Annotated in this window: 43 protein-coding genes, 1 tRNA gene and 1 other RNA gene (2 of these 45 cut by a window edge); 5 read left to right on the forward strand and 40 right to left on the reverse strand. The window is 41.8% G+C overall.

The genetic code is table 11. The features are described 5' to 3' along the window. The 8 genes from U5O15_05515 to thiC form a co-directional block, all read right to left on the reverse strand. Positions 1-950: the 5' portion of a Plug domain-containing protein gene (locus U5O15_05515; GenBank protein MDZ7860112.1), read on the reverse strand. Its footprint begins 865 nt before the window's first position; only the first 950 of its 1,815 coding nucleotides appear in the window; it begins with the start codon at positions 948-950; the stop codon falls past the left edge of the window. Next, positions 925-1,482, reverse strand: a complete 558-nt coding sequence (locus tag U5O15_05520; GenBank protein MDZ7860113.1) for a hypothetical protein — start codon at positions 1,480-1,482, stop codon at positions 925-927. The genes U5O15_05515 and U5O15_05520 overlap by 26 nt, the downstream gene beginning before the upstream one ends. Positions 1,483-1,561: 79 nt before the next feature. Next, positions 1,562-2,413 carry a PHP domain-containing protein gene (locus tag U5O15_05525; GenBank protein MDZ7860114.1) on the reverse strand — a complete coding sequence of 284 codons (852 nt, stop codon included), beginning with the start codon at positions 2,411-2,413 and terminating at the stop codon, positions 1,562-1,564. A 12-nt stretch (positions 2,414-2,425) separates the two neighbouring features. Next, positions 2,426-3,916, reverse strand: a complete 1,491-nt coding sequence (locus U5O15_05530; protein ID MDZ7860115.1) for a tetratricopeptide repeat protein — start codon at positions 3,914-3,916, stop codon at positions 2,426-2,428. Then, positions 3,913-5,211 (reverse strand): imidazolonepropionase, encoded by a 1,299-nt coding sequence (gene hutI, locus U5O15_05535; protein ID MDZ7860116.1) that lies wholly within the window; start codon positions 5,209-5,211, stop codon positions 3,913-3,915. The genes U5O15_05530 and hutI overlap by 4 nt, the downstream gene beginning before the upstream one ends. Positions 5,212-5,326: 115 nt before the next feature. Continuing rightward, complete coding sequence (gene hutU, locus U5O15_05540; GenBank protein MDZ7860117.1) at positions 5,327-6,982, reverse strand: urocanate hydratase; 1,656 nt, start codon at positions 6,980-6,982, stop codon at positions 5,327-5,329. A gap of 214 nt (positions 6,983-7,196) precedes the next feature. Further along, positions 7,197-9,590, reverse strand: a complete 2,394-nt coding sequence (locus tag U5O15_05545) for a helicase C-terminal domain-containing protein (GenBank protein ID MDZ7860118.1) — start codon at positions 9,588-9,590, stop codon at positions 7,197-7,199. 145 nt (positions 9,591-9,735) lie between these two features. Continuing rightward, positions 9,736-11,037 carry a phosphomethylpyrimidine synthase ThiC gene (gene thiC / locus U5O15_05550; protein ID MDZ7860119.1) on the reverse strand — a complete coding sequence of 434 codons (1,302 nt, stop codon included), beginning with the start codon at positions 11,035-11,037 and terminating at the stop codon, positions 9,736-9,738. A gap of 182 nt (positions 11,038-11,219) precedes the next feature. On the opposite strand from thiC, the gene U5O15_05555 reads away from it, so the two are divergent. From U5O15_05555 to U5O15_05570, 4 genes are all read left to right on the forward strand, one after another. Beyond that, positions 11,220-11,957 (forward strand): glucosaminidase domain-containing protein, encoded by a 738-nt coding sequence (locus U5O15_05555; protein MDZ7860120.1) that lies wholly within the window; start codon positions 11,220-11,222, stop codon positions 11,955-11,957. Between the two features lie 192 nt (positions 11,958-12,149). Beyond that, the gene (locus U5O15_05560) at positions 12,150-12,296 is read left to right on the forward strand and encodes a hypothetical protein (GenBank protein MDZ7860121.1); all 147 of its coding nucleotides are present in this window, start codon (positions 12,150-12,152) and stop codon (positions 12,294-12,296) included. 18 nt (positions 12,297-12,314) lie between these two features. Continuing rightward, a complete protein-coding gene (locus U5O15_05565; protein MDZ7860122.1) occupies positions 12,315-13,724 on the forward strand; it encodes an MATE family efflux transporter in 1,410 nt (469 codons plus the stop codon). Between the two features lie 178 nt (positions 13,725-13,902). Then, entirely contained in the window at positions 13,903-15,858 is a 1,956-nt protein-coding gene (locus U5O15_05570) for an acetoacetate--CoA ligase (GenBank protein MDZ7860123.1), read from the forward strand. 405 nt (positions 15,859-16,263) lie between these two features. Here the strand turns inward: U5O15_05570 and U5O15_05575 are convergent, their stop codons facing one another. From U5O15_05575 to bamA, 9 genes are all read right to left on the reverse strand, one after another. Next, positions 16,264-17,421: an acyl-CoA dehydrogenase family protein gene (locus tag U5O15_05575; protein ID MDZ7860124.1), complete on the reverse strand. Its 1,158-nt coding sequence runs from the start codon at positions 17,419-17,421 to the stop codon at positions 16,264-16,266. A 38-nt stretch (positions 17,422-17,459) separates the two neighbouring features. Beyond that, positions 17,460-18,050: a hypothetical protein gene (locus U5O15_05580; protein ID MDZ7860125.1), complete on the reverse strand. Its 591-nt coding sequence runs from the start codon at positions 18,048-18,050 to the stop codon at positions 17,460-17,462. Between the two features lie 20 nt (positions 18,051-18,070). Next, positions 18,071-19,498, reverse strand: a complete 1,428-nt coding sequence (locus tag U5O15_05585; GenBank protein ID MDZ7860126.1) for a thiolase domain-containing protein — start codon at positions 19,496-19,498, stop codon at positions 18,071-18,073. Positions 19,499-20,152: 654 nt separating this feature from the next. After that, positions 20,153-22,765, reverse strand: coding sequence for a PAS domain S-box protein (locus U5O15_05590; GenBank protein MDZ7860127.1), 2,613 nt, complete (start codon positions 22,763-22,765; stop codon positions 20,153-20,155). Positions 22,766-22,879: 114 nt separating this feature from the next. Further along, positions 22,880-23,974 (reverse strand): AI-2E family transporter, encoded by a 1,095-nt coding sequence (locus tag U5O15_05595; protein ID MDZ7860128.1) that lies wholly within the window; start codon positions 23,972-23,974, stop codon positions 22,880-22,882. A 167-nt stretch (positions 23,975-24,141) separates the two neighbouring features. Next, complete coding sequence (locus U5O15_05600; GenBank protein MDZ7860129.1) at positions 24,142-26,295, reverse strand: UvrD-helicase domain-containing protein; 2,154 nt, start codon at positions 26,293-26,295, stop codon at positions 24,142-24,144. 50 nt (positions 26,296-26,345) lie between these two features. Beyond that, the gene (locus U5O15_05605; GenBank protein MDZ7860130.1) at positions 26,346-29,633 is read right to left on the reverse strand and encodes a hypothetical protein; all 3,288 of its coding nucleotides are present in this window, start codon (positions 29,631-29,633) and stop codon (positions 26,346-26,348) included. A gap of 6 nt (positions 29,634-29,639) precedes the next feature. Then, a complete protein-coding gene (locus tag U5O15_05610; protein ID MDZ7860131.1) occupies positions 29,640-33,530 on the reverse strand; it encodes a translocation/assembly module TamB domain-containing protein in 3,891 nt (1,296 codons plus the stop codon). A gap of 15 nt (positions 33,531-33,545) precedes the next feature. Then, positions 33,546-35,477, reverse strand: coding sequence for an outer membrane protein assembly factor BamA (gene bamA / locus U5O15_05615; GenBank protein MDZ7860132.1), 1,932 nt, complete (start codon positions 35,475-35,477; stop codon positions 33,546-33,548). A 46-nt stretch (positions 35,478-35,523) separates the two neighbouring features. Between bamA and U5O15_05620 the strand changes: the two genes are divergently transcribed. After that, the gene (locus U5O15_05620; protein MDZ7860133.1) at positions 35,524-35,931 is read left to right on the forward strand and encodes a hypothetical protein; all 408 of its coding nucleotides are present in this window, start codon (positions 35,524-35,526) and stop codon (positions 35,929-35,931) included. 63 nt (positions 35,932-35,994) lie between these two features. Here U5O15_05620 and U5O15_05625 read toward each other — a convergent pair whose 3' ends face one another. The 23 genes from U5O15_05625 to U5O15_05735 all read right to left on the reverse strand — a co-directional run. Further along, positions 35,995-37,374 carry a site-2 protease family protein gene (locus tag U5O15_05625; GenBank protein ID MDZ7860134.1) on the reverse strand — a complete coding sequence of 460 codons (1,380 nt, stop codon included), beginning with the start codon at positions 37,372-37,374 and terminating at the stop codon, positions 35,995-35,997. A 10-nt stretch (positions 37,375-37,384) separates the two neighbouring features. Further along, a complete protein-coding gene (dxr, locus tag U5O15_05630) occupies positions 37,385-38,551 on the reverse strand; it encodes a 1-deoxy-D-xylulose-5-phosphate reductoisomerase (GenBank protein MDZ7860135.1) in 1,167 nt (388 codons plus the stop codon). Between the two features lie 14 nt (positions 38,552-38,565). Then, on the reverse strand, positions 38,566-39,453 hold the full coding sequence (locus U5O15_05635; GenBank protein MDZ7860136.1) for a phosphatidate cytidylyltransferase: 888 nt from the start codon (positions 39,451-39,453) through the stop codon (positions 38,566-38,568). A 6-nt stretch (positions 39,454-39,459) separates the two neighbouring features. Further along, complete coding sequence (locus U5O15_05640) at positions 39,460-40,221, reverse strand: isoprenyl transferase (protein ID MDZ7860137.1); 762 nt, start codon at positions 40,219-40,221, stop codon at positions 39,460-39,462. A gap of 27 nt (positions 40,222-40,248) precedes the next feature. Beyond that, the gene (gene frr, locus U5O15_05645; protein MDZ7860138.1) at positions 40,249-40,812 is read right to left on the reverse strand and encodes a ribosome recycling factor; all 564 of its coding nucleotides are present in this window, start codon (positions 40,810-40,812) and stop codon (positions 40,249-40,251) included. Positions 40,813-40,823: 11 nt separating this feature from the next. Continuing rightward, a complete protein-coding gene (gene pyrH / locus U5O15_05650; GenBank protein MDZ7860139.1) occupies positions 40,824-41,534 on the reverse strand; it encodes a UMP kinase in 711 nt (236 codons plus the stop codon). Positions 41,535-41,639: 105 nt separating this feature from the next. Then, entirely contained in the window at positions 41,640-42,233 is a 594-nt protein-coding gene (tsf, locus tag U5O15_05655; protein MDZ7860140.1) for a translation elongation factor Ts, read from the reverse strand. Between the two features lie 25 nt (positions 42,234-42,258). Then, a complete protein-coding gene (gene rpsB, locus U5O15_05660; protein ID MDZ7860141.1) occupies positions 42,259-43,089 on the reverse strand; it encodes a 30S ribosomal protein S2 in 831 nt (276 codons plus the stop codon). 110 nt (positions 43,090-43,199) lie between these two features. After that, the gene (gene rpsI, locus U5O15_05665; GenBank protein ID MDZ7860142.1) at positions 43,200-43,592 is read right to left on the reverse strand and encodes a 30S ribosomal protein S9; all 393 of its coding nucleotides are present in this window, start codon (positions 43,590-43,592) and stop codon (positions 43,200-43,202) included. A 56-nt stretch (positions 43,593-43,648) separates the two neighbouring features. Then, positions 43,649-44,080 (reverse strand): 50S ribosomal protein L13, encoded by a 432-nt coding sequence (gene rplM, locus U5O15_05670; protein MDZ7860143.1) that lies wholly within the window; start codon positions 44,078-44,080, stop codon positions 43,649-43,651. 149 nt (positions 44,081-44,229) lie between these two features. Then, complete coding sequence (mtnA, locus tag U5O15_05675) at positions 44,230-45,342, reverse strand: S-methyl-5-thioribose-1-phosphate isomerase (protein MDZ7860144.1); 1,113 nt, start codon at positions 45,340-45,342, stop codon at positions 44,230-44,232. Between the two features lie 79 nt (positions 45,343-45,421). Next, entirely contained in the window at positions 45,422-45,769 is a 348-nt protein-coding gene (locus U5O15_05680) for a secondary thiamine-phosphate synthase enzyme YjbQ (GenBank protein ID MDZ7860145.1), read from the reverse strand. A gap of 35 nt (positions 45,770-45,804) precedes the next feature. Next, the gene (locus U5O15_05685; GenBank protein ID MDZ7860146.1) at positions 45,805-46,398 is read right to left on the reverse strand and encodes a Maf family protein; all 594 of its coding nucleotides are present in this window, start codon (positions 46,396-46,398) and stop codon (positions 45,805-45,807) included. Between the two features lie 8 nt (positions 46,399-46,406). Continuing rightward, complete coding sequence (gene dtd / locus U5O15_05690) at positions 46,407-46,859, reverse strand: D-aminoacyl-tRNA deacylase (protein ID MDZ7860147.1); 453 nt, start codon at positions 46,857-46,859, stop codon at positions 46,407-46,409. A 61-nt stretch (positions 46,860-46,920) separates the two neighbouring features. Further along, on the reverse strand, positions 46,921-48,666 hold the full coding sequence (gene recJ, locus U5O15_05695) for a single-stranded-DNA-specific exonuclease RecJ (GenBank protein ID MDZ7860148.1): 1,746 nt from the start codon (positions 48,664-48,666) through the stop codon (positions 46,921-46,923). A gap of 48 nt (positions 48,667-48,714) precedes the next feature. Continuing rightward, positions 48,715-49,073, reverse strand: an RNA gene (gene rnpB, locus U5O15_05700) — RNase P RNA component class A. An 87-nt stretch (positions 49,074-49,160) separates the two neighbouring features. Next, positions 49,161-49,775, reverse strand: a complete 615-nt coding sequence (locus U5O15_05705; protein MDZ7860149.1) for a ribonuclease HI family protein — start codon at positions 49,773-49,775, stop codon at positions 49,161-49,163. Then, on the reverse strand, positions 49,762-50,508 hold the full coding sequence (locus tag U5O15_05710) for a C4-type zinc ribbon domain-containing protein (protein MDZ7860150.1): 747 nt from the start codon (positions 50,506-50,508) through the stop codon (positions 49,762-49,764). Before U5O15_05710 ends, U5O15_05705 begins: the two co-directional genes overlap by 14 nt. Before the next feature lie 276 nt (positions 50,509-50,784). Further along, entirely contained in the window at positions 50,785-51,870 is a 1,086-nt protein-coding gene (locus tag U5O15_05715; protein MDZ7860151.1) for a YCF48-related protein, read from the reverse strand. Between the two features lie 215 nt (positions 51,871-52,085). Then, positions 52,086-52,160 (reverse strand) — tRNA-Ile (locus U5O15_05720). A 130-nt stretch (positions 52,161-52,290) separates the two neighbouring features. Continuing rightward, positions 52,291-54,039, reverse strand: a complete 1,749-nt coding sequence (gene rpoD / locus U5O15_05725; GenBank protein ID MDZ7860152.1) for an RNA polymerase sigma factor RpoD — start codon at positions 54,037-54,039, stop codon at positions 52,291-52,293. 8 nt (positions 54,040-54,047) lie between these two features. Next, positions 54,048-55,808, reverse strand: a complete 1,761-nt coding sequence (gene dnaG, locus U5O15_05730) for a DNA primase (GenBank protein MDZ7860153.1) — start codon at positions 55,806-55,808, stop codon at positions 54,048-54,050. Between the two features lie 85 nt (positions 55,809-55,893). Next, positions 55,894-57,671, reverse strand: the 3' portion of a protein-coding gene (locus tag U5O15_05735; protein MDZ7860154.1) for a Smr/MutS family protein. 595 nt of this gene lie beyond the right edge of the window; only the last 1,778 of its 2,373 coding nucleotides appear in the window; the start codon falls outside the window, past its right edge; the stop codon is at positions 55,894-55,896.

A 57,671-nucleotide genomic window follows, 5' to 3' on the forward strand; every position in this document is an offset into this window, starting at 1 on the left:
CGCCCGGAAAAGAAACTTTTTAATCTCGACCGGCCCAATTCTTTTTCTAACCCCAGGGAAACGCTTGACCTTAAACCTGAAAGTTTCGCCTCGAAACGTTTCTTTTCAAAACCGAAATTGCTGACTGACATCTTAAAATCATGATATCTGTAATGCAACTGAGAATCAAAACCTCTGGTTCTTATATTTTCTCGACTCGAACAAGCCGTTCCTTCATATACATCCTCAAATCTTGTAAAATGAACAAAACCTCTATTTCCCGGATCCCGTCCAAGTGATACCTCCATTGAAACCGATTTGGCGTGATCTTTTCCCACATACCTGTCCGGATAATCCTGAAGGGGTTTATAGGAATCCTGCAGGTATCCATTGTAAATGATTGTACCGTTTATATATGATTTCGGTGTAGAAAACCATATCCTTCTTGCTCTGCGATTGTTTGCTCCGTATGTAAAATTGGCCTGCGAGAATGGTGTTTCTCTTCCTCCTCTCTCTATAACGACATTGATCGCGCCGCTATTTGAAATATGCCCTGTTAGAGCGGGAGAACCGCTGTAAATTATCTCAACTCTCTTTACGCGTGAAAGGTCGACAAATTTAACGAGGGCTTCGGATTCATATATATCAGTCAGAGGAATACCATTTACCAGAAGATTAACACCTCTGTTTCCCCTTCCTCCGATTGAAAAACCTGTTGAAGAACCGGGCGGACCTTCACGCCAGTAAGATACACCGGGAATTATTTCAAGTATGTCATCAAATGTGTTGATATTATAATCCCGTAAGTCTTCGGCTGTGAGAACAAAAACTTCACCCGGAAGAGAAAGCGAATCCGATACAACGGAACCATCCGGAAGCTCACCGGCTGAAGATATACAGGGAAAACTCATAACTGAGAGAATCGCCGGTATAAAAACAAAATATTTATTGATTTGCCCTGCAAGCATCATTAAAGCCCGCGACCTTTACAATAGGCACTACTGCCTGAGAAAAAATAAGTGAGTTGATAAAAACATGTATTAATATAAACACAGCTCCAGCTGAGAAAAAACCGATTATTCCGTCTAATAAACCATCTAAGCCCAACGACACGTACGCGGAAGCAATTGTTGTCAGAATATCATAAAACAGAGTTATCAGGAAACCTGAAACAGCACTTACTACAACAGCAATCCCTCCTCCACCGAGAATTATATTTCTCAGAAGACCGCCGGCTATCCCTATAACGAGAAATCCTGTTATCTGAGCGGCGAGAAGGGGGGGAAGTGAAACTCCGAACGGATTAAAGAATGAATACAAGGTTATAGAAAGGATTCCTGTTACAGCGCCATAACGCGGTCCGGTAAATACTCCGCACAAAAACACAGATAAAGTCATCAGCTCAACATTAGGCACCGCGGCAAGCAGATATCCTAAAACAACAGTTAATGATGTGAACAGAGCGGCAAGAATGCTTCTGTATCTTTTCGAGGTGGATCTCATATTTAAGCTCACAAACCTGAAAGTTAAGCCGAAACAAAACATAACACAGGAAATACTTTAAGCAAGCTCGCAAGGGTGGTCAAGAAAAATGTCCTTTGGCAGCGGCCGTTTTAAGTAACTCAACAGACTCGTATGGAGCGCCTTTCCCTCCCACATCAACTTTCATTGCTATTTTAGAATGAAAGTCCGATCCTCCTGTGGGAATTAATTTCATTTCTTCCACTATGGTTAGAATATTATTCTCCAAAGCTAAATTATGATTCGGGTGCCATACCTCCAGCCCTGCAAGGCCTTTTTCAATAAATTCATTTAATAATTTTGTTTTTTTGATTTCGAATGCCGGATGAGCCCAAACCGGCACCCCGCCTGAATTCAATATAAGTTCAATAACTTCATCTGAAGAGAATACCTGCTTGGGAACGTAGGCGTTAGAACCGTAGCCTAGAAATCTTTCAAAAGCTTCCTGAAAAGATGAAACAATTCCCTTTTCAAGCAGTGCCACGGCAATATGGGGCCTGCCTATAGAATCGGCACCCGCTGCCGCGGGCAGGTCCGCAAAGGACAAAGTAATTCCACTTTTAGAAGAGAGTTTTCTCAGAATTTCTTCAGCCCTCAAGCGCCGTTTATCCCTGAGCCACTTCAACTTCTCCTCAATTAAAGTATCGTGTATATCAATGCAGTAACCCAGAATATGAACGATCGTGCCACCGTTACCTCTCGCGCTGAATTCTATTCCCGGTATAACCTCAATTCCCATTTCACTTCCAGCCTCCATCGCTTCTTTCTGACCATTAATAGTATCATGATCAGTTACCGATACCGCGTCCAGCCCGTATCCCGCGGCAAGCTCAACAAGCTGACGAGGGGATAATTCACCATCAGAGTAACTTGAATGGGTGTGAAGGTCACAACAAAACCTGCTTTTTTTCATTATTATTTCTTCTCAGGTATGACTGTTTAATTTTTTCATTTTCTCAAGTATATCCCGGAAAGAAACATCGATAACATATACTTTTTCAAAATTTTCACGTGCTTTCTCAACATCATCAATAGCTTCATAGGCAAGTCCGAGATTATAATAAATTCCGAGGTCTTCATCCCCGTAACTGTCTGCTATCTCCGCTCCCCTCTCAAGCTGTTTTACCGCGAGGTTATATTGCCCCTTCTGTATAAAACAATAGCCGATCATCTCAAGACTCCGCAGCTTGAGTTCCTGTGAACGTGTGGCTACTTGCAGTTCTTTTATAGCTTCGTTGAAAAGAGCCATTTCAATATAAGCCATCCCCAGATCATAGTGACTCTTGAAATCATCCTCCTCAATATCACTAGTTATCTCTTTATGACTTTCTGTTTCATCTTTACCTCTGAATTCTGTTATATCAGAAAAATCCTCTAAGGAATCGCCGCTTTCTATTTTCTCAAAAGAATTCTCCGGTTCAGCGCTTTCTCTCTTATCAAGTTTTTCCTTTTCTTCTCTTTTGGAATCAGAAAATTCATCCTTTGTTTCATCCTTGGATTCGGGGAATTCATTTTCAGCGCTTTGATAGTTATTGTCGGAACTTATGACGTATTCATCACTTTGCCCTTCACCTTTCATTTCATCATCGGTATCGAGCCCTTCGGGTTGAACTCCTTCTGCCGCTTCCTTTTCTCGATCTTTATACATCGTAGTTTCAAGGTCGTCTTTAACATTCAAATCCGACTTATGAGACTGAAGATCTGAACTTTCCGAATCCATATCGATTTCTGTTTTTGCATCATCTTCCTTTAGCGAAGGATCTATCTTTATAGAATCGAGTATCCTGTCGACCTTCTCACGCTCTCTATCCGATAGAGACGACTTTAATCTCTCCATTCGTTCTTTATAGAATTCAAGGGATTCGCTGGTTCCCCTTTCATTGTTATCCCTTATAAGTTGCGCGTTTATTTCGGAAGCTCTGAAGCTGTTTCCAAGGGTCTCAAAAACATCAACGGATTTTGAAATTACTCTCTGATAATTACCCATCAATTCCAATATTGTCTCTATCCGCTGATCAGTTCCTTCGGGAAGCGAATCACTCTCGGACAGGAGCAGATCCATGTACGAGTTAAAATATTCTGCCGCTTCGCTTGTAAAATTTTGTTTTGCTTTCAGTTCGCCGAGCTTGTATACCGTACTTAATCTTCCCGGAATAATCTTGAGTATCTTTTTGCATACAGCCACAGCATTGTTATAAAGAGCGACTTTTTCATAATGATTTATCGCGTTTTCAAATGACGAAATGGCCTGGATACGATCTCCTGTCTTTATATATATATCACCCAGTTCATTCAATAGATTAGGATTGCTGGAATGCCCGTCCAGAATCTTCTTATACACGTTAATAGCCTTTTGGAGCTTACCCTTTTTCAGTAAATCCTGTGCTTGCCGTCTTAGTTTGCTTGCTCTACTCAAAACCCGATCTCACTCCTGACATTATAGTCTTCTATCTCCCAGACGACATCGCCTTCTTTAATCACAATCACTGAATGATCTGTCCCGGCCCTGGAAGGTATCTCACGATAATCTTCTACATCATACACTACTAGGTCAGCTTTTTTCCCCTTTTCCAAAGATCCGACTTCATTCTGCATGCCTATTGAATAAGCCGCGTTTATAGTCGCCGCGTTAACAGCTTCGGACGGCAAAAGTCTCATCTGAGAACACGCTATCGAGACTGTCAAAGGCATGGATAACGAAGGCGCGCTTCCCGGATTAAAGTCCGTCGCAAGCGCTATCGCGGCTCCGGCTGAAACCAGTTTCCTGGCAGGCGCGAAAGAGCTCGAAGCAAGTCCAAAGCTTGTTCCCGGCAAAAGAACTCCCACAGTATCACTATTCGACAAAGCTTTAATTCCCGACTCTGTTACCTTCGTAAGATGATCCACGGAATCAGCGCCGAGTTCAACGGCCAATTCAGTTCCTCCAATGGCGAATATTTCATCGGTGTGGACTTTAAGCTTAAATCCATTCATTTTCCCCGCAACTAATATCTGCCTTGTTTCGGCGAGGTCAAAAACGTCCTTTTCACAAAACACATCTATATATTCAGCCTTGCCCTGCTCGGCAACTTCCGGAATTACTTCATCAATGACAAATTTCACATATTCACCTTTACCACTTAATTCAGGGGGTTTCTGATGAGCCCCCATGAACGTAGCTACTATATCCAAAGGCATATCATCGGCGAGACGGGAAATTACCCTCAGCATCTTCAATTCATTTTCCAGATCAAGTCCATATCCGGTCTTAATCTCAACCGTAGTTACGCCCGTTTTTAACATCTTTAAAAGACGACGCCTGCTTATTTCATATAACCGCTCTTCATCCATTTTGCGAAGTTCCCGCACTGTTCTTTTAATACCCCCGCCCCGTCTTTCAATTTCGAGATAGCTGTCTCCTCTAATTCTGGCTTCATATTCATCCGACCTGTACCCTGGAAATACCGAGTGTGTATGGGAATCCACCCATCCGGGCATTACAACCCTTCCCTCCACATCAATGATCTTTGAAACTTCTCTCTCCGCTACTTCTTTTTTAACCAAATCGCCGGAACCAATGGCTAATATTCTTCCACCAGCTACCGCGATAGCGCCACTCCGGATAATACCCGGATCAGAAAAATCTTCCCCCCTCAGCGGCCCCTTCCCCTCATTACGGCTTGTTATTATCTGACCAGCGCCAAGAAGGAGTAGATCAATTGTTTCAATCAAACGCTTCTCCTTGCATAACAAAATAAACAGATGTTAACTCAAGCAAAATGCATGACTTAAAAAAACGATATTCCCCGTATTAATAACCGACATCTGATTCTCTGAATCAGCGAAATTATTTGTTTAGCATGGGAATATTAATTCCATCCTCCTTCGCCCTCTCAATAGCTATCTCATATCCCGCGTCGGCATGTCTTGCAATCCCTATGCCAGGGTCACCGCGCAGACAACGCTTAAGTTTTTCAGCGCCTTTATCACTCCCGTCCGCCACTACAGCGAGACCGGCGTGTATCGACAGCCCCATTCCAACACCACCCCCGTGATGAACTGAAACCCAGGCAGCTCCATTGACGGCATTTAGTAACGCGTTTAAAATAGGCCAATCCGCCACAGCGTCAGTTCCATCCTTCATACCTTCAGTTTCGCGGTATGGAGAAGCGACAGAACCGCTGTCGAGATGATCTCTTCCAATCACTATAGGAGCGCTTATCTCACCTTTCGCGACAAGCTCGTTGATCGCCAACCCGAGTTTCTCGCGCTCCCCGTATGAGAGCCAGCAAATCCTGGCGGGAAGTCCCTGGAATGCGACTTTCCTGCGCGCCATTTCTATCCATCTGCACAAAGATTCATTTTCGGAAAACAGCTCAAGCACAAGATCGTCTGTTCTGTAAATATCCTCTTCTTTCCCTGACAACGCGAGCCATCTGAAAGGCCCTTTTCCAATACAAAACATAGGGCGTACAAACGCGGGCACAAATCCCGGAAAATCGAAGGCGTTTTCCAGCCCGCCCTTCTTCGCCTGACCCCGGATATTATTCCCGTAATCAAATACAACGGCGTCTTTCTTCTGAAAATCCAGCATAGCCTGGACGTGTAGTACAATTGACTCAATAGCTTCCTTTATATAACGATCGGGATCCTTTTCGCGGAGTTTAGAGGCCTCATCAAGATTATAACCCCTCGGGATATATCCGTTCAGCGCGTCGTGGGCGGATGTTTGATCAGTTACTATATCCGGTATTATGTTTCTCGAGACCAGCTCGGGGAATACATCCGCCGCGTTACCGACTAGTCCTATTGATAAAGGCTTCTTATCTTTCAAAGCTTTATCTACTTTTTCAAGGGCGCTGTCCAGATCTCTTTCCATTTCATCAAGATAGCGGGTCTCGAGGCGTCTCTTAATCCTGTTTTCATCAACCTCTACGATTAAGCAGACCCCTCTGTTCATTGTAACCGCGAGGGGCTGAGCACCGCTCATTTCTCCCAAACCTCCGGAAAGAACGAATTTTCCGGTCAAGTCCCCCCCGAAATTTTTTCTAGCGCATTCAGACAGTGTTTCATATGTCCCCTGCAATATGCCCTGGGTGCCAATATACATCCAGGAACCCGCAGTCATCTGACCGTACATCATTAAACCATCAGCTTCCAATTTGCGAAAATGCTCCCATGTTGCCCACCTTGGAACAAGGAGAGAATTCGCGATCAGCACCCTTGGAGCACCCTCATGCGTTTGAAAAACCCCCACAGGTTTACCGGACTGAACCAGAAGGGTTTCATCGTTTTCAAGATTTTTAAGCTCCCTTACAATCGCGTGATAGGAATCCCAGTTTCTAGCCGCTTTTCCTGTCCCTCCGTATACTATCAGCTTATCTGGATCTGCCGCGACCTCTCTATCGAGGTTGTTCATTAACATCCTGAGGGCCGCCTCCTGAAACCATCCCTTGCAACTTATTTTATTTCCCCTGGGAGCTCTTATATCTACTTTTCCCATATCGGCTTACACCTCCATTACGGCGACAGAGCGGTAAAGCAATATCATCCGCTTCAATCAAAACAACATCTTTGTCAGCTCTCATATAATTGCCAAATTATAACACCTCTACTTCAATTCCTCAATATCCCGCCCTCCCGCGCAGGTATTAACCCTAAACCTTTTGCGGCTATACGGCAAGATGAAAAACTTACACACAACTTTTGCCGGATAATCACTCCGCAAACCAATCCATAGACCTCCCTATCACGTCAGCTCCGGACGAAACAACTATCCCCTCAGTAGGCAGTGATGAAAGTATATGCCTGCCGTATGATCTGTTATGTATCCTTGAATCAAGGATAACTATCATACCTCTGTCATCTTTTCTTCTTATTAATCTGCCTATCCCCTGTTTCAAACGCAAAATGGCCTCTGGGAGGAAGAGTTCCTGAAAAGGGTTGCCTCCCATACTCCTCAGTCTTTCTGAACGAGCCTGAATAATAGGTTCGTCGGGAACCGGGAAAGGTATCTTTGGAATCACGAGGATCTCCAGCTGTTTACCCGGAAAATCAACCCCCTCCCAGAAACTTGCCACACCGAGCAGTACTGACGCTTCATTCTTCCTGAACTCTCGAGACAAAACCTCTCTACTTTCCCCTCTTCCCTGAACGAGAAGAGGTCCCGGAAGTTCCTCTCTGTCAAGCAATTCTGCTGAAACAAGACACATCTTATAAGAAGTAAATAATACGAGTAGTCTTCGCCTGTGTCTCACGGCAAGTTCTCTTACAATATCCATAATCGCAACAGAAAAATCCCTGTCATTAGGATTACCAAGGCCCGAACGCAATACAACAAGACAGTTATCTTCTCGAAAGAAAGAAGACGGCTTTACAAGTTCAAAAACAGGTTTAGAGGTGAATCTTACTCCGAGTCTTTTCTTCATGTAGTCAAATGAACCATTCTGACTCAGAGTCGCTGAAGTAAAAACAGCTGATTCGGTCGACTCTTCAAGAAAATCCGCGAACCTGCGGTCTATATCTATCGGGGAACCACAAATAGATTTAACCCTTGAATTCGCGTTCCATTCTATCCAGAAAACAGTATCCTCATCATTCCCCTTTGTCAAAAACACCGCTGCTGCCGCCAGCTCATCGAGCTGACTCTCCGCCGCTTCTAATTCCTGCTTGAAATGTCTTATGTTTTCTGATCCATTATGCTTATATAATACTTTAAGTGTATCTCTTAACTTATTGTTATATAGTAGAAAAAGAGATATGCTATCCTTTATGTCAATAAATGTTTCTTCTCCGTCGTAATACCTGGTTTTCTTACCGGAAATAATCTTTTCCCTATTTAAAGAGCGTTCAATACCCTTGAAGATATCCTTCCATGCACTCTGGGTTTTAGAGACCATATCCTGCAGTTCAAAAATTAGTTTCTCCCCGCCTTTTACTCCCGGAGCCGTTTCGAGTTTCCGAAGCATAAATTTCCATCTATCATCGTTCAAGGTAACCGGCTTTATCCATTTTAAGATCCCCTTTATTTCGCCGGGAGTAATCCTGACCGATAAATTCTCCATGACACATTTGTCGAGATGATGAGCTTCGTCAAAAACAACACCATGATAATCCCCTAAAACCCCCCCGCCTCTTTTATAATCCGCCATAACCAGGGCGTGATTGACAAAAACTATATTCGCCGCTCGAGCTCTTTCCCTCGCAATAACTAGAGGACAGGAAAGAGCGTTCCCGCATCCTCTCATTAAACACCTCGCGGGCGCGCCAAGTTCAAACGGATCTATTCCAAGCTTGTCAGACGGAAGAGACTCCAGAGTATGAGTCTCAGACAAAACTGAATAAAGCGCGAGCGCGAGGGCTTTTCGCGGCCTTTCTTCCATAAGTTTACTCACCGCGGATATCAATCTTCTTGAACATATATAATTCTCTCTTCCAACGAGCCTTTCAACAGCGAAATCCAGTTTTAATATACTTCTGATAAGCTCGATCTCCCTGCCAAAGAGCTGATTCTGTAGATTCTTTGTGTGAGTTGAAACAACAATCCGATTTCGAGTTTCAAGAGAAAACAGAACAGCCGGAATAAGATAAGCTAAGGATTTTCCGGTTCCTGTCCCCGCCTCTATGAACGAAACCTTCCTCTCCTTAAGAGTATTCATAACTTCTGATGCCATCTCAAGCTGATCGAGCCGCTTCTCACCAAGTTCCTCGAAAATCAATTCAAAGGCTTCTTTGACGGAATATCTGCCTGCTCTTACCGAAAAACCTTCAGTGTTTTTGACTGCTGAATTCTCCTCCTGAAGAGAAAAGCGCTTATCAGAAAAGCTTACGGCATCTTCCTTTTCCCCTATACCGAATTTATTAAATATGCCGCCGGGAACATCTTTTACCGCTTCCGCTGCGGCTGTTTCAATAACCCGTATACCCTCAAAGCTGATTCTCTTAGCGATAGTCAAAAGTAAGGGTAGGGGAATTATGCCGCGCGACAGCCTTTCAAGGATATACTTGGATAGTTCATCCGAGCTGAAATCCACGTTATCTCGGGATTTTAAATAGGGGGTAAAGGCTTCAAGTTCACGCGGCCTAAAAGATATTGAATCATTTCCAGGCATAAATTCTGTATACTATCCCTCCGGCAACCCAAAACCCGTTGCATTTATTATCAAAAGAATTTTTACGAGATTAAGATCCCGATAAAGCCGGATAATACCCGGCTCACTTACTCAAATAATATTCACAAAACCATTCTGAGATAAACTATGAATCACTCTTTTTCTTATCGTAGTCTTCCCTTGTACGCATGGTACCGCGAATAGCGCAAAATTCCCCGCACATCGTGCACAAATCGTCATCACCACCAGAGCTTTTATCATAAAGGGATTCCGCCTTATCTGGATCGATACTCCTCTGGAGCGATTTTTTCCACTCTAGCCTCGCCCTGGGAATTGATACCGAATTATCCCACTCCTTCGCTCCCGGAATACCTTTAGCTATATCCCCCGCGTGAGCGGCAATCCTGGTGGCAATCACACCCTCACGAACATCTTTAATCGAGGGCAGACGAAGATGCTCCGCGGGTGTCACATAGCATAGAAAATCCGCTCCGTGCCATGCCGCTACAGCTCCGCCGATAGCTGCTGTAATATGATCATACCCGGGGGCAACATCTGTCACAATCGGACCGAGAACATAAAACGGCGCGTCTCCGCAGACTTTTTTCTCAATAATCATATTAGTTTCAATTTCATTCAGAGGAATATGGCCGGGACCTTCCACAAAAACACTTACTCCGCGGGCTCGCGCTCTTTCCACAAGATCTCCGATAACAAGCAATTCACCGACTTGCGGCCTGTCAGTAGAATCCGCTAGAGCCCCGGGCCTGAGACCGTCTCCGAGACTAAGAGAAACATCGTATTCTTCCAATAAATCAAGAAGTCTGTCGAAATATTCGAAATAGGGGTTTTCCTTACCATTTCTAGCCATCCACTGCATCAGCAAGCTGCCTCCGCGGCTGACAACCCCGGCCAATCTTGTTCTAGCTACTTCACGGGATAATCTGGCTACAAGTCCGCAGTGTACTGTCATAAAGTCAACGCCGTCTTGAGCCTGCTTCTCGATTACTTCAAAAAAGTGATCAACCTCACAATCGGTTATCCCCTCTCCGCGTTTAGCGGCCTCAACGGCAACCTGATATACCGGAACAGTCCCGACGGGAACTGTGCTTTTCTCAAGTATCTTCTTTCTTGCAGCATCAATATCGCCACCCGTGGATAGATCCATCACAGCATCAGAGCCGGCCTCAATAACAACTCTTAATTTCTCCAGTTCAATATTCACATCATCGTGATCGGGACTCGTCCCTATATTCGCGTTGACTTTAGTTCTTAGCCCCTGCCCTATTCCAATAACTCCACAGTGTTCACGGGCTGTTCCCGTAAGAACCACTTTTCCTTCAGCCACAAGAAAACGAAGGTTTTCCGGCTCTAATCCTTCTTTTTCAGCGACATCGGTCAGCGCGGGAGTTATTTCACCCCTTTTTGCTCTTTGATATTCAGTCAATATATTCTCCTCCTTACAAAAACAACTTAAGTATAAACTTCACATAATTCTTAGTCAAGAATGTGGTTGCATTATCGTGATTTATTATAACGTTCTAAATGCTACTTGCGGTAAAGCTGTTTCTTTAATATTATCAATGTAAAGTTAATTAATTGAAGTAAAGTAAGTTAAATGGAGATTGAATGAAGAAGAGAAACTTAATCCTGTCAGGTGTAATTGCTTTAATTGCCATAGCAATAGTTTTTTTAATATACAAATCAGAATATAAAGAGAGGGACAATATTCAGAGGGAACGCGAACCCGGTAAGGAAACTGATTACACCGCATCCTTTATACCGGAAGATATGACAATAGAGGAGAAAAAGAATCGATTCAAACACTTAATGGTGCCGCCTGTAAAAAGTGTTTTCTCACAACTTGAAGAACGGTACAAAAGAGTTACAACTAAAATCAAAAGCGGAAAAGAACAAAAAGAAATCGGTAAACTAAAACAGGAATATAAAGCTGAAACAGATAAAGAATTGATGATGGCGTTAAAACCCCATCCTGTAAGTATTACTCTGGCCCAGGCGGCCATCGAAAGTTCATGGGCAACATCGAGGTTCTTCTTTGAAGCAAGAAATGTATTTGGTGTTTGGTCATTTGATCCAAATGAACCGCGAATAGCAGCGGGGATAAAACGCGGTAATAAAACCGTTTGGATAAAAAAATACGACACCCTCGAGGCATCTGTTAAAGATTACTACCGTATCTTAGGCAGAAGCCCGGCCTTTAAGGAATTCAGGGAATTGAGAATAAAGACAAACGATCCATTTAAACTTGTAAAAGAACTCGAAAACTACTCGGAGAAGAGAGATCAATACACAAAAAAATTGTCGTCTATAATTCATTATAACAATTTCACTGAATATGACAATTGATGAATATAACAGAAACATAACGCTGTATTAAGATTACATTGTAGTATTTATCAACAGATTAATTATATAATGGTACAAGCATTTTTAATGATAAAGACCGAAGAACTTAAAAACAATCCTCAATGCTGGCCTAAGTATTGTTAAATGGGATTTTATACAATACACACCCATTGCAGAGCTCTATATAAACCAATGGAAAAGGATACGGAAAGAATGTTTGAAAAGTCAATATCCATGAGAAATAAAACCCCGGCATATCCAATCGCGATATATCTCTTTGTCTTGTTTATTACATCGCCGATAATATTCCGCCAGTCGGAACTTCTTAGAATATCGTAATTGGAAAGACAAACAATTATGAGAACAGAAAAAGAGAATCATATTCCCACCGGGCCAAGAACAACTAAAGGGGTCGAAACTCTTCTCGGTGATCCAAAAAAGGCTATTCTTAAACTTTCTACACCGATGATTCTGGGTATGTTTTCTCAAGCCGTATACAATATCGCGGACGGGATCTGGGTTTCCGGACTCGGAGCTGATGAACTTGCCGCTGTAGGCCTCTTCTTTCCGTTTTTTATGGTTATTATCTCACTCGGCGCAGGGATAGGCATCGGGGGAGGTTCGGCCGCTTCACGCCGTATAGGAAAGGGTGATAAGGCAGGAGCTGATAACACGGCTATTCACACATTTCTTGTCGGAGGAAGTATATCTTTAATAATTAGTATATCGATTCTACCCTTTATCGATACTATTTTCAGTTATTTCAGCGGAAACGGGAATGTCGGCGCAATGGCCGCGGGATACGCGAAGATTCTTTTCAGCGGCACAGTAATCATGGTATTCAGCCATATAGCAGGCGCGCTTTTACGTAGCGAGGGTGACGCGAGAAGAGCCATGTACGGCCTCATGGTTGGTTCTATCTTAAATATCGTTCTAGATCCTATTTTTATCTACTGGCTTGATATGGGGGTGATAGGCGCCGCGTGGGCTACGATTATTTCACTGACTTTTTCATCTCTTCTTTTCTGCTACTGGCTTTTCTTCAAGAAAGACACATATCTTATCATCACCCTCAGGGATTTTAATTTTAACAGGAAAATACTGGCGGAAATACTTAAAGTGGGGGTTCCTTCCTCTCTGGCGCAGCTCTCTATGTCATTTGCTATGATAATTTTAAACAAAGTTGTAATCAGAGCCGGAGGAACAGACGGCATTGCTGTATTTACGAGCGGCTGGCGCATAGTGATGCTGGGAGTAATTCCCCTCATCGGTATTTCTACGGGTGTGGTATCCGTTACAGGGGCGGCCTATGGAGCAGGTAACCGTGAAAAGCTCAAGTCTGCTTTTTACTTTGCCGTAAAATTCGGTTTATTGATAGAAGTTTCTATAGGGGTACTGATTTTGATTTTCGCGAGACCCGTAGCGCACATCTTTACCTATTCTGAAGGTTCAGAACGAATCCTGGAAGATTTGGTAACCTTTCTGCGTATTATATGCCTGCTTTATCCTGCTGTACCGATGGGTATGCTCACTTCAGCTATGTTCCGAGGGATAGGACACGGAGGCAGATCTCTTATTGTCACAATTATCAGGACTATTATTCTTCAGGTGCCCGCCGCTTATTTTCTGGGTATTATTCTAAATATGGGCTTAACCGGCGTTTGGCTTGGAATGGTCGGAGGAAATATTCTCTCTTTAATCGTCACCTTCTCCTGGGGAATATTTACTGTCAATAAAGTTCCTCTTCCCCGTTCTAAACAGAACTGATATTTAATGAACCTCATTAATCTCCGCCAATTCATTGTGGATTTTGTTTGACTAAAACACACCAAAGTATATAGACTGAAATCACACTCGCTTTAAAAGTTAATCTGAGTTTTGAGCCAGGCTGTTTTTTATATTCTGGTTCAATGTTTAAATATATTAACGAAAGGAAATATTTTTCATGAACAAAGTCATGTGGAAACCTTCGCGGGGTAGAATTGAGAAGACAAATATATTTGATTTCATGACCTATGTAAATAAGCGCTACAACAGACAATTCACCGTCTACGACGAGCTGTGGGATTGGTCTATAAACAATATCCCGTACCTTTGGGAAAGTCTTTGGGATTATTTTGATATAATTCACACAAAACCTTACGATACTGTACTCGTTGACGGTGATAAAATGCCCGAAGCAAAGTGGTTTCAGGGAGCACGGCTTAATTTCGCCGAAAATCTCCTCCGCTACAGAGATGACAAAACCGCTATAATTTTTAAAGGGGAATCGACGGGTAAAGTCGAAATTACATACGCCCAGCTGTATGACAGCGTCGCCCGCCTCGCAAAATCTATGAGAGAAATGGGTGTTAATTCTGGTGACCGAGTCGTTGGCTATATGCCCAACATTCCCGAAACAGTAATCGCGATGCTTGCCGCTGCGAGTATAGGAGCCGCATGGTCATCCTGTTCTCCCGATTTTGGAACAGGTGGTGTATTGGACAGATTTGGGCAAATTGATCCAAAAGTAATATTTACAGCGAATGGTTATTCCTATAACGAAACAGATTACGATTCTCTCGAGCAGATATCGGGCATTCTCGACAAGCTTCCATCTGTTGAGAAAGTCATAATTATCCCTTTTACTGAAAGAGATCCCGATATATCCAATATTCCCAATTCGATATTATGGAGTGATTTTATTTCAAGTGAAGACAATCTTGATATAAAATTTAAACATCTCCCGTTCGACCATCCTCTATATATTATGTACTCATCCGGAACAACCGGTCTTCCGAAATGCATGGTACAGAGCGCGGGAGGCATTCTAATAAACCACATGAAAGAACTCTCACTTCATACAGACGTAAAGCGGGAAGATAATATATTCTATTTTACCACCTGCGGCTGGATGATGTGGAACTGGCTCATAAGCTCGCTCTCTTTGGGAGCTACGATTGTTTTATTCGACGGCTCTCCATTTTATCCCGGCCCCGGCGCTTTATTTAAACTCGCCGAAGAGACGGGAATTACCATCTTTGGAACCAGCGCTAAGTATCTATCGTCAGTAAACAAATCGGGGCTTAAACCCGGGCAAGAGTATGACCTCGATAGTTTAAAAGCAATACTTTCTACCGGTTCTCCGCTTCACGCGAGTGAATTCGAATTTGTTTATAATCATATTAAACAGGACCTCTGCCTTTCATCGATTGCCGGGGGAACAGATCTCAACGGCTGTTTCGCGGCAGGAAACCCCATGGGACCTGTATATAAAGGAGAACTCCAATGCAGGACTCTCGGCATGAATGTCAGAGCTTTTGACAGTGAGGGCAATTCGGTAGAAAACGAAAAGGGAGAACTGGTTTGTTTATCTCCTTTCCCCTCTATGCCCATATATTTCTGGGATGACAAAAGCGGCGAAAAATACCACAGGGCTTATTTTGACGTTTATCCCAATATATGGAGGCACGGTGATTATATAAAAATTACAAATAACCACGGTGTTATTTTCTACGGAAGATCCGACGCCACTCTCAATCCGGGAGGGGTACGGATTGGAACGGCCGAAATATATCGCCAGGTGAATATAATTGATGAAATTCAAGACAGCCTTGTGATAGGTCAGGAGTGGGAAGATGATATCCGTGTTATCCTCTTCGTCAAACTCAATAAGGGAAACAAACTCACCGATGAGATGAAAAAGAGGATCAGAACAACAATCAGAAAGAACTGTTCGCCGAGACACACACCGGCTAAGATTATTGAAATTGCCGATATTCCTTACACGATTAATATGAAAAAAGTCGAAATAGCCGTGAAAAATATTATCCACGGGAGGGCTGTCCACAATAAGGACGCCCTGAGAAACCCTGAATCACTAGAGCTCTACAAAAATATACCAGAACTTAAAACAAGCTGATAACAGAATACAAATGAGGTTAGCCAAGCAGGCTCATTCCCGGGACATTCCTCTGAAAATCAAGAGCAATATTTTAGTAACTACATAACTATCAAGTAATTATTCATAATGATAAGTTGAATTGATATTTGGTTTCTATCCGGCTATTGGTATTTCAAAACCCTCTCGGAAGACGAGCGGGCATGGTTTTCCCATTTCCTTTAAGGGAAATGGGAAAGAGCGAGTCTGAGAGCGGGAGACGCTATTTCCTCGCAGGGGAAATAGACGGCGTTTTTGATAATACCAATAGCCGGATATACAAAGGAATGTTAAAAATTAGGAAAACTCCAAAGGCTCATTCCCTCTTGAAGCGGATTTGAAAATAATCTGATAATTGTAAATTAACTGCCCTGAAAGCAGCGAAGATTAAATGTCGTAACATCCTATCTTCCGGGAAATAACAAGACGTTGAATCTCGGACGTTCCCTCTCCTATAGTTAGAAGTTTGTAGTCCCTGTAAAACCTCTCTATATCGTACTCTTTCATCAAACCATAACCGCCAAATATCTGAACCGCATTGTCTACCACTCTTCCCATCACTTCCGAACAATACAGTTTTGACATCGCGGCTTGTTTATTAAACGGTTTTCCGGCGTCCTTCAATTTACAGGTTTTGTAGAGTAAACTCCTTGCGGCTTCTATCTCCATTGCCATATCGGCCAGTTTAAAAGAATTTGCTTCGAATGTTGAAATGGGTCTGCCGAACTGCTCACGATTCTTGGCGTATTTTAGCGCCAGCTCAAAAGCCCCTTGCGCTCCTCCCAATCCCATAGCAGCAATTGCTATTCTTCCATTGTCAAGAGTTTCAAGCATCTGGTGGAAACCCTCTCCCTTCTTTCCAAGGAGATTTTCCTCTGGTACCCTGCAGTCATCGAAAAAAAGCTCCCCGGTGTTCGAAGCTCTCCACATCATCTTTCCCGTCATCTTTTTTGCTATAAACCCGTCAGTTCCATTTGGAACAAGTATACAGGACATCTCTTTCTTACCGTCGGGACGCTCGCCGGTAACAGCCTGAACGACACATACTCCGGACATATCGGTTGCAGAGTTAGTAATAAATATCTTGCTTCCATTTAGAACCCACATTCCATCATATAATTCTGCGGTAGTGTTGCTTGCTCCGGCATCCGAACCGGCATCAGGTTCTGTAAGACCGAAGGAGGCAAGCATCTCGCCGCCGCAAAGACGCGGAAGCCACTCTTGCTTCTGTTTTTCACTTCCGTAATAATATATAGGACCTACACCAAGAGAATTTCCCGCGGCTACTGTCGCCGATTGTGAAGCGTCAATTCTCGCGAGTTCTTCAACAACAATACAGTAAGATAGATACCCCATCTCCGAACCGCCGTATTTCTCTGGTATTATTATACCGAAAAGCCCCATTTCAGCCATCTGCTTTGTCAATTCAGCGGAAAACTCTTCGTTTTCGTCAAGCTCCTGAGCTCTCGGCGCGATTTCGTTCTCAGCGAAACTCCTTACACTATCTCTTAATACTCTCTGTTCTTCTGATAGGCCGTAATTGATTTCTTTCCTCCTGTTAATTCCTCTGAATTACATTCTTTCTAGAAACTGAAACCCTCGGGTAATTCTCCTTTTTTCGTTCCATCCGGAACCCAGGAAAGGTCAAGGATCGTACTGGTCGGATACTTCGTGCGGAATATCGGTATAACTTTCATTCCTATCTCCGGTTCTCCAAGCGATAGATAGCTCATAAGAATCGTGTCAACATCATCAAATTCTATATTCACGAACTTAATAGGCTTATCTAGAATATTGAAAGCCCCCGCTCTCTCACATACCATAAATGTATGTACTTTCGCTGTCTCTTTGGCCTGTTCAGTCATATCAAAGACCGTATTCTTACCGAGACAATCGGGACAGTGTATCCTGAACGGCTGATAAACAGTACCCTTGAACTGGCAATCAGGATTATCACAACGCGTTGCAAGCAATTTACCTTCGCCTAATGCTTCAAAAAAAGGCGCTTCACTTCCGTAGCTGTGAATATATGTCATATCGCGGGGATTGGTAACTCCCATTAATTTCCAACCCTCATCCGCGTTGCGGATAGGGATATTGGGAGTCAAATTATGAAAATCACCTTTTAATTTGTATTTGCCATCCTTTACAAACACCTGTCCAAACATGCTCATTTTACTCTCCTTTACGCGTCTTACTTCAATAAATGATCAGGGTCCATTAAGATCGTAGCTGTTACTTGCGAACCAACGCCGGCATGGCTGATAGCCATTCCCCGCTTTGCTCCCTTTACTTGAAGGTCTGTCCAATCGGACGGTTTTTCCCTGCCGAATTCCTTCCACCTCTTTTGGTCGCCATGAATCTCCGCCCATCTATCCCATATATGGGTGGCTACTTCAAAGGCCTGCATGATACCTGTGGCGCCCACGGCGTGCATACACCCTATCAAGCCTCCCGAAAGATTGGATGGAAGCTTGCCGGGTTTCCCGGTTTTTGGATTAGTGTGATAGCAATCCCCCGACTCAACGTAATCTCTTCCCTCTCCATAGGGACGAATTCCAATATCTTCGTATGTCTGTACATCGCTGATAGTAAAAGCGTCGTGCAATTCCAGAAGATCCAGATCTTCTCTCGGATCAGTAATTCCAGCCATACGGTAACCGTACCAGGTAGCCATTCTGGCGGCCAGAAATCCAGTAAATCCCGGATATCTATCCCCGCCGGGAAATCTTTCACCCAGGTTCTTATACTGATCAGCCGATTCATGCGGAAGCAGCGGTATATCCATATCTCGCCTGTCCGCGGGTCTTAAAGTATGAGAACCGGCTCCGACCCATATCCTCACGGCCTTATGTGATGAATTTTCAGTAAGTATTTCGGCGGTTTTTTCATCACAGATAACAACACACGCCGCCCCAACACTCATAAGGCAGCAGTCAAGAGCCCTTAGCGGATAAGCGATAACAGGTGAATTAAGAACATCTTCAACTGTAATCTTTTTAGGTGAATGCGCGAATGGATTCATTCTAGCGTACCCGTGATGTTTTACAGAGATCTCTGCCAGTGTTTCCCTGAAAGATTTCTCCGCCTTACCGAATATCTGCCAGTACCTCTGTGCCATTACCGCGTAATAACCCGTATAGATATGTCCAAGGGGTGATTCCCAGTCTTTATCGGCGGCGCAGGAGATTAGGAAATTCCCCTCATCAGTCGGAACCTCATCCATCCTTTCCCAACCCATTGCCAGAGAACAGTCGGAATAACCGGAAGCCACGGCTTTTACTGCTTCCCATATCGTTGAACCTCCGGTAGCGCCTCCGGTTTTGACACCAATATTTCCAAGCGGGTCAAGACCGAGCCTGTCATGAATAACCGCTTCACCAAGAAGCTGATCACCGAAATGATCGGCGAAATGACCATAATAAGCAGTGTGTATAAAACTCTTAAGTTCAGCCGCTGACATATTCAAGAGATCCGCGGCCATTGTCAGGGCATCAACACATAGCTCTTCTGTTCGCTTCTCTGGTATGGCTCGATCGAACTTTGACTGACCGCCCGTTACCATATAAACCGGCCTCATAAGCTCCGGCACCTTTAATTGCTGTTTACTGAATTTGATCATACTCTTAACTCCTCCCCTAACAAAAAAATTAAAAAGGTAGCTCGCTGAACTAATCTGGATTTTTTACGCATATCCCTTAAAAGCTGCTCAAGTTTGAACCGTGTTTTGTGATATTATCAGATACTTCAAAACGTGTCTATAGATAATACAGTGATTGGAGTTTCCCCAATTTTTATAACCTATAAGTTAGTCGATGATTTGTAACAGTATGCGGCTGATTGATATTTTCAAAATCGTTGTCGGTTTCCCCGGCGAGGAAACCGCTGGCTCTGCGCCTCGGGCTCGCTCTTTCTGCCCCTTCGGGCCAGAAATCCTTGCCCGCTCGCCCTCCGGAGGGTTTTGAAAATATCAAACAGCCGCACTCATCAGCAATGAAAGCCCTATTCCACTTACCAATCCTGATAACTGATTGTATCTCGAAAAGTTATTACAATACTTGCCGGATTTTCAGAGGGAACTACACATAATACAGTGACGCCCGGGATTAGTGATAATTTAAAAATTATTAGCAGTATATATCTCCAAGCCGATTAATGAGATCAAAAGATACATAAAACAGAATGCTAAATTCTAAAAGATTCGGATTGTTTGAATCAGAGACCTAGCGGTAGAATCCCGCGGAAAGAATAATAACATTAAACCATCAAAGAATAATCACTCATCAAAAGGTAATTTAATAATAAAACGGGTCCATTCACCCCTTCTCGATTCCACTTTCATCGTGCCCGCGTGTGTGTCTGCAACGATAAAATAGGCGACAGACATTCCGAGCCCCACGCCCTCGCCCTCATCCTTGGTAGTAAAGAAGGGTTCAAAAACACGTCTTCGCACATATTCATCCATTCCGGGACCGTTATCTTCTATCTCAATACATGCCCAGTCATCATCCCTGTAAGTTCGTAACGTAAATTCGCAACTATACCCTGTCGCCTCTTTTTTCTTCATGGCTTCAGCGCCATTCTTCAACACGTTGAAAAACACCTGTTTGATCTTGCCCGGCACACACATAATACTTGGTAAATCGGAATCTAACTCCATACTGATGTTTACTGAATCAAGTTCAAGAGATTTATCCTGTCTAACTAGATCGATTGAATTGTTCAATAGTTCATTAACGGAGTAAAGTACTTTCTCGGGCATTTCCTTCCGGGCAAAACTAAGCATATCACGAACAATATTAGCCGCTCTTTTCCCCGATATTACAATTCCGTCAATCATTTCTGTGATATCACGCCTGTCAATATATTCTCTCAGGACAGCAAGATCGAGCCCAAGTTCATCGGCCGTCTTAGTGTTATCGGGAATATTCTTTATTAACCGATTCAGCGCTACTGTCGCGTTCTGTATAATTACTGTAAGAGGGGTATTGATTTCATGAGCCATGCCCGCTGAGAGACCGCCCAGAGACATCATTTTATCCGACTGCACTAGAAGCTCCTGAAGTTTTTCCCGGTCAGTAACATCATCCTCTCTTATTACAGCTCCATTAATATGATCGGAAACAATAGGATACACGGTAATATTTTTGTAATAAATATTATCATTGATGAAACGAACTACTTTGATATCTTTCTGAATTTCTCCAGAAGATAACACTTTCTTTATATTATCAAATATATCCTTCATTTCCGGATATACATCCAGTAGATTTTTCCCGCACGAATCTACAGAACAAATTCCCGTAATTTCTTCCACATGCTTATTCCAATGAGTAACTACGCAATCAGTATCAACGCTTATCAGAACAGAGGGCATTGAATTAATAATACTTGTCAGATGATTACGGAGTCTTATTAACTGAAGTTGCGCTTTCTTGCTGTCTGTTATGTCTCTAATTGTGGCCAGCAGACAATCCTCTCCATCCAGCTCGACCCTGACCAGATTTACCTTTGTCGGTATCAGCCTGCCGCCTCTAGTTCTATGCGTCCATTCAAAGTAGTGCGCACCTTCACGCAGAGCGGTGTCGATAATTTTTCTTGCTTTAACAGAGGAATCCTGTCCGTCAGGCTGGTATTGAGGTGACATTTCCCAAGGGGTTTTCGTGGTTATCGGCTCATTTTCCTCTATATCAAACAACTCGTAAGCAGCTGGATTCCAAGCTTTAAATTGCCATTCCGGGGGTTTTAATACCAATATAGCGTCTTTAGATGAATTGAAGAGTTTTCTATATTTTTCTTCAGCCCTCTTCCTCTGAGATAAATCCAGTATCAGACCTATTGAAAGAGGACCTTTAGCCGTTGATATAACTGAACTAATTACCTCGATTATCCTTTTTTCACCGTCTTTCCTGATAATAGCAGCTTCATATTTGTTTGGAGCATCATATCCACTCTGCCTCCTTATGTATCTGCCGGCTACAATGTTCCGGCTTTCTTTACCCAGAAGTCCCCGGAAATCCTGTCCTATTAATTCCTCTCTGTCCCGCTGAAATATCCTGCACAATTCATCATTAACGTAAACAAACCTGAAATCCTGATCGGTAATTGCGATTCCTTCACGCGCGTTCTCAACTATTAATCTGAATTTATTCTCTCTTTCTATAAGCATCTTCGCTTTCGCGGCCAAACCGATAATATTACTTATCTGTGCCGTAATCTGTTCAAGCCTCTCAAGTTCAGTGATTGTTACGTTTGTGCGATCGTGTGAAGCAACATGCAGAGAACCAATCAATCTCCCTTCACTCTGAAGGGGAATGACAGCGAGGAGGCGTATTCCCTCTTTCATCTGTTCAGATGACAGAACCTCTGTCAATTCATCCCGATTAAAAAAACTTACTTCTCCCCGTTTAATTACACTTAGAATCTCCGAATCAACATGATATTGATTGGCAGATTCGACAAATTCACTTGACCATCCTTCGTAATACGCCAGGGATAGATCCTCAGTTTCTTCATCCAGAAGATATACGCCGCCGCTGTCCATATCAGATATCTTCAAGGCAGTATCAAGGCATACTTTTAACGTCTTTTCCATATTCTCGTCAAAATTGATCTTGGTCGATATATCACTCAGAGCTTTTTTAATATCTTCAATGTATTTTTTCTGACCTACTAAATCAAAATTCTTCTTGTAATAACAACTAAACAACATTATCAGAACAACAACCATAAGACGCATCAAGAGTTCGTGAGTTCCGGGATTAAACACTTGCTTGAATATTCCCGTCCTGTGGAGTAAGACGACATGCATCACAGACTCAAAAACCCAGAATATAAGGCTGACTATCAAGCCGGCGAAAATAAATTTATTACCGCTCTTTAGTTTCATTAAATTATATCCCCCATCTACATCAACCGATACAAGGTTTTAACGGCTAAAGCTCGGAACGGAAACCACTGGTTCGGGATACTCCGTTCGGCGCGGGTTACAAGAATAATTTTCTCATGCTTTAAGACTGGAAGCGAATTCCTCGCCCCATATTTCAACTACGGTAAGAAACAAAGCCGCAATTACAGGCCCTACTATAAATCCCGAGATCCCGAAAACCGATATTCCTCCAAGTGTCGAAAAGAAAACCAACAGATCATGCATGCCGGTCTCACGACCAACAAGTCTCGGCCTTAGAAGATTATCAACAGTTGAAACAACTAGTCCAGTTAAAATTACTATCACAACTCCTTGCCATATATCACCTGTAAAGATGCGAATGGCACCTGCCGGAATCAGTATAATCCACGCCCCGACAACTGGAATTATAGAAAAAATTGCCATAATTACCCCTAATAGAAGCCATGACTTGAACCCGAAGAATAAAAGAATCAGAGTTCCTGCTGCTCCCTGAATAAGCCCTATTAAAAATGTTCCTCTAACGGTAGCCCTGGAAATCTCGACAAATCTTTTGAAGATCAATCTTTCATATTCGTCCTTTAAAGGACTTAAATATTTAAGACGCGACAAGATCCTTTCTCCGTCCCTGAAGAAAAAAAACATAGTTAAGAAAATAACAAAGAAACTCGTTAAAAGATCAAAGAGCCCTTTGGAAGTCTTGTTTATTACCGAAGCTGACACAGCTCCGGTTTTGCCGGCAACCTTCTGAAGCGTTTCCTGCCAATCTATGCTATCTAACTTCATCCAGCCGTAGAACCTCAGTCCTTTGAACCATTTCACTATCTGGCTTTCTTCGCCCTCTAGCAATTCAGCTGCCCGGGGGCGGGCGTTCTCATAAAGATCCACTGCCTGATCAGCTACATGAAGAGCCAGAAAAACCATGGGTAGAAATAGACATAATAGAAGCATAAAACATGTTATGATAGAAGCCGTGCTGTTTCTCCCGTGGGTAAATACCTGAATTTTCTTATAAATGGGATATAGAAGGGTAACAAGGGTTGAAGCGAGTAAAATAGAAACAAGGAAACTTCTTACTACAGCCAGAAACAGACCGGACACCAGAAAAAGAATGACAATAAGCGCTCTTCGGTTTAAGTTAAATTCTCCTCCGCCTTTTTCATCAGTCCGGTTCTCAGATCGGTCAGTCACATATCCTCCGGCTTTTTATTCAGGTTATCAAATCTCATACTTTTTCAGCCATCCTTTTACTCTCTGACATTGATAACTTCGTGATAAAAAACTCATACTCACAAACCCCGATATAGCATATCGAGATTAATACCGGGTTTTATTCTATCAAATTATAAAAACCGCCGCTATATAAAAGTAAAGGGGGCATAACAAGCCAGAAATTTTTTGCTCCCGTGACCGGCGAAATACACAGTCACTTTCAAATCCCTGTTTCTGCCTTCAACTTCCTTTATTTTTCCAACTCCAAAGGTGGGATGTTTTACGGTAACCCCTTTTCTGTACCTTCCGTACCCGGCTGATAAAACTTTTTCATTATCGACACTATTATTTGAAGTGACAGTAAGAAGAAATCTGTCACTCGCGTGTTCTCTTTCAACATTGCCAATTTCATTCTTAAGTGAATCAGGAATTTCATCGAGGAATCTCGACGGCATATTATTCTGCCAGTTTCCGAATTTCATCCTCGCGGAAGATGTAAAAACAAATAGAAGCTCCTTCGCCCTTGTCATCCCCACATAAAAGAGCCTTCTTTCTTCTTCGAGCTCGCCTTCTGAATCAAAACTGGAATAATGCGGAAGCAGACCTTCCTCAAGTCCGGTAATCATAACAACCCTGTACTCGAGCCCCTTAGAATTATGAAGAGTCATAAGCGACACCGTATCCTCATTCTTCATCGTATCAACCGCGCTGATAAGCGCTATCTCTTCAAGAAAATTAGCGAGTGAAGATTCCTCGGCGTCAGATACAAATCTTATCGTTTCATTAAGCAACTCCTCTATATTCTCAAGTCTCGCCTGAGCTGTCTGGGGTTCTTTGCTTAAATATTTACGGTATCGGGTTTTTGAGATGACTTCCGAAAGAACCTCATGAGCGTTGCTCTTACGCGCGCCCAGTTCAAAAGCAGCCATCATTGTTGAAAATTTCTCCAGTTTTTCCTTCTGTAACCCGCTGAATCTTTTAAGTACGTTCTTATCTCTCAAGGATGGCAGTAAATTTCCTCCGCCGCTTTCTTCTTTGAGTTTTTCCAGTGTTACTTTACCTATCCCCCTTCGCGGAAGATTGACAACACGGAGGAAATTAACGTCATCAGCCGGATTATTTATCAATTTGAGATATCCAAGCAGGTCTTTTATTTCCCTTCTCTCGTAAAATCTCACGCCGCCAATAATCTGATACGGCAGTCCCCCTCGGTTCATCGACTGTTCCAAGGCTCTGGATTGAGCGTTTGTTCGGTACAAGACTGCTATTTCACTCCTTTTATATCCGTTTCTTATCAGATTTATTACAGTTTCTTTCACGGCATCGGCCTCTTCCTGTTCATCGTCGGCGAAAAACACCTGCAGAGGTCTTCCTTTACCATTATTCGACCAGAGTACTTTTCCCTTTCGCTCCGCGTTATTGGCTATAACCGAGTTAGCTGCTTTAAGAATAGTGTTGGTTGATCTATAATTCTTTTCAAGGCGGATGATTTCGGCGTTAGTATATATACTGTCGAATTGCAGTATATTTTCAACAGCCGCGCCTCTCCACCCGTAAATTGATTGATCCTCATCCCCTACTACAAAGAGATTCTCAGAATGGGAAGAAAGCATATCTATCATTACCATCTGTATCGGATTAGTATCCTGAAATTCGTCAACCAATACATATTTGAACTGTCTGGCGTACCGCTTCTTTATCTTTGGATTAGCTGTAAAAACCTCGACTGTCTTTGTAATCAAATCGTCAAAATCAAAGGCGTTGCACCCGCGAAGTGATAAATCATAAGCCTTATAAACTTCGGCCAGCTGTTCTTCTATATAATCAGAGGCGTCTTCATAGGCCTTATCAGGAGAAATAAGCTTATTCTTCCAGTTCGATATCTTATTCCTCGCTGAAGCATAGGGATAATCATTCAATCTCCAATTACCTTCTTTGATAATCTTTTTAACCATTCTCAATGAATCGTCTTCATCATAAATGGCGAAATTATTTTTGAACCCTATGTGCTGCGCCTCTCTCCTCAATATCCTCAATCCCGTAGCGTGAAACGTACCGATCCAGAACGACAGGCTTCTCACATCGAGCTTTTCTTCAACTCTCGTTCTCATTTCACCTGCGGCCTTGTTTGTAAATGTAAAAGCAAGTATCCGCTCCGGTGAAACATTCTTTTCTCTTATTAAATAAGCAATTCTTTCAGTAAGAACCTTGGTTTTCCCACTTCCCGCCCCGGCAAGAACAAGTACATACCCATCACCCGAGAGAACGGCTTCCCTTTGCTGCTTGTTAAGTATGCTCATACGAAAGATTCTCCTCTAAAATAAAAATGCGTGAAATCTATATTAAAAATTCAAAATTGGGGGCCTATATAAAAATGAAAGGATGGACTTCCAGTGGAAGAGAAATCAGTAGGCCAACCGAGCTGAAAGTTAAGAATCAACATACCTACCCTCATATATAATCCGGCTCCAAAATCACTGTAAAATTTTAAATCATTTATTTCAATGGCTTCTATTCCCGGCGGGAGTTTTTCCACATAACGGTTTTCTCCCCAGACTGAACCGGAATCAAAAAACAAAGTACCTCCGATATTAGTTAAAGCCCACCTGCCGGGCCAACCAAATATTATAGCATCCACCAGAGGATATCTGTATTCCAGATTGAAAAGCATCATTCTTGAACCCTGAAACTGCAGATAATCATACCCCCGCATTGTTACAGGTCCGCCCAGGAAGAAATATCTGGCATCCCTTCCGAGACTGGTACTTCCAACAGCTCTGAAAGCAAGATAATTCCTGTAGAATAGCGGGATGTACTTTCTGTAATCATAAAAAGCGGTTGAACGCACAAGATCGTCTGATAAGAAGGACAGAGAACGCGACAAACTAAGCATCCATCTCGAGCCGATTACGGGACCGAACGAACCATAATACGCCGTATCATGGACGAGTGAAATAGCCGGCTGAAATAATCTGCGAGAATTCTTTTTTCCTGTTGGATAGTAATAACTTCCGTAATTATCAAAGAATTCTCTTTGAGAAACATAGGCCTGCATTTCCAGATCGAGTCTTGTAAATGTTGAAAAGGGATAACTTACCATACCGAACAGACCGTAATTCCTTTCTGAAAACATGCGGTAATCAAGAAAGGCTTCTCCCAGTGAAGTTGTCCTTGAATTCAGGTAGCTTTTAAACTGGAATATTCCAAAAGCATAATCTAATCTTTTGCGCAGATAGTAATAGGATAACATGATATCGCTGTCTTCAATCGACCTGTGAATATTGAAAGAAAGATAGAGATGATGATTTCCGAGAAGATCACTGAAAGCAACCTGATTCATCAATCCAAACCCGAACCCTGTTGAATAAAGAAGCCCCATTCCGTTACCTATATAATCAGCTGAAAATTTCGTTTCATATGGTTGTGTTGTGCCGACCTTTTTTTTCATTCTCTCCCGGAGAACTTTTAGTGTATCCGGATCCGCGTTTTTCCCTACGTCTTCATCAATTGCAACTTCAGGAAATTTTTCTGCTGAATCGGAGGACGAAATCTCCATGCCGTTATGATCCGCTTTTTTTCCTCCCTTCAGACTATCCGATTCAGATCTAAAGGGTTCAAACACATCTTCATTCTTTTCGGCATCGATAACGTTAATTTCTCCGGCAACATCACCATCACCAACATCAGGAAAAACTTCATTAATTCTATCTTCCACGGAGACACGAGTAGAATCACCTTCGGGCCGTGTATATCCGCTGCCGCCGGACTGAAAAACATCAACACCGCCGGTAGAATATGATTTCTTCGATTTTTCCCCGAATGAATCAATCACAAAGATATCATAACCCGCCGAATTAAAAGCTGTAAACGCCAGCCTGTCGCTTTCTGCGCTGTATGTTGGACTATCTATACCCCCCAAAACATCTGTAAACCGGTAATACTTGCCCAGCTGAACACTGCCCCTGTAAAGATTCCATATTCCGCTCTCATTAGATGAAAAGACAACCTGCTTTCCTTCATCTATAATTACAGGGGAACTATCGTCACCCTTCGTCTTTATAATTCTTTCCTTGTTGCCTGTAGCTATATCAACGCTCCATATATCACTTCGGTGAACATCCTTTTTTACTTTTGTATTAAAATAGTCAAAGCTTACTTTTTCCTTATCTTTTCCGGATTTACTGAATTGGGGGTTCGGAACAACCCTCTCTGACTTGCAGTATACCAATCTTTTTCCGTCCGGAAACCAGGAAGGATCTTTTTCATCCCCAACATCGCTTGTTAACCTGACTAGACAATCTTCACTGATTTTATAGAGGTAGAGGTCTGTCTGACCTAATGTTACACCAACAACAGCAATTTCGTCCCCGCGGGGAGACCAGGCCGGGCTATAAAAGAAATCAAGAGGGATCTCTATTTTATGGGTGACCTTTCCCCCTGGAATACTCATAATAAACAACTTATCGAGACCATCCGATTTTGCCACAAAAGCAATCTTGTTACCTTCCGGATTTATAGTCAGGTTAGATCTTATTATCCTTAATGATTCAAACTCTTCTGACAACTGACCCTTTAATAAAGTCTCTTCAATTTCACCCGTCACCGCGTTCATCAGGAATATACCGTCGAGCCCCTCGCGGTCTGAATAGTAAATAATATGTTCCCCGCCGGGGGAAATAGCCGGTTTGATATTTCTGTAATGATGGTTTTTTTTATGATCAGTAACCCTTCTGCCGTATTCTTCGGGTTCCATTTTATCCGCGTAGAGGGGCCAGTATTTTCTACGTATACTTTTAGCCCATTCATGAGTCAGATCTTCTGTAGATATACCTATCGTTTCGTTAAGAGCCCTTTCAATCGACCGGGTCGAGCCAAGGCGGTTCATTATATCTATAATTTTGCGCTTTCCGTATGTTCTGACAATGTAGTCAATTACTGACTGTCCGGCTTTATAAGCCATGTAGCCGCCAGTAAACTCGAGATTTCGAGGAAGATAATCGAAGATTGCCGCGTCACGCATAAACATCTCGCCTTCATCGTCATATCCCTTAGAATAGTATTCCGAACACCCTTCAGCGAACCAGAGAGGTATCCGAAAAAGCATACTCCTCGAAAAAACGGAACGCAGCAGATTGCCATAGATGATATCAAATTCAAATATATGAATCAGTTCATGTACGGCAGTGTTTCTGTAATCTTCGTTTGATCCGCTAAAATGCAGCACAATACGTCCCCTGTTGGGTTCCGCGAACGCTTGAACACCTTCAGGAATCAAACTCCACGTTGTATTGGTCTGCTGAAAAGCTGAATGACTTCCATAAACAATAACGGGAATCCTGGACTTAATATCATGCTCAAAACTCCCGGACAAATCCCTGTATCCATCTTCGAGCATTGCTCCCGTTCGGGCCGCAAGATTCCTGTATCCTTTACTAAAATGAATGTCAAAATGAGGTGTTTTCAAAATTTGCCATTCAAACTGATCATACTGAACTTTATTTTTACCAAAACTCCATGCCTGCGCCCCCGCTTCCCCGTTAAAAAAAGAAATAGCAAGGATAAACAGAATAAAAAGGATTATCCTGTAAAAGTAATTATCACTCGTCTTATATAATCTTGGTCCTGCTTTAGAAAACATAGATTATCAGAATTCCCACCTGACTTTAATGTCAAAATTTACTTCATCACTGTTACTTCTGCTCTCCCCAATGAATGCTCTATCTGAATGCATATATTCTGAACGTATCATAAAAAGATCGCTGATTCTATATTCTACTTCAAAATTTCGTTCGGTAAATACCGTTAATCCTTGTTTATACTTGACATATAATCCCTGTGAAAGATATTTACCTACGGCTAACATCGTTTCTTTCTCACCTGCCGTACTATGTGAATTCAAACTCTGGGTGTTTTGCTCAAGAGAAACGGTAAATCCCTCCATTTGTGAATTCAGGACATTCTCGAAATAATTGGCGGCCAGGTTTTGTGCTGTTCCAAGGGCGTCCCACTCGTCTTTGTTTCCATCCCTTGACCCTACGATTCCACCTCCCAACATCTTCCAAATATCCGTTTCACTATATCCGCTATCTTCATGATGAAGTGACAACCTGGGCTGAGGGTCATCTTCATCCCATAAAATAGTCAAATAGATCCTTTTTCCCTCAGGGTCAAGTGTCTCGGCTTCAATGTCCACAATCGGTCTGAATTGGCCGGCATTGGCAAAAACGAGAGTTCCCGAAATTATTCTGAATTTATTATTGTAAATATTATACCATCCCCGATGGAGCCGAAGTGTTCCTCTTATATACGTCCCGTTCCTGTCATGAAACAGAACAACTTCTCCGAGGAATTCAACGTTTGCATCGGGAGTGCGTATTCGCGCGTCTCCTTCTATATCAAGGTTTATTTCAGCTAACCAGGAAGGGACATTGATATTCATACCATTCCCCCCTTCTCCCATTTTAGCAAGATCATAATATAACTCAACCTTGTTAATTTTGAGATCACCCGTCAACGATGGTATTATGCTGTTTTCAATTTCTTTATTTCCTATCATCAACCTTCCGCTTACAACCGCCATAACATCTCTTATTCCGGCAACGAGAACTTTGTCTAAGTCTATTGACACATCATAATTGACAGGTTTCCACTCCCGTAAAACAATATTCCCGGAGCAATTGAATTTACCATTCTTGCCTTCTTTACCTCTGAGACTATTAATCTTTATCAATGTATCTTCCAGGCTTATTTGGGAATTTACATCCCAAAATCTTTCTTCCAAACCGGCCGGTCTAAATCCCGCGTTTAAGAGTGATATGCTGCCTGACAAATCCGGGTCGTTTATACTGCCTTCAACACTAAACCTCAATGAACCAACTCCGTCCGCTTCCGCCACAAGATCTGATATATCATCCACTTTATCAAGATCACAATCGGGTAATACAAGATTAAAATTAACAGGCTTTTCCTTATCAAGAGAATAGAACCACTTCTTCTTCCGCAGGGGCAAAAATCCGTCCAACTTGCCTTCCCCTGAAGGCGGCACGAATATTGTTCCGCCAAAATTAATCCGGTCTCCCCTTGCCCAGGCGTGCACATCCACCCTGGGAATAATAATGTGACGCAAAGCCAGATCATTGATCGCTCCGTCAAAATATATTTCAGGATGCGCGAGTGAATCAGTTAAAACGAGTTTTCCGGTAAAAGTTCCGTCTGAAAAGGGAACGTTGCCGAAATATTCGGCGAAGGGTTTCATCTTCAATTTTGCTGAATAGATCTCTAAGTCAACAACAGCATGTCGGAAAGCATCAACCCCATTCTCCTTAATCTCCTTCCAGGAAGTCCCCTCTATTGTTCCGCTTGCGAACCCAAATCCGGCTGTAGTCGATAAACTAAGCGAATCGATCTCGCAGAACCCGTCTCTGTAAGAAGCATTAACGGCAAGAGACTTTACAGTCAAGGTGTCAACTGCCCCCTCTGATAATCCCAGATCAATCTTAACCGACGGATCGGATATGTCTCCGGTAAAAGTAAGGGCTCCACGCGCCTTACCCTCCAGCGGGACCGATATTAATCCGGAACGGTTTAAGAGTGATGCGTCCAGCCTGTCAAAACTGAATTTGCCATTCAGTGTATTTGCTGATTTGTTTAGTGTACCTCCAAAATATAAAGCACCGAGTTTCGAATGAAACTGAAGATCGTCAAAAAGCATTGTTGAATCACCAATAACAATATCAAAATTGCCGCTGCTCATCCATTCTTCACCCAGGGTTTCAAGAAGAACATCTCTGAACGCGAATTTTGTCAGATCTCCATCTTTTATTATTTCGCCCCACATACTTGCCTTGAAATCGGATCCTCTAAGATTAAGCCTTTTTATGTTGGCCCTTCCCCCGGAATAATCAAGAGATAATTCTATTCCGGAAAACTCAAAGGGATCTATATAACAACTATCTCCTGAAAGATCCAGAAAGAGACTGTCGTGTTCAGCCCTTTTCATTGCAAGTTTAATTTGTCCATCGGGAATTAAAACATTCCTATATTCAAAATTTCTGCATTCTCCGCTTACACGCAAATCCCAGGAATCAAAAGTACCCCGCCATAATCCTCTTACATTAATTCCGGACCTGTACTGCTCAATATTGAAATAGGGAAACAGGGTGTCAGATGCTTCACATTGAACATCAACAAAGAGGTTTACTTCATCTTTCCCCGTTATGCTTCCGTGTATGTCTGCAGTATGAGTTGGCGACACCATCCGGACGTTCTTAAGAAACAGACTGTCCGCTCTATAAATACCGTAAATATCAGCATGTTCAAAAGGGAATCTTCTAAAATGACCCTTTTTAAGCTCAAACCGGAGTTTCATTTCACCATTTGAGAAATAATATTCAATCCCCATTTTACCGGTAAAATCAGTTTCCGGAAGGCCGATTCCGGGATAAAAACCCTTTGAAAGATCAACGTTCTCAACTTTTAAGCTGATATTTAACATCTTCTTTGCATCAAATAAATAAACACCGTCACCTTCCACGTATGCTCCGTTAAGTCCTCCTTTAAAGTGATTGAACCTGACAGTAGAATCTTTCGCGGTTATATCAAAATCGAAATTCTCGAGGGCAAAACCTCCAATTATTCCACCCGTTTCCCCCTTTAAATCCAAACTATCCCCCTCTGAGCGCAGGTCAAAAACACCGGTCAGTCTCCCTCTGGTTTCAGTTTCAAAATTAAGAGCCCGGGTTAATTCCTCAAAATCAAAGGGGGTGGCATTCACGTGTAAATTTATATTCATAGAGCGCGGATCAAAACTTCCTTCAAACTTCAGTTTGGAGGTACCCGTGCGAACTGAATAATTTTCAAGTGATATACTGCTTCCCGTATCTCTTTTCTTTTCAGCGGGTTTCCATACTATATCTCCCTTCATTTCATTTATATTTATCTTTCTGGTAATAAAATCGCAGGAACCGTTCAGCGTATGGAGATAAACCGCTTCTTCTTCCGAGACTACAGAAGCGAGAAGATCGATATTCTTAACAGCTTCCGCTGTATTTGACCCCTGGTATATTACCTGACCATTAGAAATAAGCAGTTCTTCAACCGTAAATCTGAATAATCTGCCCAATACCTCACTCCCACCGGGAATTCTGTCAGCTTTGGCGGGGCTGGGTTTAATCCATAAATGAGGACTAAAAAAAGACAGCTTTTCCAAATTATGTTTACTTCCAAGGAGAGAAACAAGATCGAACTGACAGTAAATTTTATCTATTCTTATTACATCGTATGAGAAATCTTCACCTGCGTAACGAACGATAACATTCCGGATTGTAAGCCTGTTGAGAGGATTTCCGCTAATTTTGCCTATTTCCAGTTTATAGTCAGTCCCATGTAAATAGTAACTACCCAGGACACCCGCCGCTCTATCGGCGAAAAAACCGGTATGCATAAAGAGCACACCAATAGTTAACGCCAGGATCACCAAGATAATCACAGAGGAAATAGAGAGAAGGATCCTTTTTTTTATTATTTTTTTAGTCATCGTTTCCCTCTCCCATTAAAAAAGATGTCCGAGGCTTATATGAATCCAGTAGTCGGGATTAATGTAAGCTGCCTTATTAACGGGAAATCCGGCATCGACCCTTATCGGTCCGATCGGCGTATAATATCTTAATCCGAAACCGCAACTATACTTATAATCAGATAAAGTAATTTCATGAGAATCCTTAAAAATATTGAATTTATTTAATGATAAATCTGTGATGCTATCCCAGACATTACCGCCGTCAAGAAAAACCACCCCTCCTATATTTAAATCAGATAAACCGGGAATGTAGAATCTCAATTCAACATTTGTTAACAACAAGACCTGTCCGCCGACCGGTTCACCCCCGGCCTCAGGGCCGAGAGAATTCTCCTCATAACCTCTAACAGAATTTCCACCACCAATGAAAAACCTGCTTTCTATAGGCAGTCCACTTGAACCAGTCGATGAAAAGGGTTCAACGTATCCAGCTCTAATCCTATACGCCAAAACTGTCTCATCAAAAATAATATTATAATTCCTATAGGAAGAAATAGCGGAATAGTAATTATCATCCCCGCCCAGAAGCCCACCGGAGTATCTCAGCTCCATATTAAAATAATTGCCCTTCTTCGGATTGAAGTAATATTTTCTCGTATCCCTTCTGTACTTTAGTTTCAGTGAACGTCTTCCCGACTCGCTCGCTTGACCCGTAACGGGATTCCTCTTTATATGCTCAAAAGCATAACTTAACAGAATTAATGTCTGACGGGAAACATTTCTGGAAATCGCGGCTGTATAACTCATTGAACTGAAAACAGCCGGTAATATCGTAGCATCATCTTCATAATATGCTCCCAGTGAGAATGTGTTCCATGTCGACAAAATATGCGGAAAACGCAGCTCACCCTCGTACCTGACATATTTTCTATCAAAAACCATATCTGAAAAATTTATTTCATTTTCCTGAAAGAGGCTAAAAGAATAGGAAGATGTCAATCTCAAACCATATCCTCTATTCAGTAAGTTTCTCTGACCCCATTCAAGAAACATATGGCTCGCGTGAACATTGCCAACTCCTATTCCTGCCTCAATATAGCCCATTTCTCTTTCGCGCACAGCCAGGTGCAAATCAACAATCCCCTCTTCAAGGTTGAGATCTTCGGGTTGAATATCGACAGATGAGAAACAGCCGGTATTGTACAAATTCTGTTTACTTTGCTGGATTTTCTTAAGGTCGAAATAATCGCCTGGATGTATTGTTAGTTCCCTGGATACAATCTCCGTGTCTACCTTGCTGTTTCCGGTTATACTAATAGAATCAATCTTAGCTTTTTCCCCGGTCTTTATCTTCCAGATTAGATCAACCTCTGTAGAATCGATATTAACGTCGTATGAAACACCTGTTCCCAGATACCCCTTCTGAACAAAGAGATTAAATATAGCGTACTGGTCCGTTTTAACTAAATTAGGATTGTAAGGATGTCCCACTGTCAATTCCAGAACATCTCTAATTAAACTTTCTGAAATTACTTTGGGATCCTCGATTTCAAGACTTCTGATTCTGGTGCGCTCCCCTTCATCGATGATAATCTTTATTATAACAGAGTTGCTTTTCTCATCTCTAACCAGTGAACTGAGATTTACTTCAGTCTTGAAAAAGCCTTTCTTTTTGTAAAAGGACTTAATTCTTTCCAGATCCCGTATCAGGAAGTCTTTTCTGTATCTTGGTTTATTAAAGAAACTTATAAACCCCTTTTCTTTTGTCTGCATTTTACTTTTAAGAGTTTTATCATCGAACGTGCGGTTTCCAAGTATAATAATCCGATCTACAACCGGCAGTTCATCATCAAACCCTTCAGCTAAAACATTAGAGAAGAAACAGACTTCTCCCGAGAAGATTATAAAACTGAGAATGGCTGTTGACAGCGCTTTCCTGATTTTATATAGCATTGAGATTGACATTCTTTTATTCCGGTAGTAACATTTCTGATAGATGAAGAATAAACAATTGAATAATATGAATAATAATGCCTCGTCAAACAAATCATACCGTGAATCAAGCATGTTTTTTCAACTGTATGGAAAGCGTAAACCTACCCTGATCTTTCTTACAATTATCTTTATGCTAACCATATGCTGTTCAGAAAAAACAAACACCGATAAAGAAATAACACGAACTCTTACTTCAGGCGAACGCTATCTCGTTCAGACATATATTAAAATACATAAATTTGAAAGAAATCTCCAAAACAATCCCGAAGAACTGACAAAAAAACTGAATGAAATAAAAGAAGACACAGATTATAAAAGAATAGAGCTGGTGATATCGAAACTTGAAAAAGAGCCGATAAGGTGGCTCGCGATCTACAATAGAATAAACATATTGCTGACAAGAGACTCAAAAAACCCGGAATAATTAGCCCTGATTGTTTAAAATCTCCCTCAAATCAACGCAGAGAAACTACTGAATCATCACAATTTAATTGAACACATTGAAAAGATCCATAGCAGTTATCAAAACCATTAATATAATAAGAATTACAAAACCTGCCTGCATCATCACATTTTTTACCTTCGGATTAACGGGTCTGCCCGATACTAATTCAACCAGATAGAGCACAAAATGCCCTCCGTCAAACGGTAAAATAGGAAGGAGATTGAATATAGCAAGATTCAAGGAAAAGAAAGCAATAAAGAGAGACAGGCGCCCAAAACCCCATCTGGCCATATCACCGGCCATTTGCCCAATTCGAATCGGTCCTCCAAGGGCTTTCATAGACGCGTTTCCGGTTACAAGTTTTTTAAGAAACCCTAAAATAGCAACGGTCATCCTTCCATAGGCGCCGGAGCCCCTTACAACAGCATTAAAAAAGGATATTTCACGCACTTCATAGTATTGCCCAATCCCGATACCGCCCGCTTCAATAACTTCCAGTTTTTCTCCACTCCCCTTGGGAATATCAATTGACTCGGGGATAATAACAGCGGATTGTTTTGCACCACTCTGAATCCATACAAATTCGAGCTTCCGGCCGAGGCTATTGTGTATTTTATCTGTAAGATCAGTAAATGAAATTATTGACGTATCATTGATTGTCTGTATATACGCCCCGGGTCTTATACCTGCTTCCCACGCGGGGCTGTCGCGCTTTACATCTCCAATTTTAGGCGGGAATCGCAGATAATACGACAGTCCCAATCTGTATTCGCCGGTTTCCCCGTTAAACTCCGGTGTTACATCTATAGAAAGAGTATCGCCTCTTCTTAGAACTTTAAATACCATCTTATTGTCTTTATTGTTTTTAACCAAATAAGACAAATCAGTACCGGCCCTGAAATCTTCACCGTCTACTTCAAGGATTCTGTCTCCTCTTTCGAAGCCCGCTATCATAGCGGGGGAATTCTCTTTTACATCTCCCACTATCCCAACCCTATTTTCTATAGGAACTCCCTGAGCCCAAACACTTCCGATATAAATAAGGAGCCCCAGCAGAGCGTTCATAAGCGGCCCGGCGACGACTATCTGCATTTTCTGAAAGGGTGATTTTGCTCTGAATGTGCGTTCTTCAGGAACATCATATTCTATATCCGCCTCTTTTGATTCTCCGCCGTATTCCTTCTCATCATTTTCATCTTCCTCGTCATTTTCACCGGCAAACTTGCAATAACCTCCGAATGGTATAACAGAAATGGCATACTCTGTTTCACCCCATCTTTTCTTAAGCAGTTTTGGCCCAAATCCAAGAGAAAAAGTAACGACATATACATTATTAAGCTTTGCCACAATAAAATGTCCAAACTCATGTATGAACACAACCACACTCAGTACAAATAAGAACGCCACGATTGTAAGAAACATATATCCTCCATTATATAATTATTGCTTCATTGTGCCTGCCGGCGAGGAAATCTCTCGTCCACCTGTCAGCGGAAAGCACATCTGCCACATCAGTAACAGGTTTACAGTTATGCGCTGAAAGCGCCTCTTCAAGCCAATCAATTATCGTCAAGTATCCAATTTTACCCGATAAGAACGTTTCAACGGCAATTTCATCAGCTGCATTCAGTACAGCGGGAGCTGTGCCTCCTAACCGTGCCGCTTTCATAGCCAGGTTGAAGGCCGGGAACTTATCTCTTTTGAACTCAATAAACTCCAGAGTTCCAAGTTCTCCGGGATTTAAAGTTTCCCACGGGAATCGCTGAACCTCGGGATAGTATAACGCGCTCATAATTGGAAGTTTCATGTCAGCCGGAGCCATATGCGCGGACAGAGATCCGTCCTTCATACGAACAAGGGAATGCACAATAGACTGAGGGTGAATCACGACTCCAATTTTATCATAGGGAAATCCAAACAGCCAGTGTGCTTCAATTACTTCCAGTCCCTTATTCAAGAGAAGAGCTGAATCAACAGTAACCTTTTTACCCATATCCCATGTTGGATGATCCAGAACACTCTCAACTTTGACGTTTCTTAGAGAAGCTGAATCCCTTTTATAAAACGGACCGCCCGAAGCGGTTAAAAAGATATTATCAACACCTTCGTTACCACCGGATAGAAGACGAGATAATGAAAAATGCTCGCTGTCAACCGGAATTATCCTGTCCAGGATATCATCTAACCTTTTATCGAGTATTTCTCCAGCTGTAACGAGTGTTTCTTTATTAGCCAGCGCCACTCTACTCCCGGATTCCAAAGCAACAATAGTAGGTACAAGTCCTGAGATACCAACCATCGCGTTTACCACAATATCAGGGGAAAGCTCGGACAACAAATCAGTTATACCTTTCTGCCCGTATCCTGCAGCTCTGTCAGTAAGCTCCGGGGTGTCTTTAGTAATCCTGTTAAGGGCTTCTTTGCTCCCCAAAGCGAAGGAGGCGTGTTTGAAAAGAACAAGCTGTTTTTTAAGCTCTTCTATATTGCTGCCCGCTACCAAGCCGACAACCTTAAATTCATCAACTTGGTAATTTCTGATTACTTCAACGGTCGATCTTCCTATCGAACCCGTTGATCCAAGTACAACAACAGTTTTCAAATCAACGTCCTCTCTCAGCCTTCGAGAAGAAAATATTTCAAAATATAGTATATTACCGGCGCGTTAAACAGCATAGAATCGAAACGGTCGAGAATCCCTCCATGTCCAGGGATGGTATTGGATGAATCTTTTATATTAACATCTCTTTTTATCATCGATTCGACAAGATCTCCAAGTTGGGATACAACAGAACCAATCACAGCTAATCCGACGGCCTCCCATATGGTTATGGATGAGAAAATATATTCCCTGGCAACCAGAATTCCAATAATAGAGAGAAGCAGACCCCCAAAAGCCCCTTCTAAGGTCTTCCCGGGAGAAATACCTGGAAATAATTTATGTCTTCCCGCTATCGTTCCTAAAGTATATGCGCCGCTATCATAACACCAGGTTAATATAAAAACCAGTATAACAAAAAGAAATCCGTTTTTGTAATCGAGATTCATTGAAATGGGTAATTCTCTGAGCATCAAAAGATAGCTGCCCAGCAAGCCAACGTATAGTACTCCGAAAATAGTTACTGAAATATGATATAGAGCATAATCTCTTTTTCCCCTTCCGAGTTCTATTATCATAACGGCTATAAAGATAATAACTAACAGGAAAAGAAGATTGTCCGTTTTTCCTTTGGAAAAGAACACATAAAATGGAATTATAATACCGGCTGTTATTCCAGTTAACTTAGAAGGTTTAATCCCTTTTGCTTCAACCATTCTATAGAATTCCCACAAACCGGAGATAATCAATATGGTTACAAGAACAAGAAAATACAATCCCCCTTTTCTGGTTATCAACAATATAAAGGGCAAGAATATTATCGATATTATTATTCTTTTCAGAATAGAACGGGTGCTTACGGAATCACTCTTTTTGTTGCCTTTTATAATCTCATTTTCAGACATAATTCGCTATTCAGATTTAACTCGCCCAAATCTTCGCTCACGTCCGAGGTATTCACGGATTGAGTCTAACAATTCCAGTCCCCTGAAGTCAGGCCAGAAGATGTCACTTACGACGATCTCGGTATAGGCAAGCTGCCAGAGTAAAAAGTTACTGATTCTGAATTCTCCTCCCGTTCTAATAAGAAGGTCTGGATCACAGAGCTTAGGTGAATAAAGATAGTTTGAGAAGAGTTTCTCACCTATTGAGTCAACATCGATACTGCCGTTCTTTACATCCGAGCCAATCTTCTTTACAGCGTCTATGATCTCCGCTTTCCCGCTGTAACTCAAACAGAGATTTAGAATGGTCCCTGTGTTGTCTGATAGTTTCTTTATAGTTTTTTCAAGAACTCTTCTGGTATTGCCGGGCAGCATATCGAGTCTTCCCATAGCCTCAAGTTTGATATTATTATTTTTGAGTTCAAGAAATTCAGACTCCAACGCCTTTTCAAGAAATTTCATTAAGGCTTTTACTTCCCCGGCCGGCCTGTTCCAGTTTTCAATCGAAAATGTGTACAATGATAAGATTGGAATATCCAGCTTGGCACATGTACTTATAACAGCGCGTACAGACTCTATCCCCGCTTTGTGCCCTGAAATTCTGGGGAGCATACGCTCCTTGGCCCATCTCCCGTTCCCATCCATTATTATAGCTATATGCCGCGGAAGATTATCTTCAGTTTTGAGTTCTGCAATATCTTGATCAATTTTTGAGTTCTTCTCTGACAAAATTACCCATCTCTATGCAGCAACAATCTAGAACTGCATAATTTCTTTCTCCTTAACCTCACAAATCTTATCAAGCTCATTGATAGAATTATTTGTCATCTTCTGCACGTCATCCTCGTACCTGTAGTAATCATCTTCGGAAATACTATGGTCCTTTTCCAGTTTTTTAAATTCTTCGTTTGTTTGTCGTCTGACATTTCTTATGGCAATTCGACCCTCTTCAACAATTGCTTTTATTCTCTTAACCAGTTCTTTCCTCCGTTCCTCTGTGAGAGACGGCAGAGGTATACGGATAAAGCCTCCGTCATTCTGTGGATTCAATCCGATATTGGCTGTTTGTATGGCCTTTATAATTTCCGGAGCGATCTGCTTTTCCCATGGCTGCACGGTAATAAGACTGGGGTCGGGGACGGCAATACTCGCTACTTGTTTCAAAGGAACTTTTGCCCCGTAATACTCAACCCTGACACTATCTAAAAGATTTGGGGATGCTTTTCCCGTACGCACGGCGGAAATTTCTTCTTCTGTTTTATCAATAGATTTCTTCATATGAGCTTCAGCTTCATTGAATATTTTATCAACCGAATCCATCGTATACCTCCTTATTTTACAATCGTACCCATAGGTTTCCCTTCCAACACCTTTTTCAAATTACCATTCTTCAGTATATTGAATACCGTAATGGCTATTTTGTTCTCGCGGCAAAGAGCAACCGCGGTCGAATCCATCACTTTCAGTTTCCTTTCCAGTATATCAGTATAACTGAGAGAAGCTATCATTTCCGCGTCTTTATTAACAACAGGATCTGAATCGTATATACCGTCAACTTTCGTTCCCTTCAGAACAGCTTCCGCGCCAATTTGGGCAGCTCTAAGGGCCGCGGCGGTATCAGTTGTAAAAAAAGGATTCCCCGTGCCGCCTGCAAGAATAAGTATCTTGCCTTCCTTCAGATACTCAAGAGCTCTGTGGCTGGTGAATAATTCGGCTACCTGTTCCATAGGTATAGCTGTCAGTACTTCTGAATCGGCTTTAATCCCTTCAAGAGCACTTTTAAGTACCAGAGAGTTAATTACCGTGGCAAGCATTCCCATATAATCCGCCCTGCATCTGTCTGAATTACCAACGCTGTACTGAGCTCCTCTTAATATATTACCTCCTCCCACAACAATCGCTATCTGGATATCGGATTCAGATGCTTCCTTTAACTGAAGGGCTAACTTCTCTATCCGTTCTGAATCAAAAATAACATTTTCACTTCCGAAGATTTCACCACTTATCTTGAGCAGCACCCTTCTATAACGGTCGGCTTTCACCAATTCTCAATCCCTCTCTTTTATAAAAAAACGCAGGAACAAGCAAATCCCGCGCTTTTTCAGACATAAACTTATTTATTGCTTAAAATAGTATTCAGGGCTTCACTACTCCCCAACTTCAAACCTGGCAAAACGCTTAATTGCAATATTTTCACCAAGTTTACCAATTACTTCCTTTACAAGTTCTTCAATTGTTTTTTTATCATCTTTTACAAAGGGCTGTCCGAGTAAACACACTTCATCATAGAACTTCTCGGTTCTACCTTCAATGATTTTTTCCAAAACCTTCTCGGGTTTACCTGATTTGAGGGCCTGATTTCTGAAGATTTCTCTTTCATTCTCTATTACCTCGGAACTGATATCCTCCCTCGTAACCGCAATTGGAGACGTTGCGGCAACTTGCATCGCGATATCTTTGCCCAGATTTTGAAATTCCTCTGTACGGGCAACAAAATCCGTTTCACAGTTTAATTCAACCATTACGGCAATCTGAGCGCCTGGATGAACGTAGGAAAATATTCTGCCCTCGCTTACATCTCTCCCTGAACGCTTAGCAGCTGCAGATAATCCCTTTTCACGAAGCACTTTGATAGCTTCCTCAATATCACCGTCTGACTCCTGCAGAGCCTTTTTGCAATCCATCATCCCCGAACCTGTTCTTTGGCGTAATTCCTTTACCTGTTTAGCATCAATGCTCATTGTAATCCTCCGGATCCATAAATTACTATTTATCTTTTTTTTCTTTTTTATCCTCATCTGTAGATTTCGAAGTAACTTCTTTCTCTACGGAATCTTTTTCCCTTTTTGATTCTAATTCTTTTTCGGTTTTCTTCTTTTCTTTTTCTTTCTTTTCCAGAAAATCCTTATTTTTTAAATATCTGCTTCTTCCCTCGATAATCGCGTCGGCGAAAACCCTGGTAAATAACTTTACCGATCTTATAGCATCATCATTAGCGGGAATCGCTATATCCGCGTCATCAGGATCACAATTCGTGTCTACCAAAGCTATAATAGGAATATTCAGTTTCTTCGCTTCTTTTACGGCAATCGATTCTTTTTTAATATCAAAAGCCAGAAGGCAAGAAGGCATTTTCTTCATATCTCTAATACCGGAAAAAAGCTTTAAGAGTTTTTCTTTCTTTTTACTTATATCAAGTCTCTCTTTTTTGGAAAGCTTCTCCCAATCCCCGCTCTCTTCCATCGCGTCTATTTCATCAAGTTTGTCAGCACTCTTCCTTATCGTGTTAAAATTTGTAAGAGTTCCGCCAAGCCATCTTTCGGCAACATAGTACATTCCGCATCTTGCAGCGTCTTCCTTCACACTTTTCTTTGCCTGTTTCTTTGTCCCCACAAACACCATGTATTTTCCTTCAGATGCTAATGATAGTATTTTCTCATAGGCCTTCTTCAATCTCTCAAGTGTTATCCTGACATCAATTATGTATATTCCGTTTTGTTCTTTATAAATATAGGGTTTCATTTTGGGGTCCCATCGCCTCTTCTGATGCCCGAAATGAACACCCGCCTCAAGCAGATCCTCTATTTTAATATCCAACAATTCATCCTCCTGTATGGTTTATCCTCCATCTCCCTATAAAACAAACCAATCCCGTAAAATCCCGGAACACCACGGTTCGCAAAAAAGAGATGTGTGAAATTTGAAATCTATCTTTTGGAGAACTGGAACTTTTTCCTGGCACCAGGCTGACCGTATTTCTGACGTTCTTTAGCCCTGGAATCCCTCGTCAGAAAACCGTTTTCCTTGAGTACTTTCCGGTGAGAATCGTCATCCAGTAGAATCGCTCTAGCGATGCCCAATCTGATAGCGCCAGCCTGCCCCGATGTGCCTCCGCCTTTGACATTAACCTTAATGTCGTAATGCCCTTCAGTACCGGTAACAACGAACGGCTGATTAATCATGTTAATCAAATTCTGATGTTTCAGATAATCCTGAAGCTCTTTACCGTTAACCTTGATCTTGCCGGTACCTCCAGATAAATGCACACGGGCTATTGATTTCTTTCTTCTTCCAACAGTACATAAACCTGTTTTTGCCAAACTTTCACCTCCTTGTATGTTCTAACCATTTAATCCTATAACTTAAACAACAAATTTTATAACTCAAGCAATTCCGGCTTTTGAGCCTCGTGAAGATGCTCGGCGTCGGGATAGACTTTGAGTTTTTTCAACATTCTTCTGCCCAATTTATTATGAGGCAACATACCCTTTACAGCGTTTTTAACGGCAAATGTCGGATCCTTCTTCATCATCTCTTCATAATTTATTTGTTTAAGACTGCCAAGATACCCGCTATGCCGCCAGTATTTCTTTTCTACACGTTTGTTTCCCGAAACATATACTTTCCTTGCATTTACAACGATCACAAAATCGCCTGTATCCATATGCGGGCTGAAATAAGGCTTGGTTTTACCCCTGAGAAGCGAAGCAATATCCGAAGCCATACGTCCCAGTGTCTTTCCTGCCGCATCTACAACATACCATTTTTTTTCAATTTCTTCATCGCGAGCTATTCTCGTATTTTTCATTGTTCTCCTTACGTATACATACTTCTACAACTATATATTCTGAGGTTGAAATATATATCCCTTATACGTTCCCGTCAAGTAACTATTACATAGAAGCTTCCACAATTACTTATATGAAGCTAAAGAGGATATGACCAGAATCCAACCCTCTATTTAAGCCGCATAAAAGAAGATATTTTTTCCCTTCCCGGATTCTCGATAACACCTCTCTCAGTTATAATAGAAGTGATATATTTAGAGGGCGTTACATCAAAAGCGGGGTTATAAATATTTGTATTTTCAGGAACAATTCTCTTGCGGGCAAAGTTGGATAATTCGTCACCTGAACGCTGTTCAACGGGAATATCCTCCCCTTTTGATATATTCATATCAAAAGTTGAAAGTGGTGCTGCTATGTAGAAAGGCTTACGATAAACCCGGCATAGAATCGCCAATCCAAGTGTGCCTATCTTATTTGCCGCGTCTCCGTTCGAGGCTATTCTATCGGCTCCAACTATAACAGCATCGATCCTGCCGGCAGCGAAGAGGGAAGCAGCGGCGTCATCACAAAGAAGGCTGACATCAATTCCGTTCTTATCAAGTTCCCAGACAGTAAGCCGCGCTCCCTGAAGAAGAGGACGCGTTTCATCAGCATAGACGGAAAATCTCTTTCCCTCTTTCTTTGCCGTATACAATACAGCCAGAGCTGTCCCATAACCGGCAGTCGCCAATCCTCCCGCATTACAATGCGTCAGGATGTTCATTCCGTCTCTAATGAACGGCGCTCCATTTTCACCTATTTTAAGTTCTGTTTCTATTTCATCGCTGAATATTTTAAAAGCTTTCCGAGCGATAAATTCACACAGACGTCTGGGATTATCCTCTTCTGTACCAAACACGGAAAACATCCTCTCAAGGGCCCAGAAAAGATTTACGGCGGTCGGTCTCGTTCCTTCAAGTTTCTTTCTCGCTTCCAAACACCAGCCTTTAATATCAGAAGAGGAAATATCGGGAAATGAAAATGATCTCATTCCCTCTTCTCTGTCAAAAGCATATTCGAGACTGCCGGTTGATTTCGAGCGGATCATATTATCAAGATGAAGCAACAACCCGTATGAGGCGGCAATCCCGATAGCCGGCGCTCCCCTTATTCTCAACGAACAAATCGCCTCGGCAACTTCATCAAGTGTGCAAAGGTCAATAAATTTCTCATCCTCAGGGAGCAGGGTTTGATCTATGATTCTAATGACCCCCTTTTTATAATCAATTGTTTCAATTAACATCGGGTATTCACTCTCCAATTATATTTACCAGAACTTTCCTCTCACGAGGCCTGTTATCAAAATCGATAAACACAATCTGCTACCATGTTCCTGTAAGCAGCTTACCGTCAGATACAGGTATTGTAACTGAAGGGCCCACAAGAGCGGCTCTAAGGTGAGAAAAACCATTTCCATCACCCCAGGTCTCATCATGCATGTATTTAACATTCGATGGAATTATTTTTTCAAAAAAATCGGGCAGATCACTTAAAAGTCCCGGCTCATACTCTATTGTTGTTACCGCCGCGGTAGAACCGGGAACGAAAACTGCTGCATGCCCATCACGTATTTCACTTTCAAGAACAGTTGCTGAAATTCTGTCACTAAGGTCAATAATAGTTCCATCACCTTCAGTTGAAAACTTATATTCATCGTTATAAACAACCACTGCAAACCCCCTTCTTTTCTAATCCCCCAATAAGATCATAAAGAATCTGATTCTTTTAACATTCTAAATAGAAGCCCAACCGGCAAACCTACAACATTAAAATAACATCCCTCTATTTTAGAAATAAAAGGTGCTGCTAATCCCTGTATCGCGTATCCCCCCGCCTTATCAAAAGGTTCGGCAGTATCGGTATAAACCTCTATCTCTCCTGGGCTGAGATCCTTAAAGTACACCTTTGTACTCTCATAATCGGTTATCATTTTATTTCCCGGAGCAACAACCACAACGCCAGTTACAACTTCATGAGGTTTACCGGAGAGAAAGGCAAGCATCTTAACCGCTTCACTTTTGTTAGCCGGTTTACCCAGTTCTTGATTCCGGCAGATAACCACAGTGTCAGCCCCTATGATTCTTTTTCCGGGACAGAATCTCTGAGCATAAGCGGCTTTCAATTCGGCCAGTTCAGTCGCTTTCCTGATCGGATTATCTCCTGATATTTCATCCTCCTTAATCCCTGACACAAAGATCTCGAAATCGAATCCAAGTTCTTCAAGAATCTTCCTCCGGCGTGGTGAGCCTGAAGCAAGAACCAGATTATCCTGCGAGCTTATTGAAAGAAATGGGTTCATAAATTATATCAAGAAATATTTTTGTTTCTGTTGATAATCAAAGTTACTGGACCATTATTTACTAGTTTCACTTTCATTTTAGCACCAAAAACACCCTCTGAAACCCTTGGATAATAACGACTCATAATTTCAATAAATTCTCTGTATAATTCCTGGGCTTCGTGTGAGGGGGCGCTTTCAGTATAAGCGGGCCTTCTTCCCTTATTACAATTTCCATATAGAGTGAATTGCGAAACGACTAGAATTTCACCTTCCATATCAAGCACCGACAGATTCATTTTACCATCTTTATCCTCAAATATTCTAAGCCCCAGACATTTTCTTGCCATCCAGTCAAGTTCAGCAGTGGAATCGCCCTTTCTAAAAGCTGCCAGAATAAGTACCCCATTATTAATAGAAGCCACGTTTCTTCCGTCAACTTCAACACCGGCTTCGGACACCCTCTGAACTACTACCCTCATTACTACCTCCATAAAAGAACTTCAAATTGGAATATACTTGAAATATTAAAGGGAAAGAGGATTATTTCAAAGATTTATCGTACAATTCACTAAGACAGAGATCTAGAACTATGAATTGTTTTTCTAATTTTCCTCTGTAATAATTCTTACGGAAATTAACCAGTATATCAAGTTTCTGACCATAAATATCATGTGTTCTCCATGCACTTCCTTTAAAAAACCCAATAAAGTCGACAAGTTTAGATGAATTCTGCGTTCCATTGAATTTAAGATGCCTCCTTCCCACAATGCGGCATTTATCTCCGACATCAACTCCCCTCAGAAGGAAAAGAGGCTCAGTATTACCGGGTCCAAAAGGCGCCATAAGTTCAATGAATGATAAGAGCTCCGTATCGAATTCATCAATTGATATTTCCATATCGGCTTCATAAACAGACGCAGGTATATCATCCCCGGTAAATTCTCCTACGACACTGTCGAACATATTCGTAAAACTCGCTATCTTTTCTTCCAGAAGGCTGAACCCTCCTGCTTCTTTGTGCCCCCCGAAAGCTATAAGCAGTGATGAACATCTTTCAAGCGCTGCTTTTACATTTATGGTTCCCGCGGACCTCACTGAACCTTTACACACACCATTATCCTGAACTGATATAAGAGCTGAAGGCAATCCGTATCTCTCGGCCAATCTCGCGGCCCCGATTCCGACCACTCCCTGGTGCCAGTCGGGTGATGAGAAAACAAGCGCGTTCGGGTTACTTCTTTTCAAAAACATATCCGCGAGATAATAAGCCTGTTCAGTCACTCTTCTATCTCTAAATTTGCGCTGGCTGTTTTTCTCTTCTATTTCATTGACCAAATTCAATATCCCCTCACTGTCATTTTCGATTAAAAGTTTTACAACTTCACGCGCGCTTCCTATACGTCCGGGAGAATTAAGCCTGGGAATTATGGTGAAACAAACCTGCCTGGCATTAAAGTCCTTACTGTTCAATCCGGATTTAGATCTCAAAGCTTCCAGACCGGGCCGTGACCATTCAGACATTGCCTTTAACCCTAAAGAGACAAATATTCTATTCTCATCGCAAAGAGGCATATAGTCAGCCAGCGTTCCGAGAGCTACCAGATCAAGATACTTCTGTGTGGGAATATCAACTTCAATAGATTTTGCCAGAGCTTGAACAAGCTTAAACGCCACTCCAACTCCCGCAAGATCCCTGAACGGATATTTTTCAGGCGGGTATTTCGGATTAATAAAAGCATCAGCGCCAACTCTTGAATTCGTCTCGTGATGGTCAGTTATTAATACCGCCACTCCTTTTTCCTTAAGGAAAGAAACAACTTCATCATCGTTTGACCCACAATCAACCGAAACAACCAGTTTCAAACCTTTTTGGACACCTTTTTTCATAACTCTCATTGCCAGGCCATAACCGTCCTTCTTTCGACTGGGAACAAAATAGCTGACATTAGCACCTGCTTCCTTCAGAAACTGAAAAAGAAGAGCGGTTCCGGTTACGCCATCAGCGTCAAAATCTCCATGAACAAGGATTAAATCCTCATTCCTGATAGCTTCAAGAACAAGTGAAACCGCCTTTTCCATTTCATTGAACTGGAAAGGATCGTAGAGTCGGTCGAAAGAGGGGTTGAGGAAAAGATTAATCTCTTCTGAGTTCCTGAACCCTCTGCACCATAGCAAATGAGCTTGAATTGTTGTAAGGGCACATTCTTCGGAAAGTCTTTTTATACCAAGTCTGTCTACATTTTTTAATACCCACTTATTCTTTTTCCCGGGATTTTTTCTTCTCACAAATCCACTCCTCACAAATCCGACGGTTAAATCAATAAAAGAACCCGGTGGTAGAGTAAAGCTGTAAGCCGAATCCTGTTCCGACCTTCCAAGAGGCCGGCTGTGATCATTTATCTCAGAATCACCGTTACCGGGGATCTCAAGCAACCTACCCAAGAGTCAAACGAAGCGGGCAACTTCTCCTCTGCTATTTGGTCTTTCTCCGGATGGGGTTTGCCAGCTGCCGCCGTCACCGGCGGCACTGGTGAGCTCTTACTTCACCTTTTCACCCTTACCTCTCAAAGAGGCGGTATATTTTCTGTGGCACTTTCCTTGGGTCACCCCACTGGGTATTACCCAGCATCCCGCCCTGTGGAGTTCGGACTTTCCTCGAGTGATATAACACCCGCGATCACACGCTTAACTCCGCCACCGGTTAGTTTTATACAAAAATTACGGTTAGGGCTAATATAGCAAAGCAGCTCAAAAATATCAAAGAAGATAAATTGACAGTTTTAATCCTCACTGCCCGCCAGTAAATCCCCGGCAAGTTTATCGGCTTCCTTATTTCTGGATCTGGAGATATGAGAATATTTACACTCATCAAATGTTTTCTCCATTTTCTTTACCTTTTGAGCAAGAACTTTGAGGTTGTCGTCTTTTATTCTGTACTCACCGGTTAATTGCCTTACAACCAATTGACTATCAAGATTGAAATTAACCTTTTTCGCGCCAAGATCTTTTGCCAGAATTATTCCAAGAATCAGCGCCTCATATTCGGCCACATTATTCGTAGCTCGTCCAAGTTTTTTTGCCCTCGATGAAAGCATTACTCCGGATTTCAGATATGCTACCGCAGCGGCAGAAGCAGGTCCGGGGTTGCCTTTAGAAGCACCGTCACAATAAATATCAAGCGAAATCGGTTTCTGATTACTATTAACCGTATCGGCGACTTCCTGCTTTTTCGAAGATTCCGTGCCTGAGACCTTTGCATACTCTTTAACACGATCAGACAAATCAAGCAAACTTCTTCTTACCTCATCCAAAGATTCAAAACCGGCCTTTCCCGCCGCTTCATCAAAGCTCTTGCCGCTTGAAATCTCTATAATAAATTTCTTAAGTCGATTCATAATTTTCAGTTTTTTGATCCTCCGGATAGTAGACAATTATTCTGCCACAGAATTCACATTTTATTATCTTGTTGTTTTTGCGAACTTCATGCGCCTTTTGAGGAGGCAATTTGGAGAAACATCCCTGGCAGACATCACCGACAAGATTGCCGATAGCGGTATCTCCCTTCGCTTTAAGAATTCTCTGGTATTCTCTCCTCACCTTTTCAGACAGGTGAGGGAGAATCCTCAATTTCTCATCTTCAATCATTTCATATTGTTCGCGGCTATTTCCTATTTCCTTCTCCAATTCATTTTTTTCCATCAGCAGTTTTTCTTTCTTACCCGCGACATCATCAGAAAACTGTGATATTTCATCCTCTTCCCGATCAATCTTTTCCAACAGTCCAAGCATCCTTTCCTCATGTGTGTCAAGTTTACCTGCCAGATACTTTACCTCATGTTCCCATGCCCTATAAGCCGCGTTAGTTTTTATTTTATTCTCTTCAGCCTTTTTCTTTTGAATCTTATCATTTTCAGATTTAATAACACCATTGAGGTGACGTTCTTCTTTTTTCATTTCTTCAAGCTTTTCTTCCTTCTCTTTCAATTTATCATCCAGAACCGATATCATTTTATCGATTTCTTTTATCTTAAACGGATTACTTTCAAGAACATCCTTGTTCTCCTTTATCTTCAAGTCCTTTTGCAAAAGTTTTATAAGATATTGAATATCCTCGCCGGCATTATTCATATCTATTCACCTTCCAGTAAACTATAAAAAAACCTCCCCGAAAGGAGGTATAGCTGATATTAACCTATATGTCTTAGCGACTCTAAGACAAGATATAATTTCTTTTTTTCTCGTTTTATCCCAATTGACTCTCTCATACCCATCCACTCTTTAAAGTTTAAGAAAGAGTGAATTCTACTAATAATGAGATAGCTAGTCAATAATTTTTTGACTTAATTTACCAAATAGTTTATGCGCGATCTTCTAAAGAATATTCGGTTTTTTGTATCTATCAAACTACTGCTCATCAGAGATTCTATCAGTACATTTTTCCCAGGGAAGCTTTTGTAATGTCCAATTATCACCACCGTCCGTGGTCTTTAGAACAATTGAATAAACATACAAATTACCGTCGATCACTTCTTCCGGACCTCTTCCAACAATCCAACCGTAATTATCGTCAACGAAATATATATCCCTCATATCAACTATTCTCTCATCTTCAGGCATAATTTCCGTCCAGGTGTTTCCTCCATCTACCGTTTTGATAATTTTATCATTTCCCACCGCGAAACCGTTCATATGATTCTTGAAGAAAAATCGCCTGATCTCAGCGTTATTCAATTGAGATACCCATGTTTTTCCTCCATCTTCTGTTTTAAGAAGAACCGAACCACCTCCCCATCCTGTATTCGCGTCTACAAAATTGATCGTCAATAATCCCCTTAAAGCAGAAAAGTTCGTTCCATCTACCGTTTCCCAACTCCTGCCGCCATTTTCTGTCTTATACATAATTTCAGGATCAGATTCATTAAACATACTCCCAAGCATATAGGCATGATTTGAATCAATTATACTCATACCCCACGCGTTACGTTCCTGGACAACGGAATTCCAGTTATTCTCCCAGGTTGCGCCCTTATCTTCGGTTCTATACACCCCATGTGTACCAAGTACAAAACCCAGGGAATCATTCACAAATTCAACTCCGTAGAGATCATCATCTGTAAAATCATCGAAGGATATAGGCATCCATTCAACTCCTCCATCTTCTGTCCTGTATATATTCCCATCCTCACCAACTATCCAGCCGTTATCACTGTCTAGAAAATAAACGCCGAAAAGATTACCGCATTCAATCCTGCTTCCGATCCAGTTTTTGCCACCATCAGCAGTTCTGGCGACAGTCCCTTCCTCCCCTACAATCCATCCGTTATCTTTATCAACAAAGAAAACATTGTTTGCTTTATACAGCACCCCTTCAGGCTTTTCAGAACTCATGTCCGGAGCAGTCACACTATCCTCTGAACATGAATGTATCTCAAAATAAATGAAGAATATTATCAAAAGCGCGAGAAGAATATTCCTTCTTCTGTCTCTCATTTTGTCCTCCAAACTGCAATTACAATGTGTAAAACGCCTGATCCAACAAAAATGTTAACAACCATCTAATACGCAACATGTTGTTTATTAATCAGTTATGCCTAATTCATTTTAAAGGCCTCATTTTATGAAACGCAGAAGAATGAAAAGCAATCTTTAGTCCAACTTTAGGTTATCTTCTTTTGTGATATAAATTTAGAAAAAGGAAGGTGTCCTGGTGGGCCCAGCAGGATTTGAACCTGCGACCGACCGGTTATGAGCCGGGAGCTCTACCGCTGAGCTATGGGCCCCTTATCTATTGAAATTTTATCAGAAGTCAATCTAACATTTGAAAATTTATTAATCAACCCTTTTGTGTTATGCCGGCAATAATTTTAACCTGATTAGTCCTTCCCCGGCCCTTTAATTCTATTCAGGCAGTTACACATCGATATATCCCTGCAGCTTTCTGCTTCGGCTCGGATGAGTTAATTTGCGGAGAGCTTTAGCTTCAATTTGCCTGACTCTTTCTCTTGTGACTTTGAATATTTTACCAACTTCTTCCAGTGTTCTCGGAGTTCCGTCGCCGAGACCGAATCTCAGTCTTACAACCTTTTCTTCTCTCGGGGTCAACGTGGCCAGCACTCTTGCGACCTGATCGGTCAGCATTGAGTGAGCGGCATTTCGGTCAGGTGATATTGATTCGTCATCTTCAATAAAGTCGCTCAACTTACTGTCATCATCATCACCAACAGGACGGTCAAGAGAGATAGGCTCCACACCCGCCTTCATAACACTTTTAACCTTATGGACAGGGTAATCAAGTTTCTTTGCCACTTCCTCGGCAGTCGGCGCGCGGCCAAAAAGCTGTAGAAGCTCCCGTCTGGTTCTTGAAACTTTGTTAATAGCTTCAATCATATGCACCGGGACTCTTATTGTCCTTGCCTGGTCGGCTATCGACCTCGTGATAGCCTGTCTGATCCACCAGGTAGCATATGTACTGAATTTGTAACCCTTCCTGTAGTTGAATTTCTCTACAGCACGCATCAAACCACTGTTACCTTCCTGGATAAGATCCAGAAATTCAAGCCCTCTGTTCGTATAACGTTTGGCAATTGAAATAACGAGTCTGACATTTGCTTCTATCATATTCTGCTTTGCTCTCTCAGCTGCTAATTCACCTCTATTTATCTTCTTTACTGTCGATTTGAGAAACTCATATTCTACCCTATTCTTATCCTCAATCGTTCTTATTCTGCGCCTGATGTCCTTTATCTTCTTTTTAAAATCTTTTAAGTTAGACAGATCCCAATCAAGATTCTTCTCCAGTTCCTTTTTCTTCTTCCCTTCCCCTTTTAGTATTTTAATTGCCGCATTGATCTCTGTATAATTCATGCCGGCAAACTTTTCATACTCTTTTATTTCTTTATAATCATTTTTCAGCTGTTCGTAACAAAATCTTATATTTTCAACGATCCGGTCAATTTGTTTTGGATGCAGCCTTAACTTCTTGTTGCACTTAAAATTATCCTGTTTTACTTTATCCAGCTCCGCGTTGATCTTGTTCTCTTTATTTTTAGATATTTTCTTTTTTAAGATTGTTCTGAGCTCATCAGCTTTGCGGCGAAGTTCAATATTCTTTTTCATTAACGTCAAATATTTACTCATTTCCTTCTTGCCTACTAAATGAGGATGCAGCCCGCCCGTTTCAAGCTTGATGACGTTTTCAAGTCTAATTTCTCCTTTTTCAAGTTGATCTACAAAACCCTGTAGTTCATCCGCCATAATGGGAAGTTCGAAGAGAGCGGACAAGACAACATTATTACCGGATTCAATCCTTTTGGCTACTTCGACTTCACCTTCCCTGTCAAGGAGGGGAACTTTCCCCATTTCCCTGAGGTACATGCGCACAGGATCATCGTATTTGATCCTGCTCTTCATTGCTTTGGCATCCTTCTTGGCCTCTTTCTTTTCCCTTTTGTCTTTAGCCTTTATTTTTAGTGAAGCTTTCTCTTCACTTTCAAAGAACTCGATATTCGCGTCACTCAAACGGTCATAGAGTTCAATTATTTCTTTTGGATTGACATCATCATTTAAGAAGGAATCGATTTCATCATTTAAGATGTACCCTTTTTCTTTTGAGATTTTCTTTATCTTTTTGACTATTTTTTCATTCTTCTCTTTGCTCATCAGAGTTATCATCCTCCTTGCAACCCAAGTTTCCCAAGTTCCCTGGCTATTTTTCGGTAGGCCTCAGCGATTTCGATCTCCTCGGCGGAATTCCCGGTACCGGAAATCGAGTGAAGTTCGTCCAGTCTCTCCTTCATCATTACCATTTCCCGCCTTAAAGCCAAGCGTTTCAACCAAAGCAATGTATCGTCAAGCAATTTTTCAGCCGGTCCAGGCGGCGGCTGGATAAATGCGATCTGTGTCGCTAGACCGGATAGCTCGGGATCCTTGATTTTTCCAAAAAATTCCGCGCTATTCAATTCTACTCCATTTTTTACCGCTTCCTGAAAACACCGGTAGTACTTCCTGAAAACCTCCCCCTTTAGATCATCTTCCAAAAGATTGTTTAGAATCCTCTTAGCGGAACGCTCATTTTTCAATCCAATACTGAAGAGTAATTTCTGGTTCTGAGCTACTTTGTTATCAAATGATTTTTTAGTTTCTTGCTTTTTCTTTCTGCGTTTCCCCGGTTTAAATCCAGCCCTGAGATCATCCAGTGGTATATTAAAAATATCCGATATTTCTTGAAGATACAGATTCCTGTCAACTCTGTCACGAACAAGTGAAACGGTATCAATCAAGTGCTTAATAATCCGGCTCTTTCGTGCTCTTTGTTCTTTTCCTTTCTTGGAAATTTTGCTGAGATAAACAAAATAATCGTCAGCAGAGTTCAATAAACTCCGAAACGCGTCCGCTCCATTCTTATCTACATAGCTATCGGGATCCTCACCCCTTGGTAATACAACTATTTTAATAGTAAGGCCTTCAATCAATAACTGATCAGCCGACCTCACAGCGGCAAGCATGCCCGCTCTGTCACCGTCATTGATAATATAAACACGTTTTGCGTATCTCGCAAGTAATCGCGCCTGTTCTTTTGTAAAAGATGTACCGCATACGGCGCATACATTCCTGAAACCAGCCTTCCAGAGCATCAGTAAATCCATATAACCCTCAACTAGCAAAGCAGTTTTAGACTTCCTGATAAATTTTTTGGACTTATTTAATCCGTAAAGTATTTTTCCTTTAGAATATACTGGGCTCTCAGAAGTATTAAGATATTTTGGTTCCGATTTGTCAAGAACCCTTCCCGCGAAACCAACTGTTCGATTGGTTAATGTATATATCGGATAGATTATTCTATTCCTGAAATAATCTCTGTACCCGCCCCTGCTTCTCATAACCAATTTCAATTTCAGCAGAATATCCCTCGACAGGCCGTCTTCAGCGGAGCTTTTATATAAACTATCCCACCCGGGGGGCGCGAAACCTAAATTAAAATCTTCTATCAAATTATTATCAATCCCCCTTTTATTGAGATATTCAACAGCATTTTTCCCGGACTCGGTTCTTAATAACATCCTTTTATAGTATTTTTCCGTATAATTCAAAGCGTTGTAAAGAGGATCCAGTCTCTTCCTACTCTTCCCCTTATTTAAATAGACGTCAATATCAATTCCGAGTTTAGCGGCAAGTTTTCTTGCAGCTTCAATAAAGCTGACCCCTTCATAATCCATAAGAAAACTAAAAACATTTCCCCCTTTGCCACACCCAAAACAGTGATAAATCTGTTTATCGGGACTGACAACAAAACTGGGGGTTTTTTCATCGTGAAAGGGACAGAGAGCTTTGAAATTCATACCTGATTTCTTTAAATCAAGCACGGAACCGATAACATCAACAATATCCGATCTGTCGCGTATTTCGTTTATTTTTTCTTCCGGAATCATCTAATTAATTAACCGCCGGTTAAATATTATTTATTTCAGTTCTCAAGAAAATGCCCGCAAAATAACAAAATACTTAAAAACAGAGTTACTTTAATTCCACAACTGCCACACCATCTCCACCTATCGCCGCTTCACCCGGATGAATTTCCTTAACACGGGGGTCATCTCTCAATCTATTGTAGACGGCGCGCTTAAGAATCCCTTTTCCTATTCCGTGGATTATCCTCACACTCCCCAGTCCCTGGAGAACGGCGCGGTCTATCAGGCGATCTATTCTTTCAAGAGCTTCAACTCTCTCGAGTCCTCTTATCATAATTTCAGGGTAGACAGGATCTGCTGAGGCAGCCCAATTTATCTTTCTACTTTTCCTCCCCCTGTCAGCTTTTTTCTTTAAGATAAGAAGGTCTCCTACATCGGTTTCTACCCTGATCCCTCCCTCGAGTTCCACAAACACCTTTCCTGAATCAGTTGTGGAAATCACTTTAGCCTCTTTACCTAAACTTAATATTTTTACCCAGTTACCCTGTTTAATGTCACCGGGCGAGGTATTTTTAACTTCCTTATCCCTCTTTACCCTTTCCTCAAGAATACGCTTTCTTTTGGAAACTTGTTCCTTAGCCCTCTTAATTGACTTTTTATCCGCTTGGGTCGCGCGAATATCATTTACAAGCCCCTCAATATCCGCTCTCGCGTCGGAGACAACTTTTAAAGCTTTCTCTCGGGCTTCACTCTTATATTTCTCAATATTTTTGTTTAAATCATCTAAACGCCTGCCGTAATCGGCAGCTAGATCAGTTAACTTTTTCTCTTTATCCTCAGTTTTACGCAAACTCTTTTCAAGTAATTGCCTTTTTACTTCCAGATATGCCAACAACTCCTCCAAATCCTGCGAGGCGTCATCAAGATTGCTCTCCGCTTTATTTACAATATCAGGGTCTAACCCAAGCCTGCGGGCAGTTTCAAGTCCCCAGCTCCTGCCGGGTACACCTAATTTTAATTTATACAAGGGTTTCAGATCAACAGGATCAAATACCATACTGGCATTAATAACCCCGTTTTCCCTATGCGCCCAACCCTTTAAACCGGTAAAATGAGTTGTAACGACAACTCTGCCACAAATTCCTTTTAGTCTTGTCAGCACTGCCTCGGCTAGAGCCTGACCTTCTTCATGTGACGTTCCGTCCCCTATTTCGTCGATAATTACGATTGATCGACTGTTTGCAACACTTAAGATCCTTTTAATTCTCAACATTCTCGAAGAAAAAGTACTCAGTGATTCTTTTATTGACTGGTCATCTCCTATATCAACAAATACATTATTATAATCTGGTATTACAGTACCTTCCATTGCGGGAACCAGCAACCCTGAACGGTCCATTAGAATAATCAGTCCTATCGTTTTAAGAACAATTGTCTTTCCACCGGCATTAGGACCTGAAATTACTATAACCTTAAGATCTTTGTATGCGTCGAGATCGAGTCCTACAGTTTTTTCCCCTTTGTTTTCCTCTTCAAGCTGTTTCTGCAGAAGCGGATGTCTCGCTTGCCTCAGAATCAAACGGCCGTCTGAAGAATGACAGGGGCTGGAGCAATGGTACTGACGCGCGAATTGGGCAGAAGCGTTTATAACATCGAATTCGCACAATATATCCTGATTCTTCTCAAGATTGGTAATTTTTTCACGAATATTGTCAGTCAGATTCCGCAATATTCTGAATATCTCTTTTCTCTCATCCTGGAAAAGTGCTTCAAGCCTGTTATTATCCTCTATAAGTTCTAACGGCTCTATGAATACTGACGCTCCGCTGCTGCTCTCATGGTGCACAATCCCTTTAATATCAGCCGCGCTACTTCTCGCGAGTG

It is taken from the genome of Candidatus Krumholzibacteriota bacterium, from assembly GCA_034520215.1.
In the GTDB taxonomy this organism is placed as follows: domain Bacteria; phylum Krumholzibacteriota; class Krumholzibacteriia; order Krumholzibacteriales; family WJIX01; genus JAGHBT01.

Bases quoted from the DNA above. Each gene is read 5' to 3' on its own strand.
- frr (MDZ7860138.1), bottom strand. From the start codon at position 40,812: ATGGATTCGGTTGATAAAATATTCAATGAAGCTGAAGCTCATATGAAG.
- dnaG (MDZ7860153.1), bottom strand. From the start codon at position 55,808: ATGATTCCGGAAGAAAAAATAAACGAAATACGCGACAGATCGGATATT.
- rplM (MDZ7860143.1), bottom strand. From the start codon at position 44,080: ATGAAAAATACGAGAATAGCTCGCGATGAAGAAATTGAAAAAAAATGG.
- U5O15_05605 (MDZ7860130.1), bottom strand. From the start codon at position 29,633: ATGTTTTCTAAAGCAGGACCAAGATTATATAAGACGAGTGATAATTAC.
- U5O15_05585 (MDZ7860126.1), bottom strand. From the start codon at position 19,498: ATGATCAAATTCAGTAAACAGCAATTAAAGGTGCCGGAGCTTATGAGG.
- hutU (MDZ7860117.1), bottom strand. From the start codon at position 6,982: ATGGGAAAAGTAGATATAAGAGCTCCCAGGGGAAATAAAATAAGTTGC.
- U5O15_05520 (MDZ7860113.1), bottom strand. From the start codon at position 1,482: ATGAGATCCACCTCGAAAAGATACAGAAGCATTCTTGCCGCTCTGTTC.
- U5O15_05580 (MDZ7860125.1), bottom strand. From the start codon at position 18,050: ATGAGCATGTTTGGACAGGTGTTTGTAAAGGATGGCAAATACAAATTA.
- mtnA (MDZ7860144.1), bottom strand. From the start codon at position 45,342: ATGTTAATTGAAACAATTGATTATAAAAAGGGGGTCATTAGAATCATA.
- U5O15_05525 (MDZ7860114.1), bottom strand. From the start codon at position 2,413: ATGAAAAAAAGCAGGTTTTGTTGTGACCTTCACACCCATTCAAGTTAC.
- U5O15_05565 (MDZ7860122.1), top strand. From the start codon at position 12,315: ATGAGAACAGAAAAAGAGAATCATATTCCCACCGGGCCAAGAACAACT.
- tsf (MDZ7860140.1), bottom strand. From the start codon at position 42,233: ATGAGCATTGATGCTAAACAGGTAAAGGAATTACGCCAAAGAACAGGT.
- U5O15_05590 (MDZ7860127.1), bottom strand. From the start codon at position 22,765: ATGAAACTAAAGAGCGGTAATAAATTTATTTTCGCCGGCTTGATAGTC.
- U5O15_05555 (MDZ7860120.1), top strand. From the start codon at position 11,220: ATGAAGAAGAGAAACTTAATCCTGTCAGGTGTAATTGCTTTAATTGCC.
- U5O15_05685 (MDZ7860146.1), bottom strand. From the start codon at position 46,398: ATGAACCCATTTCTTTCAATAAGCTCGCAGGATAATCTGGTTCTTGCT.
- dtd (MDZ7860147.1), bottom strand. From the start codon at position 46,859: ATGAGGGTAGTAGTTCAGAGGGTGTCCGAAGCCGGTGTTGAAGTTGAC.
- U5O15_05570 (MDZ7860123.1), top strand. From the start codon at position 13,903: ATGAACAAAGTCATGTGGAAACCTTCGCGGGGTAGAATTGAGAAGACA.
- U5O15_05610 (MDZ7860131.1), bottom strand. From the start codon at position 33,530: ATGACTAAAAAAATAATAAAAAAAAGGATCCTTCTCTCTATTTCCTCT.
- U5O15_05635 (MDZ7860136.1), bottom strand. From the start codon at position 39,453: ATGTCTGAAAATGAGATTATAAAAGGCAACAAAAAGAGTGATTCCGTA.
- bamA (MDZ7860132.1), bottom strand. From the start codon at position 35,477: ATGTCAATCTCAATGCTATATAAAATCAGGAAAGCGCTGTCAACAGCC.
- U5O15_05715 (MDZ7860151.1), bottom strand. From the start codon at position 51,870: ATGAGAGACAGAAGAAGGAATATTCTTCTCGCGCTTTTGATAATATTC.
- U5O15_05705 (MDZ7860149.1), bottom strand. From the start codon at position 49,775: ATGAATCGACTTAAGAAATTTATTATAGAGATTTCAAGCGGCAAGAGC.
- U5O15_05625 (MDZ7860134.1), bottom strand. From the start codon at position 37,374: ATGTTTCTTACAATCGTGGCGTTCTTATTTGTACTGAGTGTGGTTGTG.
- U5O15_05560 (MDZ7860121.1), top strand. From the start codon at position 12,150: ATGGAAAAGGATACGGAAAGAATGTTTGAAAAGTCAATATCCATGAGA.
- U5O15_05710 (MDZ7860150.1), bottom strand. From the start codon at position 50,508: ATGAATAATGCCGGCGAGGATATTCAATATCTTATAAAACTTTTGCAA.
- rpoD (MDZ7860152.1), bottom strand. From the start codon at position 54,039: ATGAGCAAAGAGAAGAATGAAAAAATAGTCAAAAAGATAAAGAAAATC.
- U5O15_05545 (MDZ7860118.1), bottom strand. From the start codon at position 9,590: ATGCCTGGAAATGATTCAATATCTTTTAGGCCGCGTGAACTTGAAGCC.
- U5O15_05600 (MDZ7860129.1), bottom strand. From the start codon at position 26,295: ATGAGCATACTTAACAAGCAGCAAAGGGAAGCCGTTCTCTCGGGTGAT.